The sequence below is a fragment of the Sulfolobales archaeon genome (assembly GCA_038897115.1).
Lineage (GTDB): Archaea > Thermoproteota > Thermoprotei_A > Sulfolobales > AG1 > AG1.
Genome location: JAWAXC010000003.1, coordinates 1 through 57,331, shown reverse-complemented (window position 1 = coordinate 57,331; position 57,331 = coordinate 1). Strand labels below are relative to the sequence as shown.

General features: G+C 44.5%; 54 protein-coding genes and 2 tRNA genes. 19 read left to right on the top strand and 37 right to left on the bottom strand.

The genetic code is table 11. The features are described 5' to 3' along the window. The 7 genes from QXE01_01155 to QXE01_01125 all read right to left on the bottom strand — a co-directional run. A partial coding sequence (locus QXE01_01155; GenBank protein MEM4969840.1) for a hypothetical protein occupies positions 1 to 357 on the bottom strand: 357 nt, incomplete at its 3' end. Positions 358 to 618: 261 nt separating this feature from the next. After that, positions 619 to 1,038: a cupredoxin domain-containing protein gene (locus tag QXE01_01150; protein MEM4969839.1), complete on the bottom strand. Its 420-nt coding sequence runs from the start codon at positions 1,036 to 1,038 to the stop codon at positions 619 to 621. Between the two features lie 299 nt (positions 1,039 to 1,337). Continuing rightward, on the bottom strand, positions 1,338 to 2,054 hold the full coding sequence (locus QXE01_01145) for an ABC transporter ATP-binding protein (protein MEM4969838.1): 717 nt from the start codon (positions 2,052 to 2,054) through the stop codon (positions 1,338 to 1,340). After that, the gene (locus tag QXE01_01140) at positions 2,055 to 2,816 is read right to left on the bottom strand and encodes an ABC transporter ATP-binding protein (GenBank protein MEM4969837.1); all 762 of its coding nucleotides are present in this window, start codon (positions 2,814 to 2,816) and stop codon (positions 2,055 to 2,057) included. It abuts the gene before it with no gap. Then, positions 2,803 to 3,789 (bottom strand): branched-chain amino acid ABC transporter permease, encoded by a 987-nt coding sequence (locus tag QXE01_01135; protein ID MEM4969836.1) that lies wholly within the window; start codon positions 3,787 to 3,789, stop codon positions 2,803 to 2,805. The genes QXE01_01140 and QXE01_01135 overlap by 14 nt, the downstream gene beginning before the upstream one ends. A 71-nt stretch (positions 3,790 to 3,860) precedes the next feature. Then, positions 3,861 to 4,757, bottom strand: a complete 897-nt coding sequence (locus QXE01_01130; protein ID MEM4969835.1) for a branched-chain amino acid ABC transporter permease — start codon at positions 4,755 to 4,757, stop codon at positions 3,861 to 3,863. 15 nt (positions 4,758 to 4,772) lie between these two features. Further along, positions 4,773 to 6,161 carry an ABC transporter substrate-binding protein gene (locus QXE01_01125; GenBank protein ID MEM4969834.1) on the bottom strand — a complete coding sequence of 463 codons (1,389 nt, stop codon included), beginning with the start codon at positions 6,159 to 6,161 and terminating at the stop codon, positions 4,773 to 4,775. Positions 6,162 to 6,347: 186 nt separating this feature from the next. Between QXE01_01125 and QXE01_01120 the strand changes: the two genes are divergently transcribed. Next, complete coding sequence (locus QXE01_01120) at positions 6,348 to 7,613, top strand: M20 family metallopeptidase (protein MEM4969833.1); 1,266 nt, start codon at positions 6,348 to 6,350, stop codon at positions 7,611 to 7,613. A gap of 68 nt (positions 7,614 to 7,681) precedes the next feature. Continuing rightward, the gene (locus tag QXE01_01115; GenBank protein ID MEM4969832.1) at positions 7,682 to 8,467 is read left to right on the top strand and encodes an SDR family NAD(P)-dependent oxidoreductase; all 786 of its coding nucleotides are present in this window, start codon (positions 7,682 to 7,684) and stop codon (positions 8,465 to 8,467) included. A 205-nt stretch (positions 8,468 to 8,672) separates the two neighbouring features. On the opposite strand, the gene QXE01_01110 is transcribed toward QXE01_01115, so the two are convergent. The 4 genes from QXE01_01110 to QXE01_01095 form a co-directional block, all read right to left on the bottom strand. After that, the gene (locus tag QXE01_01110; protein ID MEM4969831.1) at positions 8,673 to 9,518 is read right to left on the bottom strand and encodes a polysaccharide deacetylase; all 846 of its coding nucleotides are present in this window, start codon (positions 9,516 to 9,518) and stop codon (positions 8,673 to 8,675) included. A gap of 1 nt (position 9,519) precedes the next feature. Continuing rightward, entirely contained in the window at positions 9,520 to 10,710 is a 1,191-nt protein-coding gene (locus QXE01_01105; GenBank protein ID MEM4969830.1) for a M20/M25/M40 family metallo-hydrolase, read from the bottom strand. A 4-nt stretch (positions 10,711 to 10,714) separates the two neighbouring features. Next, positions 10,715 to 11,974, bottom strand: coding sequence for an MFS transporter (locus tag QXE01_01100; GenBank protein ID MEM4969829.1), 1,260 nt, complete (start codon positions 11,972 to 11,974; stop codon positions 10,715 to 10,717). Positions 11,975 to 12,092: 118 nt separating this feature from the next. Continuing rightward, positions 12,093 to 12,857 (bottom strand): SDR family oxidoreductase, encoded by a 765-nt coding sequence (locus QXE01_01095; protein MEM4969828.1) that lies wholly within the window; start codon positions 12,855 to 12,857, stop codon positions 12,093 to 12,095. Between the two features lie 298 nt (positions 12,858 to 13,155). On the opposite strand from QXE01_01095, the gene QXE01_01090 reads away from it, so the two are divergent. From QXE01_01090 to QXE01_01075, 4 genes are all read left to right on the top strand, one after another. Further along, positions 13,156 to 14,547 carry a M14 family zinc carboxypeptidase gene (locus QXE01_01090; protein ID MEM4969827.1) on the top strand — a complete coding sequence of 464 codons (1,392 nt, stop codon included), beginning with the start codon at positions 13,156 to 13,158 and terminating at the stop codon, positions 14,545 to 14,547. 124 nt (positions 14,548 to 14,671) lie between these two features. After that, positions 14,672 to 16,567: an ABC transporter substrate-binding protein gene (locus QXE01_01085; protein ID MEM4969826.1), complete on the top strand. Its 1,896-nt coding sequence runs from the start codon at positions 14,672 to 14,674 to the stop codon at positions 16,565 to 16,567. Next, on the top strand, positions 16,545 to 17,534 hold the full coding sequence (locus QXE01_01080) for an ABC transporter permease (GenBank protein ID MEM4969825.1): 990 nt from the start codon (positions 16,545 to 16,547) through the stop codon (positions 17,532 to 17,534). The genes QXE01_01085 and QXE01_01080 overlap by 23 nt, the downstream gene beginning before the upstream one ends. 2 nt (positions 17,535 to 17,536) lie before the next feature. Continuing rightward, complete coding sequence (locus tag QXE01_01075; GenBank protein ID MEM4969824.1) at positions 17,537 to 18,409, top strand: ABC transporter permease; 873 nt, start codon at positions 17,537 to 17,539, stop codon at positions 18,407 to 18,409. Positions 18,410 to 18,457: 48 nt separating this feature from the next. Here QXE01_01075 and QXE01_01070 read toward each other — a convergent pair whose 3' ends face one another. From QXE01_01070 to QXE01_01060, 3 genes are read right to left on the bottom strand one after another with little or no spacing between them, the layout of a single operon-like run. Continuing rightward, positions 18,458 to 19,186 carry an ABC transporter permease subunit gene (locus QXE01_01070; protein ID MEM4969823.1) on the bottom strand — a complete coding sequence of 243 codons (729 nt, stop codon included), beginning with the start codon at positions 19,184 to 19,186 and terminating at the stop codon, positions 18,458 to 18,460. Further along, a complete protein-coding gene (locus QXE01_01065) occupies positions 19,183 to 19,875 on the bottom strand; it encodes an ATP-binding cassette domain-containing protein (GenBank protein MEM4969822.1) in 693 nt (230 codons plus the stop codon). The genes QXE01_01070 and QXE01_01065 overlap by 4 nt, the downstream gene beginning before the upstream one ends. 12 nt (positions 19,876 to 19,887) lie before the next feature. After that, positions 19,888 to 20,856, bottom strand: a complete 969-nt coding sequence (locus QXE01_01060) for a PhnD/SsuA/transferrin family substrate-binding protein (GenBank protein MEM4969821.1) — start codon at positions 20,854 to 20,856, stop codon at positions 19,888 to 19,890. 239 nt (positions 20,857 to 21,095) lie between these two features. Between QXE01_01060 and QXE01_01055 the strand changes: the two genes are divergently transcribed. Then, positions 21,096 to 21,530, top strand: a complete 435-nt coding sequence (locus QXE01_01055; protein MEM4969820.1) for a hypothetical protein — start codon at positions 21,096 to 21,098, stop codon at positions 21,528 to 21,530. Positions 21,531 to 21,773: 243 nt separating this feature from the next. After that, positions 21,774 to 23,096, top strand: a complete 1,323-nt coding sequence (locus tag QXE01_01050; GenBank protein MEM4969819.1) for an aspartate aminotransferase family protein — start codon at positions 21,774 to 21,776, stop codon at positions 23,094 to 23,096. A gap of 105 nt (positions 23,097 to 23,201) precedes the next feature. Here QXE01_01050 and QXE01_01045 read toward each other — a convergent pair. Both QXE01_01045 and QXE01_01040 read right to left on the bottom strand, forming a co-directional pair. After that, a tRNA-Lys gene (locus QXE01_01045) sits at positions 23,202 to 23,300 on the bottom strand. A gap of 1,130 nt (positions 23,301 to 24,430) precedes the next feature. Further along, positions 24,431 to 25,861 carry a nucleotide sugar dehydrogenase gene (locus QXE01_01040; GenBank protein ID MEM4969818.1) on the bottom strand — a complete coding sequence of 477 codons (1,431 nt, stop codon included), beginning with the start codon at positions 25,859 to 25,861 and terminating at the stop codon, positions 24,431 to 24,433. 153 nt (positions 25,862 to 26,014) lie between these two features. Between QXE01_01040 and QXE01_01035 the strand changes: the two genes are divergently transcribed. Both QXE01_01035 and QXE01_01030 read left to right on the top strand, forming a co-directional pair. Beyond that, positions 26,015 to 27,427, top strand: a complete 1,413-nt coding sequence (locus QXE01_01035) for an MFS transporter (GenBank protein MEM4969817.1) — start codon at positions 26,015 to 26,017, stop codon at positions 27,425 to 27,427. Between the two features lie 141 nt (positions 27,428 to 27,568). Further along, a complete protein-coding gene (locus QXE01_01030; GenBank protein MEM4969816.1) occupies positions 27,569 to 28,300 on the top strand; it encodes a hypothetical protein in 732 nt (243 codons plus the stop codon). A gap of 127 nt (positions 28,301 to 28,427) precedes the next feature. Here QXE01_01030 and QXE01_01025 read toward each other — a convergent pair whose 3' ends face one another. Next, positions 28,428 to 28,943, bottom strand: a complete 516-nt coding sequence (locus QXE01_01025; protein MEM4969815.1) for a hypothetical protein — start codon at positions 28,941 to 28,943, stop codon at positions 28,428 to 28,430. 103 nt (positions 28,944 to 29,046) lie between these two features. Between QXE01_01025 and QXE01_01020 the strand changes: the two genes are divergently transcribed. The 4 genes from QXE01_01020 (at position 29,047) to QXE01_01005 (ending at position 33,012) form a co-directional block, all read left to right on the top strand. Further along, positions 29,047 to 29,223, top strand: a complete 177-nt coding sequence (locus QXE01_01020) for a hypothetical protein (protein MEM4969814.1) — start codon at positions 29,047 to 29,049, stop codon at positions 29,221 to 29,223. 532 nt (positions 29,224 to 29,755) lie between these two features. Continuing rightward, positions 29,756 to 30,742 carry a CRISPR system precrRNA processing endoribonuclease RAMP protein Cas6 gene (gene cas6, locus QXE01_01015; GenBank protein MEM4969813.1) on the top strand — a complete coding sequence of 329 codons (987 nt, stop codon included), beginning with the start codon at positions 29,756 to 29,758 and terminating at the stop codon, positions 30,740 to 30,742. 43 nt (positions 30,743 to 30,785) lie between these two features. Continuing rightward, on the top strand, positions 30,786 to 31,475 hold the full coding sequence (locus QXE01_01010) for a winged helix-turn-helix transcriptional regulator (GenBank protein MEM4969812.1): 690 nt from the start codon (positions 30,786 to 30,788) through the stop codon (positions 31,473 to 31,475). 145 nt (positions 31,476 to 31,620) lie between these two features. Beyond that, the gene (locus QXE01_01005) at positions 31,621 to 33,012 is read left to right on the top strand and encodes an FAD-binding oxidoreductase (protein ID MEM4969811.1); all 1,392 of its coding nucleotides are present in this window, start codon (positions 31,621 to 31,623) and stop codon (positions 33,010 to 33,012) included. A gap of 1 nt (position 33,013) precedes the next feature. Here QXE01_01005 and prf1 read toward each other — a convergent pair whose 3' ends face one another. The 11 genes from prf1 to QXE01_00950 form a co-directional block, all read right to left on the bottom strand. Further along, positions 33,014 to 34,117, bottom strand: coding sequence for a peptide chain release factor aRF-1 (gene prf1, locus QXE01_01000; protein ID MEM4969810.1), 1,104 nt, complete (start codon positions 34,115 to 34,117; stop codon positions 33,014 to 33,016). Positions 34,118 to 34,320: 203 nt separating this feature from the next. Beyond that, positions 34,321 to 35,172 (bottom strand): AmmeMemoRadiSam system protein B, encoded by an 852-nt coding sequence (gene amrB, locus QXE01_00995; protein ID MEM4969809.1) that lies wholly within the window; start codon positions 35,170 to 35,172, stop codon positions 34,321 to 34,323. Then, the gene (gene rpsB / locus QXE01_00990) at positions 35,169 to 35,789 is read right to left on the bottom strand and encodes a 30S ribosomal protein S2 (GenBank protein ID MEM4969808.1); all 621 of its coding nucleotides are present in this window, start codon (positions 35,787 to 35,789) and stop codon (positions 35,169 to 35,171) included. Before rpsB ends, amrB begins: the two co-directional genes overlap by 4 nt. Before the next feature lie 68 nt (positions 35,790 to 35,857). Continuing rightward, positions 35,858 to 36,058 (bottom strand): DNA-directed RNA polymerase subunit N, encoded by a 201-nt coding sequence (locus tag QXE01_00985; protein ID MEM4969807.1) that lies wholly within the window; start codon positions 36,056 to 36,058, stop codon positions 35,858 to 35,860. Between the two features lie 4 nt (positions 36,059 to 36,062). Continuing rightward, positions 36,063 to 36,485 (bottom strand): 30S ribosomal protein S9, encoded by a 423-nt coding sequence (locus QXE01_00980; GenBank protein MEM4969806.1) that lies wholly within the window; start codon positions 36,483 to 36,485, stop codon positions 36,063 to 36,065. Next, the gene (locus QXE01_00975; protein ID MEM4969805.1) at positions 36,482 to 36,928 is read right to left on the bottom strand and encodes a 50S ribosomal protein L13; all 447 of its coding nucleotides are present in this window, start codon (positions 36,926 to 36,928) and stop codon (positions 36,482 to 36,484) included. The genes QXE01_00980 and QXE01_00975 overlap by 4 nt, the downstream gene beginning before the upstream one ends. A gap of 35 nt (positions 36,929 to 36,963) precedes the next feature. Next, positions 36,964 to 37,326, bottom strand: coding sequence for a 50S ribosomal protein L18e (locus QXE01_00970; protein ID MEM4969804.1), 363 nt, complete (start codon positions 37,324 to 37,326; stop codon positions 36,964 to 36,966). A 1-nt stretch (position 37,327) separates the two neighbouring features. Then, positions 37,328 to 38,218 (bottom strand): DNA-directed RNA polymerase subunit D, encoded by an 891-nt coding sequence (locus QXE01_00965; protein ID MEM4969803.1) that lies wholly within the window; start codon positions 38,216 to 38,218, stop codon positions 37,328 to 37,330. A 9-nt stretch (positions 38,219 to 38,227) separates the two neighbouring features. Next, complete coding sequence (locus tag QXE01_00960; protein MEM4969802.1) at positions 38,228 to 38,629, bottom strand: 30S ribosomal protein S11; 402 nt, start codon at positions 38,627 to 38,629, stop codon at positions 38,228 to 38,230. 11 nt (positions 38,630 to 38,640) lie between these two features. Further along, complete coding sequence (locus QXE01_00955; protein ID MEM4969801.1) at positions 38,641 to 39,132, bottom strand: 30S ribosomal protein S4; 492 nt, start codon at positions 39,130 to 39,132, stop codon at positions 38,641 to 38,643. Positions 39,133 to 39,143: 11 nt separating this feature from the next. Then, entirely contained in the window at positions 39,144 to 39,614 is a 471-nt protein-coding gene (locus QXE01_00950) for a 30S ribosomal protein S13 (protein MEM4969800.1), read from the bottom strand. Positions 39,615 to 39,752: 138 nt separating this feature from the next. Here QXE01_00950 and QXE01_00945 point away from each other — a divergent pair. After that, positions 39,753 to 39,826 (top strand) — tRNA-Ile (locus tag QXE01_00945). A gap of 13 nt (positions 39,827 to 39,839) precedes the next feature. On the opposite strand, the gene QXE01_00940 is transcribed toward QXE01_00945, so the two are convergent. From QXE01_00940 to QXE01_00930, 3 genes are all read right to left on the bottom strand, one after another. Next, the gene (locus tag QXE01_00940) at positions 39,840 to 41,315 is read right to left on the bottom strand and encodes an ABC transporter permease (GenBank protein MEM4969799.1); all 1,476 of its coding nucleotides are present in this window, start codon (positions 41,313 to 41,315) and stop codon (positions 39,840 to 39,842) included. Further along, positions 41,315 to 42,421: an ABC transporter permease gene (locus QXE01_00935; GenBank protein ID MEM4969798.1), complete on the bottom strand. Its 1,107-nt coding sequence runs from the start codon at positions 42,419 to 42,421 to the stop codon at positions 41,315 to 41,317. Before QXE01_00935 ends, QXE01_00940 begins: the two co-directional genes overlap by 1 nt. Positions 42,422 to 42,530: 109 nt before the next feature. Next, positions 42,531 to 45,494 carry an ABC transporter substrate-binding protein gene (locus QXE01_00930; protein ID MEM4969797.1) on the bottom strand — a complete coding sequence of 988 codons (2,964 nt, stop codon included), beginning with the start codon at positions 45,492 to 45,494 and terminating at the stop codon, positions 42,531 to 42,533. A 165-nt stretch (positions 45,495 to 45,659) separates the two neighbouring features. Here QXE01_00930 and QXE01_00925 point away from each other — a divergent pair, with 165 nt between their 5' ends. After that, positions 45,660 to 47,318 (top strand): NAD(P)/FAD-dependent oxidoreductase, encoded by a 1,659-nt coding sequence (locus QXE01_00925; protein MEM4969796.1) that lies wholly within the window; start codon positions 45,660 to 45,662, stop codon positions 47,316 to 47,318. Between the two features lie 158 nt (positions 47,319 to 47,476). Here QXE01_00925 and QXE01_00920 read toward each other — a convergent pair whose 3' ends face one another. Next, positions 47,477 to 47,941 carry an Lrp/AsnC family transcriptional regulator gene (locus QXE01_00920; GenBank protein MEM4969795.1) on the bottom strand — a complete coding sequence of 155 codons (465 nt, stop codon included), beginning with the start codon at positions 47,939 to 47,941 and terminating at the stop codon, positions 47,477 to 47,479. Between the two features lie 143 nt (positions 47,942 to 48,084). On the opposite strand from QXE01_00920, the gene glnA reads away from it, so the two are divergent. Beyond that, positions 48,085 to 49,437, top strand: a complete 1,353-nt coding sequence (gene glnA, locus QXE01_00915) for a type I glutamate--ammonia ligase (protein ID MEM4969794.1) — start codon at positions 48,085 to 48,087, stop codon at positions 49,435 to 49,437. Positions 49,438 to 49,500: 63 nt separating this feature from the next. Here glnA and QXE01_00910 read toward each other — a convergent pair whose 3' ends face one another. Further along, on the bottom strand, positions 49,501 to 50,259 hold the full coding sequence (locus tag QXE01_00910; protein MEM4969793.1) for a hypothetical protein: 759 nt from the start codon (positions 50,257 to 50,259) through the stop codon (positions 49,501 to 49,503). 12 nt (positions 50,260 to 50,271) lie between these two features. Beyond that, on the bottom strand, positions 50,272 to 50,757 hold the full coding sequence (locus tag QXE01_00905; GenBank protein ID MEM4969792.1) for a PaaI family thioesterase: 486 nt from the start codon (positions 50,755 to 50,757) through the stop codon (positions 50,272 to 50,274). Positions 50,758 to 50,922: 165 nt separating this feature from the next. Here QXE01_00905 and QXE01_00900 point away from each other — a divergent pair, with 165 nt between their 5' ends. Further along, a complete protein-coding gene (locus QXE01_00900; GenBank protein MEM4969791.1) occupies positions 50,923 to 52,080 on the top strand; it encodes a hypothetical protein in 1,158 nt (385 codons plus the stop codon). A 311-nt stretch (positions 52,081 to 52,391) separates the two neighbouring features. Here the strand turns inward: QXE01_00900 and QXE01_00895 are convergent, their stop codons facing one another. Continuing rightward, entirely contained in the window at positions 52,392 to 53,696 is a 1,305-nt protein-coding gene (locus QXE01_00895) for an SLC13 family permease (GenBank protein MEM4969790.1), read from the bottom strand. A 236-nt stretch (positions 53,697 to 53,932) separates the two neighbouring features. Between QXE01_00895 and QXE01_00890 the strand changes: the two genes are divergently transcribed. Further along, the gene (locus QXE01_00890) at positions 53,933 to 54,211 is read left to right on the top strand and encodes a hypothetical protein (GenBank protein ID MEM4969789.1); all 279 of its coding nucleotides are present in this window, start codon (positions 53,933 to 53,935) and stop codon (positions 54,209 to 54,211) included. Here QXE01_00890 and QXE01_00885 read toward each other — a convergent pair. Beyond that, a complete protein-coding gene (locus tag QXE01_00885) occupies positions 54,195 to 57,086 on the bottom strand; it encodes a DEAD/DEAH box helicase (protein MEM4969788.1) in 2,892 nt (963 codons plus the stop codon). The two genes, QXE01_00890 and QXE01_00885, sit on opposite strands and share 17 nt — an antisense overlap. A 58-nt stretch (positions 57,087 to 57,144) precedes the next feature. Beyond that, positions 57,145 to 57,331: hypothetical protein (locus tag QXE01_00880; GenBank protein ID MEM4969787.1), on the bottom strand; the 187-nt coding region annotated here is incomplete at its 5' end.

The following is a 57,331-nucleotide window of genomic DNA, read 5'->3' as shown; positions in this document are numbered from 1 at the left end:
TGAGAATATAACCCAGCCGCCGAATCTGATTCTCTCAGGGATCCCAGCATATATGAGGGCAAGGGTCACTGCTCCGAAGACCCCTATGAAGAACCCATAGATATAGATGGGGACACCGGCATCGCTAGTGGTTGGGTAGAAGCCGTCTACTAGGATGCCGCTATAATATATGGGATATACAGCGAACCATATTGGGAGGAAGATCATCACTGCTAGAAGCCCCTTCATAAGCCCATTAACAACATTTTTCCTCCTTATAAGCCCCGCCTCAAGCATACCTATGGCAGGGATCATGAGGAATACCAGTATAGCCCCTATGGAAAGCCAGATCGTAGATCCAAGATCTAGGTTTAACACCGCACCACCTTCAACCTCATATCGATACATTTGCATATATATTCACGAAAAAAGATCATATGTAAAATATACATAACGAAACCGATATAATAGAGAAGATTTACATATAGTTTGCGATCACTATCAATCAGATCCATAAGATTTGCTAAAAGAATAGAAACATTCTTAGGAAGATATATTTTAACTACACATCGCCTATAAATAAAAATATAATCATAGTTCCGAAAAAACTATAGAATATTTTTTAGAGACACTGTGGTGCTAGCTCTTCGATGTTATTGTGATGTTCCCAACCATCCCTAGAGCTCTGTGTGGTATGCAATAGAATATATAGCTGCCAACCTTATCCGGGGTTATCTCGATAGTCCTCGTCTCTCCCGGTGCAAGCCTCACATTTATACCAAGCTCATCTATTGTGAATGTATGCGTTGACCTCCCCTCATTCTTCAGCACTAACCTCACAGTCTCTCCAAGGGGGATCGAGATCGATTTGGGCTCGAAGTAATAGTCATCCAACTCAACCTCTATCTCTCTAGATACCTGAGCACTGGTTGTCCTCTGAGTCTGGGGAAGCCCATACATCTGCTGACCGCCTAGAAGTCCTGGATATATGAGATACATAGATACCACAGCCAATATAATGATCACAACACCAATAGCTATAGCTAGGCTCTTCCTCAAAACACATCTTCACCAAGTATAGTTACTAGAAGGTGTATATATACCTATATATATACAATTCGCTTCGAGCGGAGATGAAGAAAACATGTCATATAAAGTAAAGATAAAATAAAAAAAAAAGATAACTCTAATAATTAAAATGCTCTTTTAAAGTCAGGAAGATATCAATTCTATGTTCAGATATTTTAAGAAGAATAAAAATCTAAAGTAACTTCAAAATCTTATTAGGTCTATAGCTTTCATCTATAACTCTTTGCTATAACTATTAATAAATTATTACTAATCTTATATATTTCTTTTCATCTACCAACGATCTTTAATATTTGTTCATTACTCATTATTTCTTCAGGAGTACCGTGGAACATAATTTCTCCTCTTTCTATAATATATACTTTATCGGCGATGTTAATAGTTCTTATATTTGATTCGGCATATAATATCGAAATACCTTCTTTTCTCATATCTTGGAATGCTTTGAAAATTCTGTTAACAACTATAGGGGCTAGTCCTTCGAATGGTTCGTCGAGTAAAACTATTTTAGGATCATATGCTAGTGCTCTAGCTATCGCTACCATTTTCCTTTGACCCCCACTTAGTTGGCTGCCTCTTCTATGAAGCAGATCTTTTACTTCAGGGAAAATTTTATATATTGTCTCGTAAACACGATTCCTATCTCTAACGTGCCTTACTATTAGCGGTATATCTATATTTTCCTTAACCGTCAAATCGGGGAATATTTTGACATCTTCAGGCTGATATCCTATACCCATCAAGACCCTTTTCTCAGGTGGGAGATGCGTTATATCAATTCCATCAAACATGATCCTCCCTCTAGCTGTTTTTCTCAGTCCTATTATAGCTTTTATAGTAGTTGTTTTCCCAGCACCGTTTCTTCCAAGTAGACATACAATCTCTCCTCTGTTTATCTCGAGATCTATTCCTCTTAGAATATGAAGAAATCCTATATATACTTCTAAGCTTTCTACTTTTAACAGGCTTTCGGAAAGGGCGATCATTTATATGCCACCAAGGAGAGTTTTTTTGACTATAGGGCTCTCAAGTATCTCACTTGGTTTTCCAATAGCCAGTGCTTTACCTTCACTAAGAACTAATACTCTATCTGCATAAGAAGATACTATATCTAAATCATGCTCTACTATAATTGATGATAATTTACTAGCCTTAATCACCCCTATGATGGTATCCATAATCTTGAACTTATCTTTCGTAGCAACGCCTGATGTCGGCTCGTCCATTAGCAATAGCCTTGGTCTGGTAGCATAGGCTATGGCTATATCAAGAAGCTTCCTTTCACCTTCGGATAACTCTTTAGGTGTGGATGTTATTTTGTGTGATAGGCCAAAGATATTCAGGATTTTTATCGCTTCTTCTTCAATATCTATGTAAAGATCTACCGGAACTATCATATCGCGGATCATTTTTCTCGATGAAAGTATAGCTATTTTTATATTATCTATAACCGACATTTGATCAAATACGCTAACTATTTGAAAGCTTCTAGCAATCCCTAGCTCTAGTCTTTTATATGATGGAAAATAGGTAATATCTCTGCCAAGGTATTCGATCTTTCCGCTATCTGGCATTATATAGCCGCTAATAAGATTTATAAGGGTTGTTTTACCAGCCCCGTTAGGTCCAATTATAGCTAAGATTTCATTATGTTCTAATGTAAAACTTATACCATCAACTGCTCTAATACCATTAAAATACTTCTTTATATCTATAACTCTAAGCAAAGTTTTTTCATTTTCGGACATATTTCTCCACCACTTTTCTCTTCTCCTCCTTATTATATATCATTATTTTATATATGTCCATGATACCCCCTCCTATACCCCTAGGTAACAATAGTGAGAATGCTGTAATAGCTACTCCAGTCGTGAATAGCCAATATGGTGTATATATTACAGCATAGAGTTTTAAAAAAGTATATATTATGGCACCTAATATAGGTCCTATAAATAACGTATAGCCGCCAAGTAGAGTCATAAAGGCTATCTCCCCTGAAAAGGTCCAATGAGCTATTTCAGGACTTGTATATCCATTAACTATACTCCATAAAGCCCCAGCAAGTCCGGTGTATATACCAGACAGTATGAATGAGTAATACCTATAGAGCTTTACATTTATTCCAATTAAATAAGCTCTGCCTGGATTATCTCTTATTGCCTGCAAAGCCTTGCCAAAAGGTGAGGAGACTATAAGGTACATTATGAATGTAGAAGCGATAAATATACTAATCAATATATAGTAAAATATACTTGTTATGTACTCGGATCTTGGCATCTCTGATAGTGATAACCCGAGCATCTTTGGTATTGGTACTGGAAGCCCATCAGAGCCTCTTGTAATGTTGTAGAATTTGAATATAAGCGAGTATATAATCATAGATATTGCCAACATTAGGATCGAGAAGTGAGCTTCGGTATGTCTAATGCATATAGCCCCGATGAGGGCTGCAGATAAAGCGCTAACTCCGAGAGCTATAGGTATTACTATTTCTAAAGAATAGATCCTTGGCATATATCGCGCGATCAATGCTACCGTATATGCACCAATAGCGAAGAAAGAAGCATGGCCAAAGGATAATAACCCTGTATAGCCTAGTAATAGGTTAAAGCCCAGAGAAGCTATTGCAAAAGATAGAGCATATGATAGTACTATTATATAGTAGTCAGGTAGAAGATAAGGTAGCACTGTTAATAAAGCTGTAAAAATAACAAATATCATAATTACTTTTAGCATACTCCTTAGAAAACGAAATGAATTAGTAGACACCACGGCTACCCACCATTGATAACTCATCTACCATATCTTTTCCCTAGAAGACCTTCTGGCCTTATAGCCAGCACTATCGCAGCTATTAGAAAAACTATTGCCAACTCTATTTCCGGGAAGAGAGCTATCCCCAGAGATCTCAGCTCTCCAATCAATATAGAGCCGATAAGAGATCCCCAAAAACTTCCAAGGCCACCTATAACTGAGACTATAAAGGCGAGTATAAGAGGTTCTATCTCCATACCTAATGTTGCAGAGGTTATGGGTACTATAAGGGATCCCGCTAGTCCTGCTAAAAAAGCGCTTAAGAGAAATGTTACAGTACTTACTCTCCTTACATTAATTCCGAGGCCAGGAGCTAATTCTCTATCATATGATGTAGCTCTTATTAGGATCCCAATATCTGTTTTATATATGAAGAGATGCATACCTATTCCAATAGAAAAGCTTATGATTATTAAGAGAATATAGTATGTCGGATAATAATATCCTCCAACGTTAATGTTTCCCAATAGATCTACTGGTTGGGGAGCGCTCAATATATTACCTCCCCATATCATTCTCTCAATATCTGAGAATATGAGAAGTATTCCATATGTGGCTAATAATTGTCTTTCTAATGTTATATTATATAGAAATCGTATGATAGTTTTTTCAAGAAGAGCACCTATTGCGGCAACAGCTATAGCCCCTATAGCTATGCCTAGATATGGTATAAGCAATAATGCTTGTGACTGTCTATAATAAGATAATGCTATGCCTATAAACCATGCTGTTATATATGCTCCTAAGGAATAGAATGATCCATGTCCGAGATTCAATAGCTTTGAGACACCAAATACTAGGTTTAAACCTAGTGATAGGAGATAGAGTATCGATGCATAGTAAAGTCCATCTAAAATATTTATATATGATAGCAATTTGTTATAACCTCATCACCAGGTGCTAATCCAATTACCTGGAGACACTCCTGGGGGAGGTGTTACCAAATATCCTGGAAATAGCTCTATGCTATTAGGATCTAGTGTAACAAATGGATATCTAGGATCTCTCTTTGTAACTCCAACCAGAGATCCTACCCCAGTGTCGTGGTCTTTCTTTATATAGACTAGGCCTTGAGCACCTTCAAATGCTAGCTCCTCAAGAACCTTTATTAGGTCGTCTATATCAGGCCACTTCCCAAGGATAGAATATGCTCTCTCAACAGCATATTTATAGGCATATATGGAGTCATATGCATAGTATGAGGAGTAGTGTGGATAATCATTATATCTTGATCTATAGTTGTTAACGAAGGAGAAGTTCTTGCCATATATATTAGGTGGTGGGTAAAGCGGATAGGCTGGCCCTGCTGCCTGTATAATGATACCATCAGGCATTTCTGGTACTAGATGTAATAAGGATTCCGCATGAGCATACGCTATCGGTATCTTAGAGGGTAAGTCAGCAGCTATAGCTTGTCTCATGAAGTTAACAGCATCTGAGCCAAATATGCTTGTTTGAAGTAGATCGGGTTTTGCCTGCATTATCTGGGATATATGGGCTCTAAAGTCAGATGTTCCTAGGGGAACCCACCACGTGTTCACAACCTCAATATCTGGCTTAAGTTTTTTAAGAGCAGCTATGAAGAAATTCCACTCATCCCTCCCATATGCATAGTCCTGGTTTATACCAGCGACTTTCTTGATATTCGGGAAGTGCTTAGCAACATAGTATGCAAGCCCTACAGCATCGAGAGCAGCATTTGATCCTATTGGCCTAAATACTGTTTTATATTTAGGTACTTTGCCTCCTTGCAAAAGCTGGTTAGTAGCACATTGAACAAAGGTAATAGTGTTTAGCTCGTCAACAACTGGTGCCACGGCCAAGCAATCTGAGGATATGCCTAGACCAACTATTAGATCAGGTTTATACTGATCAATAGTGCTTCTAACCAACCTGGCAACAGCATCCGGACTTCCCTGATTCTCATCGTATTCTCTATAGTTTATCTTCCTACCAAGAATACCTCCACTATTATTGATCTCGTCGATAGCCATTTTTCTAGCATTTATTGCTGGAACTGTGAAGGGTGCTCCGGGTCCCGATCGAGCATCAACATCTATAAGCTCTATTGGCTTAGAAGGGATACCTGGTGTAACTGGTGATGTGACTTTAGGAAAAGTCTGGGTAGATATTGTCGTAGTCGCTGTAACTGTTCTTTCAACTATTCTTTCCGCAGCTCCTCTGGGTGTAAGTATATATGTTGCGGCAGAACCTATTGCGAGACCTATGACACCTGCGCCAATAAACTTTAAAAATTCCCTTCTATTAGTGCTTGTCATATTTATTCCTCCTGTTGCAGTGTATACTATACAGCTAATATTTCTAACTAATTATATATTTAGACATTGTATAATCTTAATATTTTATTATTTTGTGTAGAGTTATTCTGCTATATATTAGCTATATAACCATAATGGATTATTGTTTATATTTGGTTCAAAGAACATTCTATTGGGCTGTATGACATGGTGAATATCGAGATATCAAAGTTAAAGGATCAGGCAGCCCAGATTATAGATCGGGAGATCAATAGTATATTAAAGTTTCTCACAGATATGATCTCCATTCCAACAATATCGCCTGAGGGCGATCATTATCTCGAGTTTTCTAAGCTGGCTAGCGAATTTCTGTCTTCCTATGGAATATCCTCTGAGATCCGTCAGATCCCTCTCGAATATACAGATCCTAGGTTGCCTGAAGTTGGTAGGGGTAAGCCTCGGTATGTTGTTATCGCTAGGATTGGTGATCCTGATAGGATGCTTATTCATTTCAACGGCCATTATGATGTAGTTTCAGGAGGCCCTGGGTGGAGGGTTACGGAACCCTTCAAACCTAGGGTTATAGATGGTAGGGTCTATGGGCGTGGGTCTAGCGATATGAAGGGTGGTATAGCATCTATAGCTCTCTCGATGGTTGCTTTGTTGAAGCCTATAGAGGCTATGGGCTATGGTGTTGAGGCCTTCCTTGTGCCTGATGAGGAGATAGGTGGTGAGACAGGTACTCAGTATGTTGTTGAGAATAATATGGTGAGGGGGAGATATGTTATAATTGCTGAGCCTACAGGGCTTGAGAGGATCTATATAGGTCAGAAGGGCAGGATAAGGGGGCTTGTAACTGTTAGAGGTAGAACTGCTCATGGAGCTGCTCCATGGCTCGGTATTAACGCTTTTGAGAAGGCCTCCCGCCTTGCTGTTAAGATGTTTGACGAGCTAGTACCTAAGATCGAGTCTAAGAGGAGTAGATATAGATATGACTATGAAGAGGCCTCAAAGGCAACCCTCATGATAGGAGGCTTTCTAAGGGGAGGGGATAAGATAAACCAGGTTCCAGGAGAGGTTACATTCAGCCTTGATAGGAGGCTCATAGTTGAGGAGAGTGTTGAGGAAGCCTGGAACGAGATCAAGAGCTTTGTTGAAAACATAGCTAGATCTATGGGCATCGATGCAGAGGTAAAGCTCCTCCTAGCCCAAAACGCTGCTGTGGCTAATGAGAATGCTAGGATATTCAAGGCGATAGAGGATTCATCGGAAGAGATTATGGGGAGGAGGCCTGATAAGGTGGTCTGCTTTAACGGCCTAGATATGATCTACTATCTGCAGAGGGGGTTTGAGGCAGCAACATACGGCCCAGGAGGCTACGGAACACCCCACGCACCTGATGAATATATAGAGATATCAGATATTGTGAAAGCCTCGAAAATATATGTTGCCACATACTTTAGGCTCATATAGCAATGGTAAAGAGTATGTTTAGAAAAAGCTGCACGGTATGAACAGACCCAGAGAGTGGGGGTTTGTCTATGAGGGCTAGAGATCTATTTTCTGTTGAGGGTAGGGTTGCATTGGTAACTGGTGCTGCAGGTGGTATTGGAAAAGCTATTGCTGAGCTATATGCGGAACTAGGTGGAAAAGTGGTTGCTAGCGATATAAATGGTGAGGGGCTTAGGAATGTGGTTGAGGAGCTATTAAGCAAGGGTTATAGTGTTAAAGGTTATAAAGCTGATATAACCAATATAGAAGATGTGAGATCTCTCCTCAACTTTGTTCAAAGGGAATATGGCGGTATAGACTCTCTATATATAGTACCTGGAATCAATATTAGAAAGCCTATTCAGGAATATACATATGGGGAATTCGACAGAGTTATCAATGTGAATCTAAGGGGTTGCTTTATATTGCTGAAAGAATCATTCCCATATATGAGGAAAAACGGGAGCATAGTGATAATCTCATCGATAAGACATCTAGTCGTGGAACCTGGCCAGGGGCCCTACGCTGCGTCCAAAGCAGCAATAGTACAGCTGGCAAGGGTAGCTGCGGCTGAATATGGAAAACAGGGAATAAGGGTCAATGTTATAGCACCAGGTGTTGTAGATACTCCTTTAACCCAGCAGATAAAAAGAGATCCTGAGTGGTACAGAGCATACATAGAAAAAACTATATTAAAAAGATGGGCAGATCCTAGGGAAATCGCCTCAGTAGCCGTTTTCCTCTCAATGCCAGCATCTTCATATATAACGGGCAGCGTGATTTACGTTGATGGTGGTTGGACAGCTATCGATGGGAGATACGAGCCTAAACTATAGATTTCGCAGTATATAGCCTCCCACGTAAAAGCACATTCCATGGATAACCCTTCATATTGGGTTGGTGCTTCATTGAATATGGCACTCTGGATCCCACTCTAACTAAGATAGAGTAGCATGCCTAAGACTAGATGAAGAGCTTGATAAAATGATATTTTTCAAATCTTCTGCTTAAGGCGGACTTTTCTTTCATGGTAGGAAGAGATTAGTCTATGTTAAATCTCCTCCTATAGGCCTTTGCTATCTCTTCAAGCGTTTTGAACTCTATTTCCCTATGCCTTGGATGATCCACTATGTATTTTATCAGCCTCTCTAGAAATATCATTCTATGCCCCCTTCCTATGACCTCTGGGTGGAATGTATAGGTTATGACCCCTTCATCTATATTTCTAACCATATATTCAAAATCTAATGTCCAGTTTTCGAGAACATCGCTTACAGATCTAAGGCCTTGTAAGATGTAGTTAGGGGATCTAACGTATTCGAAATGTGGATAGTCATCTAGGCTCCAGTGGATGGGGATCTCTATGAGCCTCGAGAGTGGGCCCTTCACGATCTTCCCTCCTTCTTCCACATAGACGTATAGGTGAGGTCTATAGGGCATGTAATCATTTCCCATTAGGCTTGAGTCATAGATAAAACCAAGATCCTCAAGGATTGAGAGTGTATATCTTGTAAGAGCCCATGAAGGAGATCTATATCCTCTTGGAATCACGTTAGCCACCCTTTTAAGAGCATCTATCCCCAGCTCGATAACCCTTCTCTCCCCCTCTGGATTGTTTATCGTTTCTGGTGGTTCATGGATATAGCCATGATGCCCTATCTCATGTCCCTCATCCCTGATCATACCTACATCCTCGGGGAAGTGCTCTGCTGTGTGGCCTGGTATGAAGAAGGTTGCCTTTATATTATATTCTCTAAGCAGTTTTAGAACCCTTTTAACGCCTATTGAGGCGAACTCCCCTCTAGATAGATTTGTATAGTTTGTGAGCCCCCTAGCTATCCAGAGGGAGTATGCATCAAAGTCGAAGGATAGGTTCACCCAGTACATCTTAATCACCACCATGTGTTGATTCGTGAGATATATATTCCTTATAGAATAGTTCGAGGGCCCTAGCTGCTATAGCTGCTCTTTCAAATGTCCTATCTATATCTATATACTCAAGCGGACTATGTGGATTCTCACCATATGCACCAGCACCATCAACCACAGCGGTATATTGTGATATATGGTTTCCATCAGATCCGCCGCCGCTGTCAACCACAAAGATCTCTTTCCCCAGCTCATTTGCAGCTTTCTGGAAGTACCTAAAAGCATTTCTATTTCTCTCTGTATCTAGAAGAGGTGGCCACAGAGTTATAACTTTTAAAGAGCTGTTAACCTCCTCGGTAGATGCTTTCCCCACGACGGGGCTTATCTCTCTTATGATCCCCTCCACCTCTTCCTTAGTAGGCGCCCTTATACTTAACTCAGCCTCTGCATATGGTGCTACGACATTAAATCTCTCTCCTCCTCTTATAATACCTATATTAACGAGAACACGATCTTTGCTTTTTATGTTACTTAATATTGTGGATAGCTTGTTAACTAACTCATGCACAGCGCTTGTTTCCCTTCTAGGTGATATCCATCCGGCATGTGCTGACATGCCTTGTACAGTAATCTTCACCCTAGCAACAGACCATCTTCTCCTCACATACCCTCCCCCAGGCCTGGCTGGTTCGAACACAACCGCCAGATCCGCTTGTTTAGCCTCTTCATCGATCTTATCTGCTGAAGATGGTGATAGTATTTCCTCATCGCTATTTAGGAAAATACATATTGATGCATTTTTATAAAATCTTGAATCTATGTTTTTTAATGCATCTAGCGCTGAAAGCATAACCATTATACCTCCCTTCATATCGAGAACACCGGGCCCATAAGCTATGTTATCTTTAATAGTGAATGGTCTATGTTTAACAGTTCCCCTAGGGTATACTGTATCCATATGTCCTACAAATAGTATGCTTGGTTTTGAACCTCTGTTCCTACATGCGAGTATATGATTTCCGTATATATCATTTTTGATCATATTTATATCGAATTTAAGGCTCCTTAACTCCTCAGCTATGATGGATCCTACACTATCTACTCCTTCTTTGTAATCTGTGCTGCTGTCAATATTAACTATACTGCGTAGAAATTCGATCCAATGTTCTTTTTCTCGTGCTATAGTCTCAGCTATATACCGAGCATCCATATTCTCACCTAAGAGGTTCTCTATACGTCTCTCTTATATAGAGAAGGGTTATCAAGGTAGCTAATGCTGCTCCTACTACATAAAAGCTTGGAGTTAACCTGTTATTAGTGATGCCTATTAGGAGAGATGCTATATATGGTGCTGTACCTCCAAACCCAGCTACAGCTATATTATAGCCTATTGATAGACCACTATACCTCACTCTTGTAGGGAAGATCTCAGCAATAGCAGCCGGTCCAGGACCTGAGAACATAGCAAGCATCAGGGCTATGAGTAGCTGTGCGAGCAGAAGATATTGAAAGCCGAAACCGCTTATATATAAAAGAGGATATGTTAAGACTAGAAATCCTATTGAAGATGCTATTAGAAATGGCTTTCTTCCATATATATCTGAGAGATATCCAAATAACGGGATCAATATTATAAAGGCTGTCAAACTTATAGTAGTGGATAAGAAAGCTTGGAAGGAGCTGATTTTAAGCACAGCTGAAGCATAGCTCGGCATATATGTTAGGAATGTATAATAGGTGACCGTCCACATAATTGTAAAGCCAAGAGCTAGCAGTATCTCTTTATAATTATTACTCATCGCGTCAGCTAAAGGTGAAAGGCTCTTCTGACCCGTCTTCTCGACTTCTACAAACTTGGGTGTCTCTGGAACACCTAGCCTTAGATAGAACCCTATTAAGCCGACAGCCACTCCGCCTATGATGAAGGGGAGCCTCCAACCCCAGGATAACACTAGATCCTGTGGAAGGAGACTTACAATAGTTCCGGCTATGGATCCTAGGAGCAGCCCTGATGCCACAGTGACTTGCTGCCAACTCCCTATATAACCCCTGCGTCTTTCCCCAGCATATTCAACCATGAAGGACGTTGAACCTCCCCACTCCCCGCCTGCTGAGAAGCCCTGGATTAGCCTAGCTATTGCCACGCCTATGGGGGCCCATAAACCGATAGCCGAGTAGGGAGGCATTAAACCCAGGAGTATAGTTCCGAGGGCCATGAGCAAGACTGTCAATATCAAGGCGTTCCTCCTGCCAGCTCTATCCCCATAATGCCCTATCACAATAGCACCTACGGGGCGAGCTGCAAAGCCTACCGCGAAGACTAGGAAAGTGTTTGTCAGAGAAGCCAGAGGATCCTCAGATGGGAAAAATAGCTTTGAGATTGTAGTAGCTAGGTACCCATATACAGCGAAATCATACCACTCCATTACATTCCCTATACCTCCACTTAGTATAGCTCTTCGCGTAAACCTCATATACTCCTCTAAACCCACTCTGAATCTACCACAATATATCTTTTTAATTAAGTTATAAATTAATAACAATAAAATTAAACAATGTTTAAGGTTATGATATGCTATTATCCGGTTAAATTTATTTAGCAGTTCTTCCCCCATCTACTAGTATATCGACACCTGTTATATATGAGGCACTTGAGGAAGCTAGAAAGAATATCACCTCTGCTATTTCCTCTGGATAAGCGATTCTGCCTAAAGCGGTCCATGCAGCTCTCTCTTTCTTAAATTCCTCGTAGCTAACACCCGCAACAGCCGCCTCCTGCCGTAGCATATACGTATCTACAGAGCTTGGGCTGATAGAGATAACCCTTATACCATATAACCCGAGTTCCACGGCTAAGGCCCTTGTCATAGATATAATACCCCCTTTTGTAGCACTGTAGATAGAATGATACGGAATACCTCTATGCGCCGCTGTAGATGCAACATTAATTATAACTCCATGCCTTTGCTTCTTCATAATAGGTGCAACATGCTTCACTAATAGGAAAACACCTCCGAGGTTTATGTCTACTAATTTTCTAAAATCCTCCCATGTAGTCTCTTCTACAGGCTTTATTATCAAAAGTCCTGCGTTATTAACTAGAACATCTATTCTTCCATGCTTACTATATATATAGTTTATAGCTTCTGCAACATCCTTCTCTAAGGATACATCACATTTTATATACTCACAGAGACCCCCACTCTTCTTAATCTCTTGACAAACATCGCTTGAAATGATGTCTAAAACATAGACATAGTATCCGGCTTTTGCAAATTTTATAGCAGAGGCTCTTCCAATCCCCCTACTTCCACCAGTAATTATAGCCACTGGCACATTAGCGATATTACGCTCCACAATTCCTCCCCATAGTAGTTATATTTCACATAAAAACCAAAGCTGTTGTCATTCACCTCTATATATTGCTATGCTCTAGCAAATATGATAATGGAAATAAAATTGGAGAGCTAAAAAATCAGAGGAGAACCTCTATAATAAAGGGTTCTTCTACCGACATCCTACCCACTGGAGGAGCGAGGCACTGAGATGTAATAGCCTCAGAAGAGCTGGCTGAGCAATATATTCTTGATCTTTTCGATTTTTATGCTAGAGAGATATTTTTAGAAGAGGATTGAAGATGGATTTAGAGGCAAGGTTGGAGAGCTATGTAGATCCTATAGAGAGGGCTTTGAAAAGTGTTCCCGAGTATGGGGGATTTAAGAGCTATGATGAGTTAGAGGCATCGACTGAGGAGCTGGTTAGAGAGCACAGAGATATTGTGAGGATCGTTGATGTGGGGTTTACCAGGTGTGGAAGGAGTATAAGGGCTATAGTAATTAGTGGGGGCTCTAAGAGAGCCCTGCTTTTCGGAGCTCCACACCCTAACGAACCTGTTGGAACTCTCATGCTTGACTACCTCTCCCAGAGGTTGGCTGAGGATGAGGAGCTTAGAAAGATCCTTGGCTTTACCTTTATAATAGTCAAGGCCATCGATATAGATGGTCTCAAGCTTAATGAGGGCTGGTTAAAAGGGCCCTTTACTATAAATAACTATGCGAAGAACTACTATAGGCCTGCTGGTAATGTTCAGGTTGAGTGGAGTTTCCCAATAAGGTATAAAAAATATGTCTTTGAAAAACCAACTCCTGAGACAAGGGCTCTCATGTCTCTTATAGATAGCTATGCACCAGATTTTATCTATAGCCTCCACAACTCAGGCTTTGGCGGTGTCTATTACTACATATCTAGGGAGGCCCCGCTTCTCTATCCGATCTACCAGCTATATCCCTGGAGCCTTGGAATACCTCTAAGCCTGGGGGAGCCTGAGGTTCCATGGGCTGTGAGACTTTCTAAGGCGATCTATAAGATGATTGGGTTAAGGGATTACTATGACTTTCTCGAATCACAGGGCCTAGATCCACTTTCTATTATAAAGCACGGGGGCAGTAGCTATGACTATGCTGTTGAGAAGAATCCCTGTGTATTTGAGCTAGTAACGGAGGTTCCATATTTCTATGATCCCAGAGTAGATGATATAGGGGAGGAAGAGATCTCTAGGAGGGAAGCTATTCTTAGCGGTCTTAAAATTAGAGAGGAGATTTATCGATATATAAGCTCGGTCTGGAGTAGGGTGAGGGATGAGCTGGCCTCAACGGATCCTTGCTCGGAAGAGTCTAAACTAGCTGAGTCTATAGAGTACCTCGCTGAAACAGGGCTTAAATCTATAGAGGCTCAGAGAATATGGGCCCTCAGAGATCCTAGTCTAGAGAGGAGGGCAACTGTTGCCGAGGTCTTTGATAATATGTATGTTTCTAAGTTCTACTCAGCATTAGGTCTCGGCATGCTCTACAGGCTGGTAAGGAAAATCTATGGGATAAAGCCTCTGCTGAGACCTATTCTAGAGGATGTTGAGAGAAGATTTGAAGAGATACTATCACAGCTTGAAGAGAATAGAGAGTATAGACCTATAGAGATAAGGAATTTGGTAAAGGTTCAGCTAGCGGCGGGACTCTATACGATGCTCTATATAGGTAAAAGCGCTTCTTAGGTATTTGATATAGCCTATCCAGATCCATCTATATTGGGGTAGACGAGGTAATCGCTCCTTATTATCGATGTTTAGAGATAAAAAATATATTATCCTTGTGCTTACTGCTCTTCGGGTAAACGAGATGCCAGGGAAGAGAATAAAAGGATCGGGGGTGCTATATATATCAATATCCATGTTATTCGTCATAGCCATGGCTATGATGCCTCAGACATACTCCCAGGCCCAGGGGGCTTTAGCTCCTATCTCATGCCCTAGGATAGGGGGTACTCTTGTGGTGATTCACTGGGGCGATCCTAAGAGCTTTAATCCAGATTCACAGGTTGACGATGCTCTCTTTGCTATAGCCTCCCAGATATATAATAAGCTAGTAGATCTAGATGTAAATTATAATGTGATCCCTGAGCTAGCATCATCGTGGGAGGTAGCGCCAAACGGAAGTACATTCATATTCCACCTTGTTAAAAATGTTAGATGGCATGATGGCTATCCATTTACATCTGCCGATGTTAAGTACACGCTAGAGGCGATTAAAAAGTATAAGGGCGTTATGTATGGTTTTCTCAAGATGGATAAGCTGGTCTCTGTAGACACGCCTGACAACTATACCGTGATTGTTAGATATTCAGAGCCATTCCCAGCATTCCTAGGCTTCCTAGCATGGTATGGCACATTTATATTACCAGAGCATATCTTCAATAAAACTGAATATAAAGACTGGATGGATCCATCAATCCCCGCTCTAACCAAGCCAGTTGGGACGGGGCCCTTCAGATTCGTGGAATACGTGAAAGGGGACCACGTTACGCTCGAGGCAAATCCAGATTACTTCAAAGGTAGGCCGTGCATCGACAGAGTGGTATTCAAAATAGTACCAGATGCTACTTCAGCCCTTCAGAGCTTTCTAGCCGGAGAGGGGGATTGGTTGACCAACCCACCTCCACCCTCTGAGATTCCGAGGATAAACTCTACCCCAGGACTGATAGTTAATATAAGGCCTGTGCCAAGTAGGTGGTATATAGCGTTTAACCTCCTTAACCCGCTCCTCTCAGATATAAGGATAAGGCTTGCTATAGCATATGCTATAAATACCTCGGAGATAGTTGAGAAAGCCCTCAATGGATATGGCTATCCCGCTAGAGGGATGTATACACCTGTGATAAGCTGGGCTTTCAACCCAAATGCGTCACTGCCAAGCTATGATCCCGCTAAAGCTGAGGCCCTTTTAGACGAGCTTGGCTTTAAGAAAGGACCCGATGGTTTTAGATACACCCCAAACGGCTCTAGGCTCGTCCTCAGATTCACAATATTCCAGGGGGCCCAGACTGAGGCTATAGCTGCTGTTATAAAGGAGCAGCTTAAGAGAGTCGGTATAGATGTTAAGATCGAAGAGTATGAGATAGCTGCTTGGGAGAACAAAGTTGTTAAGCAGAGGGACTACGATCTAGCAATGCTAGATGGCTTCCAAGGCCCTGACCCTGATAACATGAGATCTAGGTTCGGGCCTGGAGCATATCTCAATATGGCTAACTACTCGAATCCCGAGTTTGGAAGGCTACTAGATCAAGCGGCATCCGAGCCTGACCCGGCGAAGAGGGCTCAGCTATATTGGAAAGCCCAGGAGATCATGGCTAAAGATCTGCCATATCTACCGATAGTAGATCTAGTGGCCTTCTTTATCTACAGAACAGAGTGGCATGGATTCTACTGGCAACTCCCAGGAGTAGCGGGCCTAAATGTTTTGGAAAGGGTTTGGTGGGATAAGGGGAGACCCGCTGTGACATCGCCACAGACAACAAGCCCTGCTCAGGCGACAACAACTATAATAGCTACAATGACACAGGCCATATCCTCGCCTACAAGTGTGATAAGCCCAGGAGGAGTGGCAACTACATCGCCACCAGCACAATTTGGAGGTGTCTCGATAGGTGTCATTATAGCTGTTATAGCTGTTATCCTTGTTGCGGTGCTCGCAGCCCTTCTCTTTAGGAGGAGGGGTGGGGCTTCTGGGACTAGCTAGGCTAATTATCTGGAGAACCTTACAAGCTATCCTCGTGATCTTTTTTATTATTGTTTTGAATTTCATCATAATATCAACTGCACCAGGGGATCCTGTACAGTTCGTAGCTGGCGATATAGCTATCAGCTCCCCCGATGTTGTTGAATATCTAAGACATAGATGGGGGCTTGATAGACCTCTCTATGAGAGGCTATTCATATATCTATCTAACGTGTTAAGGGGGGATCTCGGATACTCATATCGATATTCTGAGCCCGTGGTTGACCTCATACTCGAGAGGCTACCTGTTACTCTCACACTCACAGTTGTCTCGAATCTCCTGGCTTTTTCGGCAGGTATAGTACTTGGGATCTATGCTGCTAGGAGGATGGGTAGGAAGGCTGATAATCTTATTACAACTGCTAACATGTTTCTTTGGTCGGTGCCTTCGTTCTGGCTTGGAATCGTGCTGATGATGATATTTGGTGTGCAGCTTAAATTACTTCCAGTCTCAGGTCTTATGGATGTGAGAAATCCCAAAGAGGGTTTCTGGCTATATCTCGATATAGCCTATCACTCGATCTTACCTATAGCAACTCTAACCATGATAACACTCCCACTCTACTTCAAAATTGTGAGGGATACTGTGATTCAGCAGGCATCTGAGGATTATGTTCACACATATAGAGCTATAGGGTTTAGCGAGGATGAAATCTATAGAAGGGTTATATTTAGAAACTCGATCCTACCGCCCATAACGGTCTTCGCGATACATATGGGCTTCTCTGTAGCTGGTGCTGCGCTCATAGAGAATGTCTTTGGTTGGCCAGGCATTGGAAGGCTTCTCCTCGACTCTATAAGGACAAGGGATTACCCAGTGATAATGGGTATCTACCTAATAGTTGCCTCATCGGTTGTTGTGGCTAACCTAATTACTGATTTAATCTATATGCGCCTCGACCCCAGGGCAAGGATTCAGAAGGGGTGAGAATGTTGCTAAATATACCTCTTCTATCATTTATATATGGTTTTATAAGGGCTTTGAGAGAGGTAATAGGCGATTCAAAGGGCTTGGCGGGGTTCCTTATGGTGCTCTCGATCGCGTGTATGGGGTTCTCAGCTCCCTACCTACCGATACCCAGCTATGATTCAATAGATTTCCCTAGATTTCTCCCTCCATCCCCCGAGCATCCTCTAGGAACAGATCATCTCGGCAGGGATCTTTTAAGCAGGGTGATCTGGGGAGCTAGGGTCTCGCTCATGGTTGGTTTCGTGGCAGCGGGTATTGCAGCCATCATAGGGATCCTACTTGGAACTGTAGCGGGATATTATGGTGGTGTCGTGGACACTATAGTTAGTAGAATAACAGATATATTCTTCGTGATCCCAACGTTCTTCATAGCAGTTACCCTCGCAGCAATCTATGGAAGTAACATAGCGTTGATCATGTTAATAATAGGGTTAACAACATGGCCGATCACAGCTAGAATTATGAGGGCCCAGGTGCTAGTGGTTAAAGAGCTACCATATGTAGAGGCTGTAAAAGCTATAGGTGCTAACAGCTTGAGAATCATAGTGAGACATATTGTTCCAGCATCTATACAGCCAGCAATAGCCAATACAATCCTCCAAGTAGCAAATGCGGTAGTTATTGAAGCTGGCCTCAGCTATCTAGGGCTGGGAGATCCTAATCTACCCAGCTGGGGAAGAATCATATATGAGGGACAACCATATATTTCATCAGCATGGTGGATTTCAATATTCCCAGGGATCTTCCTCCTCATAACAGTTGCAGGTCTTAACCTCCTAGGCGACGCCATATATAGGAAACTAACGCCCAGGATAGGGCAGAGTATCAGGTAATTTATAATAGGCTTTCAGTTGTAACTAGTAGTTTATAGATAGTTAGAGCTATATTCGGGTTCTTAGGGTATAGCTTGTTGTGTCTATTGCTGCTACGATGGCTATGGTGGCTATGACGAATGTCAGGACTGCTTGGTAGTCTAGGGTGCTTAGATATTGTAGTATATAGTATCCAACTCCGCCGGCGCCTACGAATCCTAGTATGGTTGCTGTTCTAACGTTATATTCGAGCATGAAGAGTATGCTGCTTATAATCTGTCTCCTGATATGTGTGTATAGTGCGAAGGCTAGCGTGTATCCTCTGAGACCCATGGCCTTTAGAGAATCGAGTAGCTCTCTATCCACAGACTCGAGGGTCTCGTAGAAGAACTTGGCTAGATATGTCGAGGTATATATTGCGAGAGCTAGCGCGCCCGCCTTTGCCCCTGGCCCTATAAGTATTACGAATAGTATTGCCCAGAGTATCGCTGGCACTGTCCTGGCTGTGTTGGCGAGTATCCTTCCAGCGATGGCTATGGTGCGAGGAGTTAGGAGAGGGCTTGCAAGTGGGGCGAGAAGATATGCTATGAGGACTCCGCAGGAGACTCCGAAGACAGATATGATCAGGGTTTCATAGACGGCTGTGAGAGCGTCTCCCCAGAGATCATTTCTAACCCCTAGGAGAGGTATGAATCTAGATATATTTAGACCTGCTTTAGCCCAGAGCCCAGGATCTATCAGGCCGAGGATATATGCTAGCATAGCGGTTGGTATGAGAAAAGCAACTATGATCCTCATGATAGCACCCTGAGAACACCACCTTCCAAGATATATACCCTATCGAAATATCTATGGGCTAGATCCCTATCATGCATAACAGCTACTATAGCAACTCCCCTCTTCCTCAACCCTGTTAAAAGCTCCACCACATCCCTAGCACTCTCGAAATCTAGGTTGGAGACTGGCTCATCAGCTAGAATAACTGGTGCTCCCTGGAAAATAGCCCTTGCTATCGCAACCCTCTGCCTCTCACCCCCGCTTAGCCTCTCAACCCTAGCCCTAGCCTTCTCCAGCAGCCCAACAGCCTCTAGAGCCTCTAGTGCTTTGGAGATATATTCCTTACCCCAGATCCCTGTTATAAATCTTAGGGGCTTTTCATATGCCCTAGCCAGTAGGACGTTATAGAGTGCTGATCCACCTTCTATGAGACCAAGCGTCTGTGGTATATAGGCTATCCTACCCCTCACATTATCGAAGCATTTGTTTGAGAGATCACACCCGAGGATCCTAATAACACCTCTCTCCGGTTTGAGAAGACCTGCAACGATCTTTAGGAGGGTTGTCTTCCCAACACCGCTCCTACCCATAATAGCTATTGCCTCCCCATAGAAAACCTCGAGATCCAGGCCATTTAAAACCCTTTTATCTCCATAGCTAAACACAGCCCCTTTGAGCTCGACAGCTGGGCTCTGGGTTAGTGCTAGCAATCCACAGCCCCGCTATCTAGTGGTGTTAGTGTATAGCCTGAGATACCTATCCTTCAAACCAGTTGCTTCTAGGGCGTTTAAAAGGGGTTTTAGATGCTCCTCAGGGGTTCTCTCATCGAATCTAATGAAGATAGCTGATACAAACTTCCTCATAAGATCTGGCTTGTTATTAAGCTCTAGAAGGGCGTTCTTGATCCTCTGCTTCAAATCACTTGGAAGCCCTTTGGATATCAGAACAAGATGGGATGGCACAGGCCCCTGCATCTCTAGAACCCTGCTGCTATTCATAGCCACCCAATATAGGCTGGCAGGCACATCGCCAGCCATGATGGTTACATCCACATGCCCATTCCTCAGAGCCTCCCAACACTGTGCATAGCCTCCTGCGAAGACTACCTCGCCGAAGAAGCTCCTAGGATCCGCCGGAGCCTTTAGATATCCAAGCTCCACAAGCCTATACATCGGGAATATATAGCCAGATGTTGATAGCTCACTCGGGAAGCAAGCCCTCCTCCCCCTCAGATCCTCTAACCCCCTATACTGAGAATCCTTGAGTACTATCCAGTATGAATAATAGTAAGGCGCGTGAACAACTGTATCGTTTATTATAACCTCCCTCACCTCAACCAATAACATCTCAACATCAGCAACATAGAGGGCAAGGGCAGCTGGAAGAGATCCGATGCCAAGGGCTAGCTGGGCATGGCCAAATCTAAGAGACTCAATAATCGCAGCAACACTCGTCGGGAAATATATCTCAACATCAATACCAAGCCTAGATTCTAAGAAAGACTCCAGCTCCCTAGCCTCAGCAGCAACCCTATCACGGGGTAAGGGATTAACAACTATTATAAGCCTATCTATAGCACTACCCTGCCCCCTCCAGGCTGAATATAGATACGAACCAACAACACCTACAGCAACCACAACAACTATTGTCAAAGCCATAACAACCAATCTGCCACGAACAGCAATCCCCATAGTTACATCCACGAGAATCTGTAATCATGAAGATTAATAAATAAAGATCTACAACTCTGTCTAATCCCCCTTTTAAGGTTGAGAGTATAGGCTTCATCCCGTGCTTCACATACAGGCTCGGAGACATGGATCAACCTCCATGGGGCTTATAGCCCTTTACACCCCAGCCATTCTAGAGCTGGGAAGATGTTAAGGTGAGGTTTATAAGCAAACGCAAATTATAATATTCTAGGGTTTCTATGTATACGCCCGAGAGATATGCTGTGTTAGAGGCCATCGCTAGAGGCGCTAGATCTCCTGAGGAGGTTTCGAGCATGACGGGACTCTCTATAGAGGAGGTTCTCAAGGTTTTGGGATGGCTCGAGGCTGAGGGATTGGTTGAGAAGAGGATGAGGGGGCTTATCTTTAAGAGAGAGGTCTATGAGCCCACATCAAAGGCATGGGCTAGGCTTGATGAGTGGAGGGATATAGCTAGGAGGGATCTTGAGAGAGCTGAGAAGCTTAGGAGGGCTGGTATGGAGGAGGAGGCTAGCGAGATACTCTCTGCATATGCATCGATACTGCCGTTTCTACTAACCCTAGAGATCTTCAGCTTCATAGCTCTTAGCGAGGCGATGGCCTCGGCAGATACTCTAGATCTAGATAGCATGGATTCCGATGGGGAGGTTTTCTAACATACTAACATATATTCTTTATAATTATTCCTATGTTTTTAATGAATTACTTCTATATGCTGAACATAGAATCTGTTTCCTCGCTTTATAGGTGTTTATAGCTATAAGATAAGCTTTCCAGCTATAGGGGATAATTATAGTGTTTTGGGTTTAATGTTTATGATATGTGTTTTAATAGTTGTTTCAATATGGTCTTTAATTGGTTTTTAGTTGTTCAAGGAGTATCTTATTAGGTGGTATTCTATGTCATCAGATCCCTATCTAGATCTTCGTAGTAGATATGTTATGAGGGGTATATCTCTTCTACATCCAATAACTATTGAGAGGGGTGAGAACGCTGTTCTCTATGATATCCATGGCAATAGATATATCGATTTCACCTCTGGCATAGGTGTAACAATTCTTGGCCATGCGAATCCGGAGCTGGTCAGGGCTGCTGAGGAGCAGTTGAGGAAGCTATGGCATATCAGCTTCATGGTAGCTAATTATAGGCCATATGTGGAGCTTGCTGAGAGGTTAGCAAAGATAGCCCCTGGTTCCTCTGAGAAGCAGGTTCTTCTACAGAACAGCGGTTCCGAGGCTATAGAGAACGCTATTAAGATCGCTAGGCAGGCTAGTGATAGATATGTGATAGTCTCCTACGAGAACTCATTCCATGGTAGGGGGACATATGGCTATGCCTTGGCAACAACGGGTAAGTATAGCCCCTATAAGTTTAGGTTAGAGCCTATGATGCCGGGGGTAGAGTTTGTCCCATATCCATATTGCTATAGATGCCCCTTCAAACAGGAGTACCCATACTGCGGCTTGGCATGTCTTGACTACATAAGAAGCTGGTTTATACACACAAGAGTACCTCCTGATAGGATAGCTGCGTTCATCATGGAGATGGTTCAGGGTGAGGGGGGCTTTGTAGTGGCTCCAAACGATTATGTTAGAGAGCTCAAGAAATTCCTAGACGAATACGGGATACTATTGATAGACGATGAGGTCCAAACAGGGTGGGGGAGGACTGGGAGGATGTGGGCTGTGGAGCACTACGGTGTAGAGCCAGATATATTGGTTACAGCTAAGGCTATAGCAAATGGACTGCCTCTCTCAGCTATAATAGGTAGGAAGGAGGTTATGGAGAAAACAAATCCAGGGAGCTTCGGGGGAACCTATGGTGGAAACCCTGTCTCCAGCGCTGTTGCGCTCAAGGTAATAGAGATCATCCAGAGGGATAGATTGGTTGAGAGAGCTGAGAGGCTGGGTAGGGTTATAAGGAGGAGGCTTGAGGAGATGTATCATAGATATGAATCCATAGGAGATGTCAGAGGCTTAGGGGTTATGCAAGCCATAGAGCTAGTCAGGAGTCGAAAGACAAAAGAACCAGCTACCGAGGAGACGCTGAAGATCATTAATAGGGCTAGGGAGAAGGGATTACTACTCCTACGCGCCGGGCTCTTCCTAAACGTCATAAGACTCCATCCACCCCTAACAATCGAGGAGGAGCTACTCCACAAAGGCCTAGACACCCTGGAGGAATCCTTGAAAGAAATAGAAAGAGAGTCTCGACCAAGCTGATCCCGCACTAGAAGAGTGGGACTTTCATGCAAGAATCTCTTTAGCGTATCGCATTAGGCTAAGGAGCCCGGATCCTCTCAGGAGAGGCTATATATCAGCATGTTGTGGCGGGCCCGCCGGGATTTGAACCCGGGACTTCCGCCCAGAGCCCTGCTGGTCTACGGGTTAAAAGCCCGCCGCTCTACCTGGCTGAGCTACGGGCCCATCAATATTTTATTGTCTACAGCCCCCTATAAGCTCCTAAACCTCCTATGTCTCTCTTCCTTCTAGGATCAATTAATCAGATCGATGCTCCATATTTCCACAGATAGATATATGATCCAGCATTAACCACATGAGATTATAGAATTTATAATGCCGTTCCCCCGAGAGCGGTTTGAGCCACCCTCGGGTTCTCCACGGCACGGCTAGGAGCCCCTCACCGCATTGGCTTACCCCTAGTTGCCTAGGGGTTCACAGCCCTACGGATCTCGGAACCCCGAGCCCACCACTTCTCCATCCTCCAGAAAACCTATAGGTTTTCTATGAAGAATTCTAAAAACAATTAAAAAGAAAACAGCCCCCCTCTATAGATTGAGATCAAGAACTCGGTTAGCTCTTAAGTTCCAGATCTGTTAGAGCATTAATAGCTCCACCTCCTTTAGAACGCCGTTTCTCCCTAGATTTCATTCCATTCATTTTGTAGTTCATGGTCTCATCTAGGGGTTCCACCTCGCCCAGAGGGCTCTCCTAGCTCATCCCATAGATTCATGGGTGGCTGTCGAGCCGAACGGCACGCGGCTCCCATCTAGGGTTGGCCCGCCAGGGCTTGGAGCAGCGCTCCCATCACCCAGTCAGGCTTCAAATATTATCATCTATCAACCTATATAAGCTCATCCTCTAAACACCAAAAAGATTGCAGCCCAATCCAAATGCTTTAAACGTTGCCACACCAAGCACAGCTATATTGCCAGCCTCTCCACCATCTCTCTACATATCGCCGAAGGCTCTAACCTTAAACCTCCTCGGAATAACGCTATATATAGCCTCTGTGTCGATGACCACGCTAACCTCTAGAATCTTTTCCTGGTGTAAAGGGTTATAGATTCCGAATCTAATTCTTAAAAACCCAATGGCAGTTCACTATTTAAATAATTAATAAGTAGATTAAGAGCTTCCTTATTTCTAGAGATCAGCTATATATAGATCTTCATTACAGCTGGAGGCCTTGCTTTTCTAGATATCACTAAACAGTTAGCTAATCACTATAAACCTAACACCAAGGCTATTTATTATAACTGAGAGCTCATCCTATGGAGTGGGGCATAGCTATAGCTAAGATCTATGACTGGAGATCAAAGGCTATAATTTGTAGAAACATTTAGATAACGATCCTGTGGGGGTGGAAAGCATCTAGACCACGGGCTCCCCGATGTTGAGTAGATGCATTCGATATCATTGATGCTTCTACCCTCTCTCCTCAAAACCCTCCTAGAATCTAGAATAGCTACTCTCTTCTTACCAGTTAAGATAGCTATCTGCTCAATGCTTAGGCCTCTATAGATGCTGTGATCGGTCGACAATATGACTCCATCACATCCTCTTAGAGACTCCTCGAGATCTCTATATATTTTAATCCCCGATGGCGGGGTTTCAACATATGGGTCGTGGAGCACTACCTCCCCCACTCCCCGGCTTGCTAGATATTCTATAATGCTATATGATGGCGAGTTCCTATGATCGTCTACATCGCCTTTATAAGCTAACCCTAGGATCGCTATCTTAGCCTCTGACCCTCTAATACCGAGGATCTCGAGTCCTTCTAGCATTGTTTTAGCTATATATCTCGGCTGATCTTCGTTAACCTTTCTACCCCTCATAATAACACCCTCCCAGATCCATTTCCCGCCAATGCTCCACGCGAGTAGATATGGCTGGTATGGGAGGGAGACGCCTCCAACGCCACTCCCAGGCATGTGTATATGGATATAGGGATTGGTGCTCGCCGCTGTGATCACCTCCCAGATATCTATGCCCAGCTCTCTAGCAGCCCTGGCAAGCTCGTTTGCAAGGGCTATATTGACATCCCTATATATGCCCTCGGCAACCTTCTCGAACTCTGCCGCTGTTGCACTACTCATGATCAGAACCCCTCCATATACCTCTCTAAATAGCTTCTCAAGTATAGAGGGGCTCCTAGGATCGACACCACCTAGTATCTTTGGATACCTCCTGGTCAGATCTCCATATGCCTTCTCAATACTAAGCCTAGCAGGGCTATAGGCTAGGCCGAAATCGGATCCGCATCTCAGCCCCGAGACCCTTTCAAGGATCCCCTTAACCCTCGTAGATGTGGTTCCAGGGGGGACAGTTGTTTCCACAACAACTATATGTCCCGGGGATAGGCCCCTCGCTATATTTTCAACAGCATTATCTAGATAAATGAAGAGTGGACCCCTAGCACCCCAAGATAGAGGTACATCAATGATTATAATATCACCCTTTCTAGAGGCCTCAATAGGATCATATACCACCTCGAGAAGCCCCTTCTCAACACCTCTTCTAACCGCATCTCTAACCTCGGGATCTGGGTGTTTTATAGAGCCCTTCTCAATATTTCTAGCCCTCTCAGGATCTGCATCATATCCCACCACTTTAAAGCCCTTATCTATAAATGCTGCGGCTGTCGCAGCACCTATATATCCAAGCCCATATAATGAGATCTTTATTCTTCTCTCCCTAATAATATTATCGATCATGGAGAGATCCTCGTGATAGATACCCACATAGACCCCAAACATCTTATCTATAAGCCACCAATATTATAACACAGCATAGAGGATCATCAAAGCCCCTTCTAAGGAGGCTTAACCCTATGGAGTCCTAAGAGCCAAAACCCTATAAGCTCTCACTATTCTATCTAATAGAGTGATGATTTTTTGGAAGAGGGTTTCGATCTAAGATATGCCTATAGAGCTACTGCTATTCTTGCATCAATACCTCTACTGGTTATGTATACAGAAGGCATGCTAATCCCATCTCTCCCATCTATCCAGAGGCAGTTCGGGGTCTCGGAATCATTGGTGTCCTGGGTTTTATCCCTCTACCTAGCATTTGGAACTGTTTCTGCAGCGATTCTGGGGAAGCTGGGGGATGTCTATGGGAAGAAGAGGATGATGATCATAGCTATGTCTATATACACAATAGGCGCTATAATGACCAGCTATGCCGAGGACTTCACAACCCTCTTAATAGCCAGGGCTATACAGGGGTCTGGAATGGCTATGATGCCCCTCGCATTCTCACTAGTTAGAGAGGAGTTCCCGCCAAGGCTTATACCACAGGTTCAGGGGATTATAAGCGCTATGTTTGGCGTTGGTATCCTCCTCTCACTCCCTCTGGGAGCATATATCAGCCAGAACTATGGATGGCAAGCCACATACCATACTGCAATACCCTTCATACTGCTAGAGGACATTCTGGTGGTTCTGCTGATAAGGGAGAGCAGATACAGGGTACAGCAGAAAATAGACTGGGTTGGCGCGGCCCTCCTCTCAACAACCCTTATGAGTGGGATCATAGGGATTTCCGAGGGACCTAGAATGGGTTGGAGCAGCACACTCGTTTTAAGCCTTGGACTTATATCAATATTATCCCTCATAGTCTTTATAATCTATGAGAGGAGATCCGCTAGCCCTCTAATACCCCTCCACCTAATCTCAAATAAAAACATAGCTATAGCTAATTTCGGCATCTTCATGGTAGGCTTCACGTTCCAGCTCATGGCACAGGCAAACACCTTTATCTTCGAGATGCCCAAACCAAATGGATATGGCCTGAGCATCCTGGAGACGGGGTTCTGGATGCTTCCAAACGCTGTTACACAGCTTATAGCCGCACCCATATTGGGGAGGCAGCTCATTAGAATCGGTACTAAGAGGCTCTCAATAGCTGGGGCCCTTGTTGCGGGTGCAGGCATGATCCTTCTATCCTATCTAGCCTTCATAGATCTGCCCCATATGATATCCTCTACAATAGTTATAGGTCTTGGATCTACAATGCTCAATATATCGTTGGTAAACATAGTGATATTCTCGGTAGAGAGATCAAATCTGGGTACTGCTGCCGGGCTAAACACGGTATTCAGAAACCTAGGCTCGGCCTGGGGGCCTGCTGTAGCAGGCACTATAATGGATCAGTTTAAGGATACTTTGCTCTTATCAAAAAACCCGCCTATATCGATCCAAGTACCTTCTCACTTCGCATATCAACTAATATTCTATCTAACAGCATCACTATTCATCACACTAGCGATCGTGCTTAGCATGGCTAGAGAGGTGCTCAGAAAATGATTATCGAGGTTGAAAATCTTAGAGAGCTAGGGAACTGTTAGACATTAAATAATAGCCATTGGATCATATATTGGAGGATATGTTCCTTCCATATATAGATAGCGTTTTAAATCCTTCTAGTTATAGGTTAATATTGAAAGTATGGCCGAGCTGGTCATAGGTCTGCCAAGGATTGAGGGGGCTGTGGAGAGGCTTGGGGGAGAGCTTAGAGAGCTTCTATCTAGCTATAACAGCATAGCCCTTCCCCTTCCTAGGGGGTTATGCAGGGATCTTATATATAGAGGGGTTGGAGCTCTAGAGGATGATCTAATGGATATATCGTTGAAGTATTTCAACACATCCCTTACAAGGGTTTGGTGGCCTGTTATCAAGGAGATCCCCAGACTAGCTGTTGAGATGCCCCATAAAGAGGTGATCTGCTACGAAGAAGATATAGATCCTAGATCTCTAGAGGTTAATGCCTATAGACTCGCCTCTCTACTGATAAGAGCTAGAATTAGCCTTAGCGGGAGAATAGATCCTAAGCCATGGATAGAGTTCTTCAAACCTGTAAGAAAGGGCTTACCAAGGATCTCTAGTAGCGATGTGATTGTTGCCGATGGCTATGTAAGGTATAAAGAGATACTAGATCTGATGGAACATAGAGTCGCTAGAAAGCTGTGGAAGCTGATCCCAACACCACTAGAGATCCTAGAGATGGTTGCCAAGGGATATCTAGGCGAAGAATATTCTGTAGATGCAGTTAGATTCTCAGTTAGATATCTAGGCGACTACGTAATAGGAGGCAAAGATCTCACAGAAGCTTATGAGAAGCTACTGAGAGATAGGGAATATCTGGACTTCCTAGCCAGAATAGGGGTTCTTGAAGACTGATCTCCTCTCCATGCGAAACGCTTTTATATTCAGAAAGTCTATCAACCCTTTGAATCAATCTCTATTGAATTAAAAGGAAAGATAAACTCTAGCCGGTTAAACCACTAATAGGGAGTCCTTTATTATTCTAACCTCTTTGCTGGCTAGAGCCTTTCAGCAGCTTTGGATATATGAAAACAACCTTTGCTATCATCGCATAGAACCTCAGCTTCGAAGCATATTCTAATAGATCCCTTCTATTTGTCTCCCAACCCTCCTTCTCTATCAGATCAGCCATGCTGTTCATTTCCTCTATATCAGCCATAGCATATTCGTTTGGATCCTTATCAAGAAGCCTTTTAAGCCTCTCATATACTTCCCAAGTATAATACTTAGATCTAGGCATTGGAAGGAGAGCCTTAACCAGGTTCCTGATACCCACAGCCTCAGCAGGAGTAAAAATCCCCTTTGACTCCAGCATCAGTATTAAAGTCTCAGAGAACTGGTTAATCGTATACTCAAGCCTGATAAGTCTCTCACCAATCACTGTAAACTTATTATCTGTTTCAGAGAATTTCCTGCCAAGCCAATAACCTAGAGAAGCTGTTGCCGTTGCTATACTTACCACAACAGTTATTATGGTGATTATCAGCTCGTCCAACATAAACCCCTAATTATAGTAAAGTTTAAGTAAGAAAATATACATACTTTATCCAACCGCTTCTTCCTACCGCTTGACGGTGGAAATTCCACCTCGCCCAGAGGGCTTGCCCATAAGAGAGGTCTCTGGATGCAAACTCTTTGCAATAGAGTATTGGGAGCCTGTAATAAGGGCTAGAACGCTGGAGCCCACCATAGACTATAGGCAATATGCAGTTATAGCAGCAGCAACCATAGCTATTTTAACCAGCATCTACATAATCAGCAGAAGATATAGACCCTAACACCAAGAGCCTAGAAAGCCAATAAACATAAACCGCTCTACAAGCGAGACTTATAGTTGCAATGCCTTAAATTTTCAAATACTGCTAGCTATTTTTGCTAATAGCGTTGGGGGTGATATCTGGATTTCAACAATACCTTCTTATCTGAGGAGCGGTTTGAGTTCAATTGGGCTCTGGTTTTTGCTAAGCTATTAGTGCATGAATTGAGTCACCTTTTCTACCTGACTTATTACAGTAATGCTGTACCAGCTGCTATCGTAATTGTATATGCAGCTGCCTTTACAATCCTAATTATCCTATGTTATTTAACATAAAAAGTAAGCAGTAATGATAAACGATAAAAATAGCTTGATTTAAGTATAGCTAAAACAGCTTATTTATATAAAGGTAAGATTTTGAAGATTTTCTATCTTTATTGAGGATTATCGAATATTCATTTAGGCCTTCTTCTTAGGTTTTTCAGTTGTTCCCTCTATTTATTCGGAGCTATATCACACGGATCTAGAGATATTTAGATATCCCTGGTTAAAATATGTTTAGGAGGTCAGCGCTGGGCACAGGGATCAATTCTGAGAGAAGGCTTCCATGGCCTGTTGGTAGTGGTGTGCTTGTTAGGGTTAATCTGGGCTTGAAGGTTATTAGGGATTCTATACTTCCTCCTCTCAGCTCTAAGGTTGTGAAGCATATGATAGATTCTGGGGCTCTGTTTAGCTCTCTAAGGGCTCTCAGCTCCTCAAGGGATCAGTATAAGCCTATCTTCATATCCTGCCTATATGGAGAGGATGGGAGAAGGCTATATAAAGTTGGCGCTGACGATAGTGTGCTACATGTTCGCGGGGGCTCCAGGCTCTTTTCAAGGATCTCTGCCTATGTTTCTAAGGATGATCTGAGCGATATAGTTGGCTTCTCCGGTGGTGTGATCAACACCCCCTATGGGGTTTTCGATGTTGTTGTTGAGAGTGTTGAGGTGGTAGGGGATCTAGCGAGCCTATATCTAGATCTATCAGGAGGTTTGTTGCTAAGATTCATAACCCCAGCTGTGTTGTCCCCCAAGATCATGATACCTCCTGTTAAGAGAATCATGAATAGATATTCTAAGATCCGAGTAGGGACAGCTACATTGCCAATACCGGGGATCCTATTTAGCTACGCGCTCAGACTATGGAATAGGGTAGCCCCTGAGAGCCTTAGACTTTCAAGACCAAATGATAAGGACGATATATATTCATATCGAATCGCTGTTATGGGTACAGCGCTTACAGAGATTATAGGGCATAGGATCAGACCTGTAACTGTTATAATAGGGAGGGACTCCAGCGGGAAGATCAGAAAAGCTAGGGGTTTCACAGGATATGTTGAGATGAATATCCATCACAAGGCTACTAGGAAGGCTATGGAGAGATCCCTCGCCCTAGCAAACTACCTCGGCTTGGGAAGGGGCAGGGGGATCGGGTTGGGAGAGATCAGCGTGCTCCCAAGGAAGAGAGGCAAGGCGGGATTGGAAGAGACCCCCAGTTAAATCCACCCTTAGACATAAATATGTTAGAAGGGTATGTAGTGGGTTGAGCAGCAATATAGATAAGCTGGTGCTCAGCTATCTCCAGAAACACCCATATTCAAAGCCTAGGGAGATAGCTGATGGACTCGGATTCAGCATAATAACAGTTAGATATGCATTGCTAAGGCTGAGGGAGAGAGGGCTTGTTGTGAGGACTAGCAAGGGCTATATAGCGAGGAGCCAGGCTAAGATGGAGGCGCTTCAGGAGGGGGGAGAGGATATACATATACATGGTATGGGAGATCTATCGAAGGAGATTAGCGAGCTTAAGGAGAGGATCGCAGAGCTAGAGAAAACACTTGAAGACACACTAGAAAATCTATCCAAGCTAGAGAAAGAAGTATCGGAGCTAAAGGTATTTATAAGGGCTCTCCAAACACCTGGGAAGCAGCAGAGGCAGAGAGACCAGTTCCTAGAAAAGCTATCCCAGGAGAAGCTCATGACTATAGCGGAGGCCCGCAAAGAGGCTTCAAAGCAGATGGGTAGCCTAGAATACTACGTAGATAGAGGGGAAGTAGTTATTGTGGGGGACTTCGTTGTTGATAAACAGTTCTACGAATCGCTAATCTCGAGAATGCCTATAAAGGTCGAGGATGTGAATAATCTATCAGCGAAGGAGAAGATCCTAGTTGAAGCCATGATATCTGAGGGGCTTGTATACATAGATAAGGGTAAAGAGATAAAGCCCATATAGCTTACAGCCCGCTGTATTGGATTTTATACTGGTTTATATTTATTGATAGCACCCACCCTTTTAACATGTAAAGGCTTATAATCCCACAGCAATATGCAGCACTATCCTAAAATCGAGGAACCTACTATGAGCTAGATGAGCAGTTGTGAGGAGTAGAGGCTTCTATGAAGCCTCCCACTGGCCCGAGGGAGATAGGCTCCTCCTTAGCGATCGTGGTTTAAGTATATGTTATGCTAATCCTATATGGGGGAGGAAATCGCCGGGAATAGATTATCTGATCATAGGGGCTGGTGTTGTTGGTCTCTCCACAGCCTATTATATAAAGAAGGCTAGCCCTAGATCTAGGGTTGTTGTTGTGGATAAAAACCCAGGCCCTGGTATGGGTGATACCTCGAAATCAGCTGCCATGTTCAGGGTTTTCTTCAGCTCAAGGATCAATGTTCTGATCACTAAGAGCTCTGTGGAGTTCTACGAATATGTTGAAAGATCTCTGGGATGGGATCTTGGAATGAGATATCTTGGATATCTATTCCTCGTAGATAGCGAGGAGCTTGAGAGGCTAAGGCCTGCTCTAGATGCTGCTGAGAAGCTAGGCGGTAGCTATAGGATTGTGGAGAGGGAGGAGCTGAGGAGGCAGGGCTTTAACGTCGATGTTTCGAGGGATGAGGAGGCAAGGGCTATGGGGATCCCTGATATAGAGGCTGGGATATATGTTCCGAGGGCGGGTACTCTGGATCCTGATTCTCTTGTGAGATTCTATGAGGCATCCTTTAAATCACTTGGGGGAGAGGTTATCTATAACACATATGTTAAGAGGATCGTTCTAGGTGCTAAGAAGCCTCTAGACATACCTGGAGAGCCCTTTGCATGGCAGGATATAGAGGCTAAGGGTGTTGAAACAAATTCTGGATATATAGAGGCTAGAAACATCGTTGTCGCGGCTGGTGCGTGGACTAGGAGGCTTCTAGAACCAATAGGGATCGACCCTGTTGTTAATCCTAAGAAGAGACAGATCTTCGTTATAAGGGCAAACACAGAGGGGCTATCAGCATTGCTATATACCAAGGGCTATAACGATCTAGGTGTGATCCCATTCACAATACTCCCGAGAAGGGTCTATATAAAGCCAGAGGCTAGGGAGAGAAGCTTTTGGGTAGGACTCTCAGACGATCTTGGGAGGCCATACGCCTTAGAAGAGGATCCCAAGCCTGAGGAGAGCTTCTATAGATACTCAATATACCCAGTGCTATCTAAATACCTACCACAATTCACAGGAGCATCACCAGATACCGCGTGGGCAGGGCACTACGATATGAACCCAATAGATGGGCAGCCCGTGATATTCAAGATAGGGAATATAGAGGTTGCTGCAGGCACCTCGGGCTCTGGGATTATGAAGGCAGACTCTATAGGGAGAATAGCATCTGCGGTAGCCCTCGACATGGATGAGGCAGAGCTCTTCGGAGGGATAAGGGTTAGAACAGAGGTTTTCGGGCTTAATAGGAAGGATATTGAGAGGGAGAGGATAATACTATAAGCTACTCAATTCTATACCTCAGTATAGCCACAGCCCCTCCAAAGGTTTTCTTTATCCACTCACCCTCTGGGAGGGAGCTGCTTATATAGTGGATCTCAGCTCCCCTGCTCTCAGCAAGCTTCTCAAGCTCCTCAGAGTTCTCAAGCTCCTCCAAGATCACGAGCTTCCTCACAGCCCCCATCTCAAGGGCTTTTCTGATCTCGTTAAGACCATAGAGAGCTAAGCCATCATCCTTGGCTAGGTGGAGCTTGAACTCCTCTATAGCGTTTATAGCCTCAACATATCTCTGACCCTTTATAACATTAGAGGCCTTCATAACGATCTCTCTAACACCTGGCTCTCCCTGGTATGATACATCATAGGGCTCGCCAACTATCAGCTGTTTAAGCCTATAGTCTAGATAGTCACCCCTTATAAAGTCTATCTTGGCATATCCAGGCCCCCCAATCAATATACCCTTCAGCTTGCCCTCATTCAGCAGTGGTATAAAGTATTCTGAGGCCCTCCCAGCAACCTTTTTAAAGAACTCCTCAACCATCTGCTCTATAATCCTATCGAATCTCCTCTGGCTCTGCCCACCCTTAGAATGTTTACCCGGTATATAGTCCTCGATCTCCTCGAGTATTACGAAACCGCTCGGCTTTAGAAGAGCTATAGTAGCCTGATCCCTCTCTATCAATATAATCCCATATATCTCTGACTCCTCAACCATAGGTTCTAAGAACTCAACATGGAACCACTTATCAGTCCTATAGTAATAGAGGGGGACAGGATCTGGGGGTGAGAATACCATTGAAACCTCATCACCTGTATTAGGGTCGACACCAGCAAAGATTACAAGACCCTTCTCAGGGATCTTAGGTATCTTCGAAAGCCTATCAATAGCCATTGAGAGTGCCGCTTCAACAGCATCCCTAGTCCTCTTAAGCTTTATATTCTGAGCTATAGAGAGCTCTCTCCTAAGAACCTCTAGAACATCAGCCACAGGCCTCCCAGGCGGTATATATAGGCTCAGCAATATTGTTGCGCTGGCTTGCCATGTCTTGAGATACGATATTATCTGCTTAAGCTTCTTCCTATCAACCTCTAACGAGCTAAATAGCACTCCCCAACATAATTATTATAATAGGGGTTATTAGGGATTTACAGCGAAACATCATTCCTGTAAAGATCAAATGCCTCTACCTAAGATATTCATAAAGCATTACGATATTCAACAGCTATCCAGCTTTTACATCTCCTGTTCTCTTTTCTTCACATCGCTCAAACCATCTTGAGTCTAAACCGGTGTCTAGCCTATAGCATAGTTTAGATCGCTTCTGCAGATGCATAGCCAACGACCCAGGATTTCTCACCAGTAACATCTCCCGAGGTTGCATATTTATATATTCTAGCCCCTCTATACCCCCAGATCTTTGCTAGGTAGATAAATACCATGGTGGGGCCTGGGCCGCAGGCTGATACATTGTTCTCTATTATATATCTGTAGAAGCCCTCTACATCTAGCTTCTCCACATATGAGAGGGCTCCTAGATCCTTTTTAACCGATATCTCGTGGGGCTCGTAGTGTGTCCAGTCAGTTGATGCTATATAGATCACATCTCTACCTAATGCATCAACAGCCTTGGCTATTGCATTAGCTATGTCTCTGGCAACCTCTATAGTCTGCATAGCCATAGCTATTGGAACTATCTTGAAGTTATCCCCGAATATGTATTGTAGGAAGGGTATCTGAACCTCTATGGAGTGTTCGCTTTCATGAGGTATATCGTCTATATCTAAGTAATTGCTATTCCTAGCTATTGCCTTTGCAAGCTCGCTATCTATCTCAACCTCCCCCAGGGGTGTTTCCCATACATAGTCCACAACAGTGGCTACCAGAGATCCCAGCCCACTATGGTTTGGACCCGCTATTATGAAGACCCCTGGATTCCCGGCTTCTGAGATGTGGTAATATGTATGCGATGCTACAGGCCCGCTATACATATAGCCCGCGTGGGGAGCTATGAAGAGCCTCCTACCCCTATCCCTCTGAGCACCCCTTATCGGGAGCTTTCCAACCCCTAGGGGGTGTAGGTAGCACCACTCAATCCTCCTAATAAGATCATCCTTCTTAGCCTCGTAGAAATACCCAGCCACAGCTGGGTATCTCCTCTTCAAACAACCACCTTAGCCTCGAACTCCTCTAAGGGTACTGGAAGCTCTTGGTTAGGACCCAGCTGCCCCCTCTCCCTGAGAACCTGTCTTGTTAATAGATAGTAGAGCAGGGCTAGGGATTTCCTACCCTTGTTATTCCCAGGTATCACAAGATCTATACCTGAGATCTTGGCATCTGTGCTTACAAAAGCTACAACAGGCACCCCGATCTCTATAGCCTCTGTGAGCGCCTGTGTATCCACCCTAGGATCTGATATAACAACAACCTCAGGCTCTATATATCCTGGTAGGTGGGGGTTTGTAAATGTTCCTGGCATGAATCTCCCCAGTATCGCTTTGCCCCCTGTTAGCTTTGCAAACATCTCAACAGGCTTGAAGCTATATTGCCTAGCCCCGACAGCAACTACGGCGGAGGGTTCGAAGGATGCTAGGAACTTCCCAGCGATCCTTATCCTCTCATCTATCTTCCTAACATCGAGTATGTATAGGCCATCGGGCCTCACCCTGTAGACAAACTTCTCAAGTTGTTTATTCGAGAAATAAGTGCCTATATGAACGCCCGATGATAGATATAGATCTACGGGCACGAGTAGCTCTATGGTGGCGTATTTAGATGCCATTGCAGATTCTCTCTGAATCTCCTCAGACCCTCCACCCTCCTCGTATCCAGCGCTCATCTAAACACCACCTATAGTTTTCTCGAATAGAATATAATCTCGTTTACAAGGGGTACATGGGCTAGGAGTATTCTTCTACAGCAATACCTCTTAATCCCAAGGTCGTCGAGAACTTTCTTAGGATCCTCACCAGATCTAACCCTCCTCGAGAACTCATCCCAGTGCCTCGCAATTGGATAGCCACATGTGAAGCATCTCACAGGGATTATCATGGTATCACCTATATGACTTCTGCCTAAACCTCCTAGCCGAGTATCTCATCCACTTCTCAGGCTCGGTCCTCCTCGGATCTCCTGATAGCATTGTTCTATCGTATTCCTTAAATATCTCCCTGATCTCCTTTATATCGCTGTAAAAGGTTACAAGCCCCCTTGCTATTGCCATTCTACACGCCTCTGCCTGGGACATATAACCTCCCCCAGACACCTTTATATCTATGTCAACGCTATTCCTTAGCTTCTCCCCAACCAGGAGGAGAGGCTCCATAATCTTTAGCCTCGCAACCTCTATGGGGATCAGCTCTACAGGGACACCATTAACCCTTACAAGCCCCCTTCCCCTTTTAATTATAGCCCTAGCTATTGCTGTCTTCCTCTTTCCAGTCGCTATTACTAGCTTCTCCTCCTGCTGCGAGCTCATCCCCTCCACCCTAGCTCCCTAGCTATATCTGCTAGATAAACATATTTCCCAGCTAGTCTAGAGACATCTGCATCGAGGATCCTTATCCTAGGTAGTCTAGAGAGCTCCTCAGGAACCCCTACATATACCTTTAACCTCCTCAGAGCCTCGAAACCCTTTGTATTCTCCTTAGGCAGCATACCCCTAACAGTCCTCTTAATAATATTTATAGGTGTTCTAGGCCTCCTAATACCCCTTTTATATGGGTTTCTATGCGTTCTTACCTCGAGGAATAGCTTGTATCCCTCTATAACCCTCCTCCTCTCGCCAGATACTACAGCCTTCTCCGCATTAACAACATATACTCTGTATCCCTCTAGCAATAGCTTTGCTATGATCGTACACATCCTACCTAGAATCGTGTTCTGGGCATCTATAACAACCACCTTGCTCTGGCCAGCTATTTTAGAGACCTCCTCTAGAATAGATTTTATGGAGCTCATATAATCACCCTCACACCACTACCCCTTGGATTCTCCTTTATAAGATCTAGTATATGCATATGTCTAGAACCGGCTTTCTCTATCTTCTCTATAGCTGTTTTGGAGAAATGTGCAGCAGCTATTGTAACCCTTTTATTAAGTATACCAGCCCCTAGCACCTTCCCCGGAACCACTATAACCTCTCCCTCGGATGCGTATCTAGATATCTTCGAGAGGTTAACAGCAACCCTGGATCTAGAGCTCTTCGAGAGGATCTCTGCAACATACCTCCATATAGGAGCCCTATTTCTAGAGGCTGCTTTCCTAAGCTCATCAATCGTTATTCTGAGCACATAGTTTGTAGGGCCTGTCCTCCTCACCCTAGCCACCCCTTATAGATTTCACCTGCGATATTAGGTGATCTAGCTTGCTTATAAGGATATCAATAGCCATAGCCAGTATGGTCTTCACCCTTAGCTGGCCAGCCGATTCATAGAACAATATATATTCATCCTCTCTATACCTCACATCAATAGACCCTGGTGGGCATCTCTTAACACACTGCATGCAGAGGGTGCATTTATATATATCGCTCACCTCGATCCTCCTCTCCTCCCTATTAAAGCTAAGGATTCTCACAGGGCATACCTCAACACATTTTTCAGCCTCGCCAGCCCTCTCAGCAGGTACTGGCCTGGTTGTTATGCTTGCAACATATCTAGTCCCCGCAACTGTGACAGGGCTCCACTTTATATGCTCAGTCCCCCTCCCAATCCTTATCCTAGCGTCGAAGGAGAGCCTCTGTCCCGGACCTATAACTGTAACCGGTATCTCGGGGTATACAGGCCTTATATCTGGATCATCAGTCTTTAGATCCCTAGCATATACATATAGAGGCTCTGAAGAAGCCTCGCCCTGGAAGCTCATTATTGTGAAGCAACCCTCGCAGATCTTTGAGAGCTCCTCAGGAGGCACGCTAGAGGATTCCTCGAAGCATGCGGAGCACTCCTCAGGAGGCTTTAGCTTTTTAAGGGCCTCTTCAGAGGCTATGGGGAGCATTGCAAGCCTATGGGCTATTATCTCATCATATATAGGGGTGCTGTTCTCATAGAATATAACATCCTCTACAGCCGCTGTTGGAACCTCGAGCTGCATTATCCTCCTTATAGCATTTAGAACCGGGAGTGGGATCCCTCTTACAATGAGCTCGATGGATATGTCATCTCTTCTAAGGATCTCTATCCCTGCCCCTTCAATTCCCCTGCTCTCCAACCCAGACCCCTAGACCCTCCTACCCCGCCTACCACCAGGTCTCCTGGTGGTGTCATGGGGTATCGGGGTTACATCCTCTATTCTCCCTATCACAAACCCCGCCCTAGCAAGGGCCCTTATAGCTGGCTGTGCACCTGGGCCAGGTGTTTTGGGTCCGTGCCCTCCTGGAGCCCTAACCCTTATATGGATCGCCGTAAACCCCTTCTCCATAGCCTCCTGGGCAACCTTATAGGCGACCATCATCGCTGCGTATGGAGATGGCTTCTCCCTATCAGCTTTAACAACAACCCCTCCGGAGCCCTTAGCTATTGTCTCGGCTCCAGAGAGATCTGTTATATGTACATGTGTATTGTTAAACGAGGCATATATATGGGCTATACCCCATCTAAGCTCTCTAGATGATAGGGACATCCTCCCACCCCCTAGCTCTTAACAGGTGTTCCCCTGTAGAGCCCTACAAGCTCCTCCTCATCCCTCGAAACCAGATAGCCTGGCGATGTAACCCTCCTACCAGCTATTGCTATGTGGCCATGCACTATTAGCTGTCTAGCCATATGGATTGTCTTTGCAAGCCCTTTTCTATATACAATTGTCTGTAGCCTTCTCTCGAGAACATCGCTTATTGATATGCTCAGTATATCGTCTAGAGATGCTGTAGCGCTCTTAAGAAGCCCCATCCTATATAGCCTATTCACAAGGGCCTCCTCCTCCTTAGCCCTAACATCTGGTGGAAGGGCTAGGAGCGATCTAGCCCTGGCTCTGATCTTTCTAAGAAGTGTCTGGGCTCTCCACAGCTCCCTCTTATTCCTCAACCCATACTCTCCCATAAGCCTCATCTCCTCCTCAAGCCTAGCCTTGATCCAAGGGTGTCCAGGTCTCTCCCACTTCTTCCTAGGCTTCTTAGGATCTCCCATATATATCACCTCTATTTCTTCTGCTGTTGCTGCTGCTCCTTCTTCTTTCTAACACCAACCGTTACTCCAGTCCTACCTGTGGTAGCTGTTCTCTGACCCCTAACTTTGAGACCTAAAGCATGTCTTATACCCCTCCAACTCTTAGTCCTCTTAAGCCTCTCAATATCTTCTCGAACAGCGAATAGCAGATCGCTGCCTATCAGATGTATATCCCTCCCAGTCTCTATATCCTTCCTCCTATTAAGCATCCACGGTGGGAAACCCATAGCAGCTAGATCTCTCACAGCTGCCTCAAGCTTCGATATAGTCTCTTGATCAAGTCTCCCAAGCTTCGCCCTAGGATCTATCCCAAGGGATTTACAAATAGCTAGAGCGGTGTTATAGCCGATCCCCTTGATCCTTGAGAGGGCTATGGGAACCGGTAGAGCCCCAGGCAGATCTGTATTGGCTATCCTAACTATAAAAGCCGTCTCCTCACTCATATCGATACTCACTAATACACTATATATCCAGAGAGATTATAAGCATCCAATCCTTGTCCTAGCTCTAACTCATCCCAGGAGTAAAGGCGGGGTTTTCAGCTGTAAAGGCTATAAGCCTTCAAAAATATATAATCCACGGGGCCCGTAGCTCAGCCAGGTAGAGCGCCCGGCTCATAACCGGGCGGTCCGGGGTTCAAATCCCCGCGGGCCCATATCTCGGCAAAACTAGATCCTTCTTCTAAGCCTTGGATCCACAACTGGTTCTAGGGCTAGGGCTATTAGCACGAATGCCACAGCAGAGATCACTATCAGAAGGCCTGGTGGGAGTATCCACCACCATGCAATAGACACAGCCCCCTTATCTAGAACCCTTGATAATATCTGCCCCCATGTTGGGATGCTGGGATCTCCTAGGCCTAGAAGGCTTAGCCCGGCCTCTGTTAATATGGCGGTTGGTACAAAGAATATCATCTGGGCAACCACGTATGGGAGAACCTGGGGGACTATATGTCTAAATATGATCCTCATGTTAGATGCTCCGAGAGCCCTTGCTGCCTCAACATATTGCTCGGATTTGATGGAGAGAACCATAGATCTGACTATGATCGCTAGTCCTGCCCAGCCGAAGACAATTAGAGTTATTATGAGGATCTGTAGCCTCAGGTTCGTAGGGGTTATAAATGTGAAGAGTATTAGGAGAGGTAGAAGAGGTATGTTGCCTAGAACATCAGCTGTTCTCTGAACAATCTCATCTATGATTCCACCATAGTATCCCGAGAAGACACCTAGAACCATGCCTATTAGCGAGACAATGGCTGAGGTTACAAAGCCTATTGCAAGGGCTATTGGGAAGCCGAAGAGAAGGGCCTGGGCTAGATCTCTGCCATCGAAATCTGTACCCATCAACCCATATGCCCTGCCAACAACCGCTAGGGTCACCATATCCACGGAATCCTGGGGGCTTGTAAGCTGAATAGTTACTGTGAATCTATAGACACCGTTTAAAGGCTCAAGAACAATATTACCTCCCCTCTGAAGCGGTCGCGCGAAAATCGCCTTCTCAACACCATATTCAAAGCCAGCTAGATCTGTGGGTGTTATAGATACATTGTATCTCATATAGTAGAAATTCGATAGCTGCGAGGCCATGTATTGGTTGCCATAGGCGTTGACATCCTTAGGCGTTGGTATGTAGATCTTCTGCCCAGCCAGCTGCGGAGGGATCCTTATAATCTCGAAGTATAGCTGATCTATCCTCCCATCAGGCCTCTCAAGGGAGATTGTTAGCACCACAGGCAAGCTGGGGTTGTGGGCCTCTAAGCCATATATGGCGAGCCTCACATTCTGCGGATATGTGGGGCTATCATATGTATATGTAAAGACATACGTTAGAACCCTTACATTTGATCCTGCATAGCTAATAACCTGGGATGATGTGGGTGTTTCAAGCCTCATAACCGTGTGGGGTAGGAGGCTTCTATCGAATAAAACCCTGTACCAGTCTGGGGGAACCATCTTCGGATAGTCCTTCCAATAGTCAGCGTTATTCCATATTCTCGTTCCATAGTCGAGGGGCATCGTGGCCAACGTATATATTGATGCAACAACCATTAACCCTAGAATTATGATCCCTGCCCTGCCGGTCCAGCTCCTCCACAGGAGGTGGAAAGCCTCTCTAAGGGTGAGGGCCTGCAGCGTCATCAATACCTCACCCTAGGGTCTAGGAATATATAGAGGATCTCTAGGATCATTCTTGCAACAACATATACAAGAGCTGTTATATATGTTAGCCCTAGTATCAGTGGAAGCTCCTGGGCACCTATAGCATCATAGAAGAGCCTTCCAAGGCCGGGCCAGTTAAAAATAGTCTCCGTCAGGATAGCCCCTCCAAGGGAGCCTGCAAGGCCTAGTATAGCGTTAGTAGCTATTGGGGGCGCGGCTGCCCTCATTATATAGCTCCTCATGATAACCCTATCATGCAACCCCTTAGCCTTCGCAACATATACAAAGTCCTCCTCAACGATTCTAACCACTATAGCCCTTGTTATATATATCCACACCCCAGATGTTGCTAGAACAAATGTTATTATTGGGAGCACTGCATGGCTAGCCATGTCTAGAAACCTTCCTAGAGGATCCGATGGTGGGTTCGGCGATAGAAGCCCTGTGGGGGGTGGGAAAATAGGTATTCTATATACGAATATATAGATCAGCATGAGCCCCAACCACCATGCTGGAAGGGCATATGATATTGCAGAGTATATGCTGAAGAACCTATCTAGAAGCCCCCCTCTTCTAAAAGCTAGTAGAGGCCCTAGTGATAAGCCCAGGGCTATGTTTATCAGTGTCGCTGTTGTTAGAAACATTATCGTTGGGGGTATCCTTTCAAGAATTATATCCCTCACATCGTTAGAGCCTGTAAAGGATGTTATTGTCCCAGCCCTCCCAAGATCCAGCTTTAATATGGTTATAGCAAGGGGTATGATCCTCTCGTACCAAGGCCTATCAAGGGCATATGCCCTTATAAGCTGATCCCTGTACTGGGCTACGAGAGCATCTATCTCGCTCTGGTTTAGAGCACCCCCAGCAGCCCTCTGCCTCAGAGCCTGGCTATAGGCTCTCACATCCTCATTGACTATCGCATTTAGAAGCTTATCCGATGTAGGCCCTAGAATTATAGCGGTTACAAGCACTATGCCTATAAGAGTTGCTGTGAGGGTGATAGCCCTTATAGCCAGGATCCTCGCTAGAGCCAATAAATCACCATATCTATAGCCACATAGAGCAATATATATATCTAACACCATCCCCACTCTAGAGGAATAGGCTTCGAATATAAAAAACCATGGATTTGAAAGACCCTAGAATAGATATATTATAAAAATTATTTGCTTTATCCCTGGGAGGTCTAGGGCTTTATCTCCTTCTCAGCAGAACCAAGGCTATGGTTACTAGCTGGAGTATCACGAGAACAACCACTATGATCATAAGAGTGCTCACTGTATCCCTTAGGCTGCTAACACTTGCCTGGAGAGCCGATACTGACTGGGTCTGCTGCTGTGCATAGCTATCAAGCTTGCTGCTCACACTATCGATCTTCTGGCTCACACTAGTACCGAGGTTATTCACAGCCGTGCCGAGATTGTTTATAGCCCCTCCAAGCTGGGATATGCTGTTGCTAACAGCACTTAGACCTGCTGATACTTGTTGTGATACCTGTTGCAGCCCTGCCACACTCGAGGCGTTTACAGCCTGTATTGCCTGCTGGAGGCTAGCTATGGCGTTTTGGACGCTCTGCTGTAGGCTAGAGATCTCCTGCTCGATCGGTGCAGTTATAATCCCTGGGTCGAATACGTTGACGAATATAGTTCTCGCATCTACGAAGGCGACCGCATCGCTATAGGCTATGACGGTTAGCTCGTATGGGAATCTAGCGGATAGGCCTTTTGTGAGGCTTGCTGGGAATGTTATTGTGAATCTAGATCCTGTGGCAAGTGTTCCCTGCCCAACACTTATTATATCTCCTGTCACAGAATCCCTCAGAATATATTTAACATATAGAGGCGGTGGCCCGCTCACATCCACTAGAAGGTTCGCATCCTGGCCCCTTATAATCTGTGGGACACCTATATTCTCTATCCTAACAAGCCTGGGCTCTCCAAAGACCCACTTGCCAGGCGAGAATGGATATGTGGGATCTCTAAAGGCCTTTAGAACAGCTGACTGGCCCTCTGCAGAGAATCTATCGAGCATATATGGCCCATCGCTTATCCATGCATGCCCGTGAACAGATATCCATGTGAGGGCTGCTCTATATCTCGTTGCCGCATCATCAGGTGTTGCATATCTCTTGTTACCAACTGTGAATATGTTGGCTGGGAAGTAGTTAGATGTGAGGAAGCTCTGAAGAGTCGATGCTATATCAGCCGCATGGCCTGACAACACTAGGTTGAGCTGTGGCACCTTCTTAGCTGTTGCCGCGGAGCTCGAATATGCGTATGATCCTTTGGTAAATACCAGGTAGTCCTCTGCAAGAACTATCTCGTAGGGGAGATAGAAGTTAAGAGTTGCAAAGCTCGCTATATAGGCTGGCTCGAAGTGCCAGTAGTTTAGATAGACCTCAAGCCTCTTATTCGCCTCATCTATTCTGAAGCCCACAATACTATCTAGAGTCGGTTTTAGAAGGGATGCAACAGCCGACTCCGAGGCTGCCTTACTAGCATTATAGGTTAGATCGAAGCTCTGATATAGCTGCGCAAGCACATCAGCCCACGATATCGTGATATTGTGGTGCCATCTAGCACCTATATAGTTGGACATGTCAAACACAACCTTGCTAGTAGCCTTTACACCAGGGCCTACGAGCTTCCAGCTAGCTGTGGAGGCATCCCATATAAAGGCATCTGGAGGCACATCAAGCTTCCCTGTTGGGCCCGCTGTCTGAACCTCGAATGAGGCTCTAAATGGTATTGGCATTCCGTTGAATGGATGGAACCACGTCATGGGATCCCATGTTGCGTACATCACATCAACGCTATATACATCTGTGAATCCTCCAACTTGGTTCCAAACAGTTCTAGCTGTGTATACCCATAGATGACCTATGTTAAGCGTTGTTTTGCCAGGCATGTTTAGCTCCCTCAGATTCCATATAGCTCTCAGCCCTGCTCCAACATCATTTGTATAGCCTCTAATCTCTGCTTTCAATGCATAGCTATCAAGCCTAGTGGCAACCCATGTTCTAATCCCCTCCTGTATGCACATCTCAACAGCCTTTCTATATAGGCTGTCCCTCTCCTCCTTACTGGAGAAGTTACCATTATAGATCCTCTGTGTTATATCATCCAGAGTAGCGTTTCTATAGTTCCAGAAGGTAGCCTCAGCCCAGCCCGGCATATAGCCGAACCAAGGTGCACAGTATTGGGCTACATTTGAGGAGTCGTACTTGCTAATACCGGTTTTACCCCACCCCTCTGTATATATGTGCCACCTAAACTCGGCAGGATCAGTTCCATACACGGTATCTATAGCGGGTCCAAATGTCATGTATAGCCTATTAACCTTGAATCCAAGGCTCTCGAGGGCTGTTGCAAGCTGATCGCCTATATCCTTCCTCTCATCCTCAGTCCTTATTATAAAGTTTATCTCAACAGGCCTGCCCTCATAGGACCAGACACCCCCTACCTTCTGAAGACCCGCCCTTGTTAGGGTGCTAGATATTATTTGATCTGCAAGCTGTGGGTTATATGCAAACTTATATCTAAGAACTATATCAGAGATTAACGGGAAATCTGGGTCGTAGGATGATAGGAATGTATACATAGGAGATGCAAATCCCCTGTAGATCACGTTAACCACGTTATCCCTATCAACAAGATAATTGGTAGCTATCCTCACATCTCTAAATGCAAATGGGTTAGCCCCCTTACCTGGGTATGCGCCATACTCGATGAATGTTAGATTCTTATCCTTATCGTAGTAGACGTTTACAATAGCCGTTGGAGAACCCCCTGTAAGCCTTGCGAGATCGCTTAGAGATCTTCCAGTCTGATCTCCAGAGAGATTTGCTATATAGACTGGCGCTGGGTTGAAGATAAAGTCTACTAGGCCTGCAGGTGCACTTAGTATCCTTATTGTAGGGTCTCTTCTCAGTATCTCCGCCTGTGCAGGTCTTAGGCTATAGAGATAAGCGTCTATCCTACCGCTTTGGAGAGCCTGGATAGCCTCGTCGAGCGATACTCTCTGGATTATTATTGTATCTGTTGCTGGGCCTTTAACAGCTTGGGCGCTCACCTGGATCTGCGTTGAGAGGGCCGATACAACTGCTAGAACTACTAGGAGGGATAGCATATATGGAACTACTTTCCCACTTAATCTCATCCATATTCACCGTCAGGCTAATATTTCTTTGAGGGGTTATATATTTAATCTAACGAAATTCAGTATATAGATTAAAACATTTATATTTTATACATTCTATGGGGTGTTTGTTTCTAGTACAGCATACTTATTACTGAGCTTCCCCGAATATATTGGGGCAAATCAGTGCCTAGATATGACGCGATAGTAATAGGGGCTGGCCATAATGGTCTTGTAGCTGCATGCACCCTCGCATTGAGAGGGCTTAAGGTAGCTGTTTTTGAGAGGAATAACTTCCTAGGTGGTATGGCCTCCTCACCCCAGATCTGGCCTGGCTTTAGAGTACCTATCGGGGCCTATGTGATCAGCCTCTTTAGGAGAGAGATTGCAAGCGAGCTAGGGCTATTTGAGAGGGGGCTTAGGATATTGCCTAAGGATCCCGGGATGACTGTGTTCCTAGACGGGGGGAAGATCCTAAGTATATGGAGTGATATTTCAAAGACTGCTAAGGAGATCGCTAGGTTCTCCGAGAGGGATTCCAAGCAGTATCTAAGGTGGAGCAAGCTCTGGAGCTTCGTAGGCGCTGTGCTTGATGCGATATATATGAGCAAGCCCCTCAACATCGAGGATACTGTGGAGCTTATCAGGAGGATCATGGGGATTGCTAAGCATGGGGGTGATGAGCTGATGAGATATATAGAGGAGCTCTCGTGGATCATAGCTGCACCCGCATCGAAGGTGCTTGACGAGTACTTCGAATCCGAGGAGGTCAAAGCAGCCCTGGTGGAGGACGCACTCGTGGGTGAGATGATATCGCCAAACACACCTGGATCCTCCCTTGTGATGGCCCACCACTATATGGGGAATATAACAGGTGTTAGGGGTCAGTGGGGATATGTCGAGGGGGGTATGGGAGCCCTTTCAGAGGTTCTTGCTAAGAGATGCTCTGAGCTGGATGTTGATATCTATCTCGGTGTCGAGGTTGAGAGGATCATTGTTAGCAGGGCTGGATTTGTAAAGGGGGTCATAGCTGGTGGCAAGCAATACGATTCCTGGCTTGTGCTCAGCAGCGCTGATGTGAGAACTACCATGCTCAAGCTCCTAGATCCTGGGGCTGGCATTGATGAAGATCTTCTTAGAAGGCTTAGAAACCTGAGAAGCTTGGGAGCATCTTCCAAAATCGTTGTCGCTATGAGGAGCCTTCCAAGGCTTGCTGGGAAATATGCTGGCTATGAAGATCTCGCATATAGATCTTCAGCTATAACGATTCCGTCGATGGATTATGTTGAGAGAGCATATATAGACGCTCTCTCCGAGGGCATGAGTAGATATCCCTGGATCTCTGTTAATGTACAGAGCTATGTAGATAGATCAGTAGCTCCAGAAGGGTGGCACATAGCATCCCTATTCATCCAATATACAAGCAGAAGATCCCCGGGGAACTGGGGTGCCGAGGATAGAGAGAAACTAGTAGATCGGGTTTTCACCGTGTTAGACAACTACTACGAGGGATTTAGAAAGAATGTGGAGAAGATACTCGTAATAACGCCAAGGGATATAGAGGAGATGTTCCAAGTCCCCGGAGGAAATATATTTCATATAAGCATGACACCAGACCAGCTTTGGAACAATAGACCAGATAGAGAGCTCTCAGAATATAGAACATCTGTTAAAGGCCTATACCTATGCGGCTCGAGCATGCACCCAGGCGGTGGGGTAAGCGGTGTCCCAGGATATCTATGTGCTTTAGAAGCCCTCGCAGATGCTGGGATAGCTAGGAGAAGGGTTAAGTACTACAATATATTAAAGCTTATAAAGAGCTTCCTATCATTTAGAAATCTCTGAGCCCTTGGCCCCGAGGATCCTCTTGAGATGCTCATCAACTCTCTATTTATTCGACGCTACATTCTAATCCCCTTCCCACTTAAAAGGAGGTTTTCATTTGTAACAATAGATCAAAAGGTTACTTAGATCTCGATCAAAATTTGGGGGTACATTGATGATCATTTTAGAATTGGAGAGTCTATGCACAGCTTCTCCTTTACAACATTGAAGACAACACTTGTAACTGTTCTCTTCACATGGGGCATCTTAAGCACCGCTTTGATGAAGTTATTTAGCTCATCAATACTTCTAAACTTAGCTATCACAGCTACATCGAACTCGCCCGTTATATCATATACTGCTACCACTTGCTCAAATGCTGAGAGAGCCTTCTCAACCTCTGTTATATAGGCACCCTCTACCGAGACAAGTATCAAGGCTGTGACATCCATACCGAGAACCTTTGTATCTAATTCCGCTGTAAACCTCTTTATAACCCCCATCTTCACCAACCTCTTAACCCTCTCGTGAACCGTGGAGGTGGGTGTCCCGATCTCCTTAGCAATGCTTCTAAGGCTCTTCCTCGAGTCCTTCAAAAGCCTCTCAAGGATCATTATATCCAGCTCGTCCAGCCCTGGCCTCAACAGACCCACCAATTTATATTGTGCTCGCTGTTATAAGTGTTAACTTTACATATAGATGCCATTGATTTATGGCCCTTTTTTGAACGTTTATCGGTGATCCCATGGTGGGTGTTTAAGTATCCATAGTAGGTAAAACTTACCAAGTGATTAGCTTGGGAGGGAAGATCTGGCTCGACATAATGTTCACAGACCTCCTAGGCGTGCTAAGAACTGTTAGCTATAGAATAGATGAGGAGAGGGTCTCAAAGATATCTGAGGTTATTGGTAAGACCGATGGGAGCTCTGTATATGGCTTTACAGGGGTTGAGGATAGCGATCTATTCCTATACCCTATAGAAGGCACCCTAGCTAGGGCTCCATGGGAGGCTGGGAGATATGTGGTGCTATCGAGGGTCTATAAGGGGAGGGAGAGATTCTCAAGGGATCCGAGGCTCGTTGCTGAGAAAACAGAGGAGGTTCTAGGAGGCTGGGGCTACGAGGCATTAGTATCTGCTGAGCCTGAGTTCTTCATAGTCGATAAGGTAGATGTTGGGATAGAGAGGAGTAAGGGTGTCTATAGCCAGAGGCTAGAGGTGTTCTCACACGAGATGGCCCTCGAGCATCTCTTCCCAGTTAAGAGGAGCTATCAAATGCCCCTAGAAGGCAGGTTTGAACAGGCTGTTACAGAGATAATCAAGGGCTTAGAGGCTATGGGGATCAAGGCTGAGGTTATCCACCACGAAGTGGCTACATCACAGTTTGAGCTTAACTTCGCAGGAGGATCCCCAACATATGTATCTGATACCATCCAGCTAGTTAAACTAGGGATCAGAAAGATCTTGGGGAGGCTAGGCCTACAACCACTCTTCATGCCAAAACCATTCTGGGGCGATAATGGCTCCGGTCTCCACATACATGTAAGCCTCTGGAGAGACGGTGTTAACATATTCCACGACGATGGCGATAGATATGCCGGGATTAGCCAGGTTTGCAGATACTTCATAGGCGGGCTTCTAGAGCACGGCCCAAGCCTATCCGCTATTGTATCCCCAACTGTTAATAGCTATAAGAGGCTGGTACCGGGATATGAGGCACCTGTCTACCTCACATGGGGTAGATCTAATAGAAGTGCTGCTGTCAGAATACCAATAGCCATGTCGAGGGATAGAAAGAGGATCGAGTATAGACCTCCAGACCCTACATCCAATCCCTATCTAGCTGTTTCAGCCATAATACTAGCAGGGATCGATGGGATCGAGAGGAAAATAGATCCCGGAGACCCTGTTGATGAGAACGTATATAAGATGACACCTGAGAGGAGGAGGCAGCTCGGCATCAAAAGCCTCCCAAGAAGCCTAGACGAGGCTCTAGATAATCTTGAGAGCGACTATAAATATCTATTGAGAGCATTCCCAAAGGAGCTTATAGAGACATATATAGAGTTGAAGAGAGAGGAGGCTAGAAGGGTCTCCTCAACACCGGCCCCAATAGAGTATATGGAATATCTCCACCTCTAACATAAATAAACCCCCCTTTTCATGGGGAGAAGACATAGGCACTTCAATATCAAACTTAAACCCCTAATTCTGTGGGGAATTCTTGGTTGAAATGGCTCTCTGTAGAATCTTTTCTCTCCATATCTTTGCAAGATCCCCTCTACCTGATTTTAGAAGGGCTCTGAACATTCCAAGCTCATCTAGGTTTAGCCAGCTCGATAGAGACCTATAGATCTCTATGAGATCCTCTATAGATGTGATATGCCTTCTAGCAAGGATTCTGTTGAGCTCTGCAGAAGCCCTTATAACAGCGTCTCGCCTAGGTTGCACCTCTCTCACAGATTTCTCTATATCCCTTGTCTCGAGGGATTTGATAACGATCGAGACTATATTGTTTATCTCACCAGGCACACCGAGCAGAGATCCTCTAAGCCTTATCCTCCTAGAAGGCGCCCATGGGATATTCATGTTTCTCAGCATTGTTGTTAGCCCTTTTATTGGTGTTCTATCAACAATCCCGCCGACCACTATCGCCTCAGCCCACTCCAGATCCTCGACTCTTAGATCTGCCTCTCCATATGGGTCTAGCACCATCACCCTTTTAGCACCGAGCATATCTAGGATCTTCTCTAGAGGAGCTATATATAATGTATAGCCGGATCTCAGTGAAGACCTCTCTATATATTCAATCCCAGCTGTCTTCATAGGGGCTACAGCATATAGCCTGTAAGAGGGTTCTCTTTTTATCGATGAGGCTGATAGCTCTAGCTGTATTGCTAGGCTCTTAAGCTCCCTCTCGCTATGTATATGTATCGCACCAAGATCTACTATAAAGATCTTCAAGAGAGATCCTCGCTACACCCGCCTCTTAACAAGGAACCAAGTGCCTATACCCTTAGCACATAACACATTATTCCCGTCGAATACCTCGGCTTCCCCAACAGCTAGAGTACCGCCCCTTCTAATAACCCTCCCAATAGCTGTGAAAGGCCCTACCCTCAGAGGCTCTAGAAAGTTCACCTTCAACTCAGCCGTATATTGATCCACACCATCGTTTACAGTCATAACAGCAACCCCTATAACCATATCGATAACAGTCATAACCACACCCCCATGCACAATACCTCCCCACCTCTTAATCTCATCCCTTATATCGAACTCAGCCCTAGCATATCCATGACCAAGCTCCTTGATCCTAACCCCTATAAATCTATAGACAGGCTCCACAGCTAGGAAATACTTGTTGAAGAGCTCAGCAGGATCCTCTCCCGAAGACCTAATATGATCTATAGCTCTGGAGATGCCACCCATACTTCTAACCAGCTCCCCCCAAGCCTCCATAACAAGCACCACCCATAATACACTAGGTAAGGGGGGAAATACAAAAGACCCTAGCCTTGCTAAATTAGTCTTTAAGCGATCATAACCTGTTAAGGATTGTAGATAGATATCCACGTCGCCATAGATATATTAGCTTGCTCTATAGATACCCTTGGTAAGCAGGGTTTGCCCAAGCATAGCCCCTATAGCTCGAAGGAGTATAGGAAGAGGATGAAGGAGATCAGAAGGCTTAAGGAGAGGATTAGAGCCTATGCTGACTACACCCTGGATCTTGTTGGTATGCTGGACGATTCCAAGGATCTTATCGAACAAGTTAGGAAGGAGCTAGAAAGAATAATTAGAGAGGGCAGAGACGTAACACAGATCAACGTACCATCTGGTGAGATCTTTACCGCAAAGGATATTCTTGAGTTTATAAACAGCGCTCCCAAAGATCAGAGAGATATGTTTAGAGAGTATCTATCCAAGGAGCTTGCTAGGAGGAAAAGGCTTTGGGGGGATGTGGAGAAGATCGCTAGAGAGATAGAGAGATATGAAGAAGAGCTAGGGGTTTACGTGCCATTCGATATAATTGAGTATGATAGGTGGTGTTACAAAAGAGATGATTGTCTCTTCTTCTTTAAGGTAGAGATAGGGGATTCTGTGTATCTGGATGAGTATAGCGGATCTCTTAATGATCTTATAGAGTTATTCAAAGAAGTTATAGCTCGAGAGGCTAAGAAGATATCGAGACTGATCTCATATACTAGGAGGGAGAGAAGTAAAATCGTGGGAGAGCTTTTAGGCTTTAAAGAGTTTCTAGAGGAGATCGAGAGACATATATATAGTGACGCTATACTCACAATAGCAGGTACGAAGCTCTCGAGACCAAGATCTTGGAGAGATCTTCAAAATGCTGTTATCGAGCTCTATAACATGGGCCTTGAAAAAATAGGTGATCAAGAGATCATAAAGTGGGATGCTAAGAAGTTGAAGGACGGCTTCGTTATATATGGAGCCAATCCTCGCCTATGGCCTGATTTCTATAGATGGTTTAAGGAGTCTCTTCTGCAGAGTAAGATCCTAACGATCCTTCTTAGGAGTTTTAGAAAAGAGATCGACGAGATCACAGGACTACCTATAAAGGAGATCAGAGGCTATATAGTTCATATTGAGGGAAGTAATCTTAGATATACACAACTATCTGCAAGAGAGCTTCTAGAGGCACACATAAAAGACCCAAGAACTGGGGAGAAGCTCGAGCCAGAACCAGCTGTGATCTTCTGCGGCCCCAATGATGAGAGAATCTATTCAACAACATCCTATAGCCAGGAACCCCCATAATGTTTAGATGCTATCCTCTGCTTCTAATATTTCGAATATCTTTTAGTTATATAGGATATCAATGAAACACTATATAAGCTATTGCTCCTTGGAAGCCACATAGTGGGGATTAAGCAGCTAGTGTTGATCCGCTATTGTGAAAAACCTTGAAGAAAATGCTATAACCCCCATCATCCAACCCTATTCCCATTCTAAAGAGTAAGCTTCTAGCTGTAGCTTGAAGGTCTGTTACAACTGAAAGTCTCAGCCCTTCAGGGTGGGGAGGAGGTTAGTCCGATTATATCTTGGAGGGGGGTTTAGCATAAGATGCTCTACACCTTTTGATGTGTGATGATGCTATAGATATATATATAGGGTATATATATGGCTAGATTTACTGCTGTTACTATGCATCCGATTCTTAGGAATCTTATGAATGAGACTGAGGCTCCAAACCTTGTTTCAAGTGACTCCAATATTATTATATTTGATGCTGCACCTAGAATAGTTAGGTTCCCAGCTATTGTTGATGCCATTGCAAGGGTGATCCAGGCTTCTACATCTCCTCCCCCATAGCCTAGCTGGTGCATATATTGTATGAATAGCTTTGTGAAGGGCACGTTGCTGAGGAGCTGGCTCAGCATTACAGAGACAGCAGAGATCATGGCTATACCCTCTATCCCTGAAAGCTTTTCTGGGAGTAGTAGTGCTAGGAGGGGGTTCAGGATCCCGCTTCTCCATATACCCTCCATTGTTATGAACATTGTTATGAAGAACACAATTGTCCCCCAATCGATGCTAGACAGTGTTTTCCTCGGATTGCTGGAGAATATATAGATCCCCGCAGCAACTATAAATGGTATGAAGCCCCTCTCACTTATATGTGGAAGACCTATAAGCTCCATCACATCATTAATCACAAGCCAGGCGATTGCTGCGACCAACCCGATAAGGGATAGAACTGCATCTCTACTACTCAATATCTGCTCCCTCGGAATAGCTGATAGATCCAGCCTAGGAGATCCTATCCCATAGATTTTCTTGATCATATATGCTGTTAGATATAGATTCAATAGAGTAGGTATCGCAAGATATTCTACAAACTTTATGAAGGGAGCGATCATCCCAGATTGTATAGCTACTAAAACATTCTGGGGATTGCCTATAGGTGTCATGACAGAGCCTATGGTTATTGAGAATGCTAGTAAAAGATAGATCGCTTCGGGATTGATCCCAGCTGTTTTGGCTATGGAATAAGCTATTGGAGGCCCCATCAAGGCTATAGTATCGTTAACAGCTATGGCTGAGAGGAATCCAAAGATAAACGCCGATACATAGATCAGAAGCCCCACATCCCTAACCCTATATAATATCATAGATGTGAAATACCCCAGCAGACCGGATGACTCGGCAAGAGATACCAAGCTGAACATCCCTATTAGGAAGAGCACAACATTAAGATCTATAACACCGCCAACCTGATCAATAGGCACGATGCCAGAAATCACAACCACAAACGAGGCAAGAGCCATTATAGCCCACACAGGGATCCAAGGCCATCTAGCCCTCACCACAAGAGCAGATATAAGGTATAGCAGTACAGCAAACGCTATAATCTGGTGGAACAAGCTGGCCAACTAGCTATTATCCCTTCACACTCTAGTATAGTATATAGAGGCTATTTAGGTTTATTGCCCTGTGGAGAAATAATCACTCCAATAGAATATGTATTTTTTAGCTTTGGCGGGCCATGATAGATGGTCTATAATAAACTTGGTTGGAACACATGTGAAGAGTCTGAAGAGAGAGGCGAGGATTCTTCTACATGTGAGGCAGGGGGGGTTTCGACTTTATTGCCGTTATAAGGGGTTCTATGGGGATCGAGCACCTGAAGATTCTAAGTAGCTATACCGAGATTAACGATCTAGCGATGATTGCTGGTGAGAAGTTCTTCGGAGAGGTTAAATATCTGATCACATATCCAAGGGATCTATCTGACAGATGGATGGAGGCTTTAAAGCTAATTGGTAGGGATGACATAGTTGTTGAACCCAAGCTCCCGAAAGAAATTGAAGATCTCATAGCCTCCTATATAGATCTGTTTGGAAAGATAGCCATCACACTAGCTAGCCTCACTAATACTCAGTACTAGTCTTCTCTATATATGCTATTGCATTTCTTATCACATAGGGTAGGGCTTCCTTAGGAACATTATAATATGCTATCGAAGCATCTCTATAGCTCATCACATTAACAGGTGATACCCTCACCTCATAGATCTCCTCTACCGAGACGTTTTCTAGGATTCTTTTAAGACCCTCCTCAAGATCACTTGTCTTTATAACGAACTTAACCTGCGCAGATCCATATTCATATTTCAGTGAGCACTCAATATGATCGTATAGCCCTGTATGGATAAAGCATGACTGGAACTCAGGGGATTTCGAAAGCTCCTCTAGATCCTCTGCTAAGGCCCATCTCCACTCGCCAGTATCTATGTCTTTGAACTGGACAACCCTATATTGCTTGTTCTTCCTCATTTCCTTCAGCTTATTCTCCACAACCTTCTCAGGGAGCTCTAGGGCTTCAGCTATCTCTGTAACTGTCATTGCAAACCCTTTTAGAAGCTTTGCTATGAGATATGTTATATCTCTTAGCCATGGCCTTATAAGGGGCATGGAGAGGATCTTCTTCGAGATAGGCGATGTCTCTCCCGACTTCGAGATCCTAACGATCTTTATCTTCCCACTTGAGATCCCCTCGAAGAAGGATCTTAGACTCCCCTCAGACTCTAGATCCTCTAGGATCTGCCTCACTGCCTCTCTAAAAACTATAGACTCCTCAGGAACCTTCCCTAGATATCCGAAGCTATGCTGGATCTCCTTGATCTTTATAGATAGCTTTGGGCTCCTCCTAAGAGCCTCGGACATCAGCTCATCCACAAACTCTCCTGAGCCAACCTCCTTCAGAAGATCCTTGAATCCTGTTGATTTAGCCTTGATAGAGATCCCATAGGGAGCGATCCTCACGCCAACATCCATACCCTCCCTCTTCGAAGCTATATATAGCAGGAGATAACCTATAGCCTCGCCCAGCTTGTCTCCGAAGGGGTAGAGGATAACCTCCTCATCCCCCAGATCTTCGATCACAATGGTATCCCTACTCGGTATAGGAACCCCTTTCCTCTGGAACCAAGATCTTAGCTCCCTTATAGATCCCTCGATAAGGGATATAGATCCCTGATCCAGGATATTCGTGTAGTTAAAGCCCCTTGAGAGTAGCTCGTAGAATTTCTCAGCAACAGCCCTAGATCTTGTTGGGGCCTCGCCCTTCCACAGGGGTATAAGGCTCTCGCTCTCATCAGTTGGAGAAACATCTATCACCATGTTATCCTCATCTATCCTCGAGATCCTCCACAGCTTTCCACCAATCCTTATCACATCGCCAACCCTTAGGATCCTAAACACATAGTGATCGTCTAGATATCCTATCACCTTATCACCACTCCTCACAGCAAACATGGTGCTCTCTGATATGAAGGTGAAGAACTCTGTAAACATCCTAGAGCTCTTCCACTTCTGATCAAATCTCCAGATGTTGAAGAAGTTCCTCCCAATCTTCACAACATTGTTGCCAGAGTATTCAAGCACGCCGTTTCGAGCCAGCTCTGAAACTACCTCAGCAAATACACCCCACTCGAGATTTCTAAATGGATATGCCTTCTTAACAACCCTATATATCGTGTCTAGACTCGCATCCCCACCCCTTAGGATCCAACCCACTATCTCTCTAGCTAAGACGTCTAGGGGGTTCTCAATCATATATGGCTTCTCGATATAGCCCTCGGATAGAAGCGCTATCAGAGATGCTGCGATTAGTGTGTCTATACTATCAAGAGCTATGATAACGCCCCTAGATGTTTCCCCAACGCTATGACCAGATCTCCCAACCCTCTGGAGTAGCGATACAACCTGTCCAGGGGGTCTAAACATTATCACCTTATTTATACATCCAACATCTATTCCAAGCTCCAGGGTCTTCGTGGCTATCACAGCCTCTATATCACCGCTCCTCAAGCTCCTCTCAATATTCTCTCTAAGCTCGTGGGAGACTGATGAGTGGTGCACAGCCATCTTCTTAAAGCCCATCTTCTCAAGACCCTCGTGGATCCTTTCGGCTATATATCTGCTATTTGTGAAGATAAGTGTCGGGGGCTCTATATTCTTCGCAACCTCCTTAATACCGGCTTCTATAGGATCCTCTGAATCCTCCCCAACAAGTCTTATAGAGAAGCTAAGATCCTTATCACCACCTCCCCTAACTATTGAAAGATTCCTTGCAGAGGATCCCGTGAAATATCTCGCAACACTCTCCGGATCCCCTACTGTTGCTGATAGCATAACCCTCTGGAAATCCCTTCCCGAGAGCTGGTAGAGTCTCTCGAGTAGAACGGCTAGCTGGGCACCTCTCTTGGTTCCAACTAGCTCGTGAACCTCGTCTATGACAACCCATGAGATCTTTGAATAGTATTTTCTGAATTTAGTGGACCAGTCGAGATCTATCTCGAGGCTCTCGGGAGTGGTTATCAATATCTCCGGCACTGCTTTATGCCTTCTAACCCTCTCCACCTGTGGTACATCACCATGTTTTCTACCGACTGTGAAGCCAAGTCTTGAGGCCCACCACTCGATCCTAACCGTTAGATCGTTTATGAGCGCCTTGAGAGGCGTTATATAGAGTACATATATCCCTTTATCACCCGGATCCCTATCCATGCTCATCATCTGAGATAGTATTGGTAGCATCGCAGCCTCGGTCTTCCCATGCCCAGTTGGAGCCATGGCCAGCACATTATCCCCCTCAATTATCCTCGGAATAGCTATCCTCTGCACAGGTGTGAGCTGTCTCCAACCCCTCTCACATATCAGCCTAGCAACCCTTGGATGAAGGAGAGATGCTATAGCCCTATCCTCCCCATCCATGCACGCTATATCCTGCTCCTCGCTTGCTCTAGCTATTAGCCGCAATAACGCCGCCATTTAAATAGTTTAGCATTAGAGGTTTAAAAGGTTTATTCAAGATCCGCTATGTACCTGGAATCCTTTTCTCCCTCCTCCCCTCCTCAATAGCCCTCGAAAAGCTCTCGAGAACCCTTTCCACGGGGCTGGCGCAGTCCTGCTGAAGCAGGGGGATCAGCTCTCTGAGGAATTTCACAGCACATGTCCTCTTATGAAAGACTAGATCCCTATCCCTAAATCTTATAACGATACCC

Bases quoted from the DNA above. Each gene is read 5' to 3' on its own strand.
- QXE01_01145 (MEM4969838.1), bottom strand. From the start codon at position 2,054: ATGATCGCCCTTTCCGAAAGCCTGTTAAAAGTAGAAAGCTTAGAAGTA.
- QXE01_00935 (MEM4969798.1), bottom strand. From the start codon at position 42,421: ATGGTGTTAGATATATATATTGCTCTATGTGGCTATAGATATGGTGAT.
- QXE01_01055 (MEM4969820.1), top strand. From the start codon at position 21,096: ATGTATACGCCCGAGAGATATGCTGTGTTAGAGGCCATCGCTAGAGGC.
- QXE01_01085 (MEM4969826.1), top strand. From the start codon at position 14,672: ATGCCAGGGAAGAGAATAAAAGGATCGGGGGTGCTATATATATCAATA.
- QXE01_01115 (MEM4969832.1), top strand. From the start codon at position 7,682: ATGAGGGCTAGAGATCTATTTTCTGTTGAGGGTAGGGTTGCATTGGTA.
- QXE01_01125 (MEM4969834.1), bottom strand. From the start codon at position 6,161: ATGACAAGCACTAATAGAAGGGAATTTTTAAAGTTTATTGGCGCAGGT.
- QXE01_00960 (MEM4969802.1), bottom strand. From the start codon at position 38,629: ATGTCCCTATCATCTAGAGAGCTTAGATGGGGTATAGCCCATATATAT.
- QXE01_00955 (MEM4969801.1), bottom strand. From the start codon at position 39,132: ATGGGAGATCCTAAGAAGCCTAGGAAGAAGTGGGAGAGACCTGGACAC.
- QXE01_01120 (MEM4969833.1), top strand. From the start codon at position 6,348: ATGGTGAATATCGAGATATCAAAGTTAAAGGATCAGGCAGCCCAGATT.
- QXE01_01135 (MEM4969836.1), bottom strand. From the start codon at position 3,789: ATGATATTTGTTATTTTTACAGCTTTATTAACAGTGCTACCTTATCTT.
- QXE01_01075 (MEM4969824.1), top strand. From the start codon at position 17,537: ATGTTGCTAAATATACCTCTTCTATCATTTATATATGGTTTTATAAGG.
- rpsB (MEM4969808.1), bottom strand. From the start codon at position 35,789: ATGGCATCTAAATACGCCACCATAGAGCTACTCGTGCCCGTAGATCTA.
- QXE01_01060 (MEM4969821.1), bottom strand. From the start codon at position 20,856: ATGGGGATTGCTGTTCGTGGCAGATTGGTTGTTATGGCTTTGACAATA.
- QXE01_01140 (MEM4969837.1), bottom strand. From the start codon at position 2,816: ATGTCCGAAAATGAAAAAACTTTGCTTAGAGTTATAGATATAAAGAAG.
- QXE01_00950 (MEM4969800.1), bottom strand. From the start codon at position 39,614: ATGAGTGAGGAGACGGCTTTTATAGTTAGGATAGCCAATACAGATCTG.
- cas6 (MEM4969813.1), top strand. From the start codon at position 29,756: ATGTTTAGGAGGTCAGCGCTGGGCACAGGGATCAATTCTGAGAGAAGG.
- QXE01_01110 (MEM4969831.1), bottom strand. From the start codon at position 9,518: ATGTACTGGGTGAACCTATCCTTCGACTTTGATGCATACTCCCTCTGG.
- QXE01_00980 (MEM4969806.1), bottom strand. From the start codon at position 36,485: ATGAGCTCGCAGCAGGAGGAGAAGCTAGTAATAGCGACTGGAAAGAGG.
- QXE01_00905 (MEM4969792.1), bottom strand. From the start codon at position 50,757: ATGGAGGCTTGGGGGGAGCTGGTTAGAAGTATGGGTGGCATCTCCAGA.
- QXE01_00940 (MEM4969799.1), bottom strand. From the start codon at position 41,315: ATGACGCTGCAGGCCCTCACCCTTAGAGAGGCTTTCCACCTCCTGTGG.
- QXE01_01050 (MEM4969819.1), top strand. From the start codon at position 21,774: ATGTCATCAGATCCCTATCTAGATCTTCGTAGTAGATATGTTATGAGG.
- QXE01_00930 (MEM4969797.1), bottom strand. From the start codon at position 45,494: ATGAGATTAAGTGGGAAAGTAGTTCCATATATGCTATCCCTCCTAGTA.
- QXE01_01105 (MEM4969830.1), bottom strand. From the start codon at position 10,710: ATGGATGCTCGGTATATAGCTGAGACTATAGCACGAGAAAAAGAACAT.
- QXE01_01025 (MEM4969815.1), bottom strand. From the start codon at position 28,943: ATGTTGGACGAGCTGATAATCACCATAATAACTGTTGTGGTAAGTATA.
- QXE01_00985 (MEM4969807.1), bottom strand. From the start codon at position 36,058: ATGATAATCCCTGTGAGATGCTTCACATGTGGCTATCCAATTGCGAGG.
- QXE01_01030 (MEM4969816.1), top strand. From the start codon at position 27,569: ATGGCCGAGCTGGTCATAGGTCTGCCAAGGATTGAGGGGGCTGTGGAG.
- QXE01_00890 (MEM4969789.1), top strand. From the start codon at position 53,933: ATGGGGATCGAGCACCTGAAGATTCTAAGTAGCTATACCGAGATTAAC.
- QXE01_01070 (MEM4969823.1), bottom strand. From the start codon at position 19,186: ATGAGGATCATAGTTGCTTTTCTCATACCAACCGCTATGCTAGCATAT.
- QXE01_01100 (MEM4969829.1), bottom strand. From the start codon at position 11,974: ATGAGGTTTACGCGAAGAGCTATACTAAGTGGAGGTATAGGGAATGTA.